Annotated in this window: 41 protein-coding genes and 1 tRNA gene (1 of these 42 only partly in view); 19 read left to right on the top strand and 23 right to left on the bottom strand. The window is 67.7% G+C overall.

Features of this window, described 5'->3' with window-relative positions:
- Positions 1-521: 521 nt before the first annotated feature.
- The 5 genes from FHW85_RS18930 to rplM form a co-directional block, all read right to left on the bottom strand.
- Positions 522-1,028, bottom strand: coding sequence for a hypothetical protein (locus FHW85_RS18930; RefSeq protein ID WP_168649289.1), 507 nt, complete (start codon positions 1,026-1,028; stop codon positions 522-524).
- A gap of 12 nt (positions 1,029-1,040) precedes the next feature.
- Entirely contained in the window at positions 1,041-2,357 is a 1,317-nt protein-coding gene (locus FHW85_RS18925) for a site-specific integrase (protein WP_168649288.1), read from the bottom strand.
- 296 nt (positions 2,358-2,653) lie between these two features.
- A tRNA-Gln gene (locus FHW85_RS18920) sits at positions 2,654-2,727 on the bottom strand.
- 69 nt (positions 2,728-2,796) lie between these two features.
- Positions 2,797-3,189 (bottom strand): 30S ribosomal protein S9, encoded by a 393-nt coding sequence (rpsI, locus tag FHW85_RS18915; protein ID WP_167252603.1) that lies wholly within the window; start codon positions 3,187-3,189, stop codon positions 2,797-2,799.
- Between the two features lie 9 nt (positions 3,190-3,198).
- A complete protein-coding gene (gene rplM / locus FHW85_RS18910) occupies positions 3,199-3,627 on the bottom strand; it encodes a 50S ribosomal protein L13 (protein ID WP_167252604.1) in 429 nt (142 codons plus the stop codon).
- 130 nt (positions 3,628-3,757) lie between these two features.
- Here rplM and FHW85_RS18905 point away from each other — a divergent pair, with 130 nt between their 5' ends.
- Positions 3,758-4,960: a (Fe-S)-binding protein gene (locus FHW85_RS18905; protein ID WP_168649287.1), complete on the top strand. Its 1,203-nt coding sequence runs from the start codon at positions 3,758-3,760 to the stop codon at positions 4,958-4,960.
- Between the two features lie 14 nt (positions 4,961-4,974).
- Positions 4,975-5,616, top strand: coding sequence for a 2-polyprenyl-3-methyl-6-methoxy-1,4-benzoquinone monooxygenase (coq7, locus tag FHW85_RS18900; RefSeq protein ID WP_168649286.1), 642 nt, complete (start codon positions 4,975-4,977; stop codon positions 5,614-5,616).
- Between the two features lie 89 nt (positions 5,617-5,705).
- Here coq7 and speD read toward each other — a convergent pair whose 3' ends face one another.
- The gene (speD, locus tag FHW85_RS18895) at positions 5,706-6,491 is read right to left on the bottom strand and encodes an adenosylmethionine decarboxylase (protein WP_026633844.1); all 786 of its coding nucleotides are present in this window, start codon (positions 6,489-6,491) and stop codon (positions 5,706-5,708) included.
- A gap of 374 nt (positions 6,492-6,865) precedes the next feature.
- On the opposite strand from speD, the gene crp reads away from it, so the two are divergent.
- Positions 6,866-7,480, top strand: coding sequence for a cAMP-activated global transcriptional regulator CRP (crp, locus tag FHW85_RS18890; protein ID WP_208399577.1), 615 nt, complete (start codon positions 6,866-6,868; stop codon positions 7,478-7,480).
- A gap of 65 nt (positions 7,481-7,545) precedes the next feature.
- Here the strand turns inward: crp and FHW85_RS18885 are convergent, their stop codons facing one another.
- The 5 genes from FHW85_RS18885 to FHW85_RS18865 all read right to left on the bottom strand — a co-directional run bounded on the left by FHW85_RS18885 (position 7,546) and on the right by FHW85_RS18865 (position 11,870).
- Entirely contained in the window at positions 7,546-8,514 is a 969-nt protein-coding gene (locus tag FHW85_RS18885; protein WP_168649285.1) for a helix-turn-helix domain-containing GNAT family N-acetyltransferase, read from the bottom strand.
- A 78-nt stretch (positions 8,515-8,592) separates the two neighbouring features.
- Positions 8,593-9,291, bottom strand: coding sequence for an HAD family hydrolase (locus FHW85_RS18880; RefSeq protein WP_168649284.1), 699 nt, complete (start codon positions 9,289-9,291; stop codon positions 8,593-8,595).
- Positions 9,292-9,302: 11 nt separating this feature from the next.
- Positions 9,303-10,097: an indole-3-glycerol phosphate synthase TrpC gene (gene trpC / locus FHW85_RS18875; protein ID WP_167252609.1), complete on the bottom strand. Its 795-nt coding sequence runs from the start codon at positions 10,095-10,097 to the stop codon at positions 9,303-9,305.
- A gap of 121 nt (positions 10,098-10,218) precedes the next feature.
- A complete protein-coding gene (gene trpD / locus FHW85_RS18870) occupies positions 10,219-11,277 on the bottom strand; it encodes an anthranilate phosphoribosyltransferase (protein ID WP_210427855.1) in 1,059 nt (352 codons plus the stop codon).
- Complete coding sequence (locus FHW85_RS18865; protein ID WP_167252610.1) at positions 11,274-11,870, bottom strand: aminodeoxychorismate/anthranilate synthase component II; 597 nt, start codon at positions 11,868-11,870, stop codon at positions 11,274-11,276. Before FHW85_RS18865 ends, trpD begins: the two co-directional genes overlap by 4 nt.
- 318 nt (positions 11,871-12,188) lie before the next feature.
- On the opposite strand from FHW85_RS18865, the gene FHW85_RS18860 reads away from it, so the two are divergent.
- The 5 genes from FHW85_RS18860 (at position 12,189) to FHW85_RS18840 (ending at position 15,594) form a co-directional block, all read left to right on the top strand.
- A complete protein-coding gene (locus tag FHW85_RS18860; protein ID WP_168649283.1) occupies positions 12,189-12,401 on the top strand; it encodes a hypothetical protein in 213 nt (70 codons plus the stop codon).
- 93 nt (positions 12,402-12,494) lie between these two features.
- Positions 12,495-13,637 carry an acyltransferase gene (locus FHW85_RS18855; protein WP_168649282.1) on the top strand — a complete coding sequence of 381 codons (1,143 nt, stop codon included), beginning with the start codon at positions 12,495-12,497 and terminating at the stop codon, positions 13,635-13,637.
- Between the two features lie 4 nt (positions 13,638-13,641).
- A complete protein-coding gene (locus tag FHW85_RS18850) occupies positions 13,642-14,295 on the top strand; it encodes a hypothetical protein (protein ID WP_168649281.1) in 654 nt (217 codons plus the stop codon).
- Positions 14,296-14,413: 118 nt separating this feature from the next.
- Entirely contained in the window at positions 14,414-15,130 is a 717-nt protein-coding gene (locus FHW85_RS18845) for a hypothetical protein (RefSeq protein WP_168649280.1), read from the top strand.
- 11 nt (positions 15,131-15,141) lie between these two features.
- On the top strand, positions 15,142-15,594 hold the full coding sequence (locus tag FHW85_RS18840) for a hypothetical protein (RefSeq protein ID WP_167252615.1): 453 nt from the start codon (positions 15,142-15,144) through the stop codon (positions 15,592-15,594).
- Between the two features lie 13 nt (positions 15,595-15,607).
- Here the strand turns inward: FHW85_RS18840 and FHW85_RS18835 are convergent, their stop codons facing one another.
- From FHW85_RS18835 to FHW85_RS18805, 7 genes are all read right to left on the bottom strand, one after another.
- A complete protein-coding gene (locus FHW85_RS18835; RefSeq protein WP_167252616.1) occupies positions 15,608-16,738 on the bottom strand; it encodes an FAD-dependent oxidoreductase in 1,131 nt (376 codons plus the stop codon).
- The gene (locus tag FHW85_RS18830) at positions 16,735-17,988 is read right to left on the bottom strand and encodes a dicarboxylate/amino acid:cation symporter (RefSeq protein WP_167252617.1); all 1,254 of its coding nucleotides are present in this window, start codon (positions 17,986-17,988) and stop codon (positions 16,735-16,737) included. Before FHW85_RS18830 ends, FHW85_RS18835 begins: the two co-directional genes overlap by 4 nt.
- Positions 17,985-18,776, bottom strand: a complete 792-nt coding sequence (locus FHW85_RS18825) for a hypothetical protein (protein ID WP_168649279.1) — start codon at positions 18,774-18,776, stop codon at positions 17,985-17,987. The genes FHW85_RS18830 and FHW85_RS18825 overlap by 4 nt, the downstream gene beginning before the upstream one ends.
- 23 nt (positions 18,777-18,799) lie before the next feature.
- Positions 18,800-19,648: a MurR/RpiR family transcriptional regulator gene (locus FHW85_RS18820; protein WP_168649291.1), complete on the bottom strand. Its 849-nt coding sequence runs from the start codon at positions 19,646-19,648 to the stop codon at positions 18,800-18,802.
- 37 nt (positions 19,649-19,685) lie between these two features.
- Complete coding sequence (locus FHW85_RS18815; RefSeq protein WP_168649278.1) at positions 19,686-20,783, bottom strand: dipeptide epimerase; 1,098 nt, start codon at positions 20,781-20,783, stop codon at positions 19,686-19,688.
- Between the two features lie 34 nt (positions 20,784-20,817).
- Entirely contained in the window at positions 20,818-22,203 is a 1,386-nt protein-coding gene (locus FHW85_RS18810; RefSeq protein ID WP_168649277.1) for an SH3 domain-containing protein, read from the bottom strand.
- Between the two features lie 71 nt (positions 22,204-22,274).
- Positions 22,275-23,423 carry a DUF819 family protein gene (locus tag FHW85_RS18805; protein WP_167252620.1) on the bottom strand — a complete coding sequence of 383 codons (1,149 nt, stop codon included), beginning with the start codon at positions 23,421-23,423 and terminating at the stop codon, positions 22,275-22,277.
- A 248-nt stretch (positions 23,424-23,671) separates the two neighbouring features.
- Between FHW85_RS18805 and FHW85_RS18800 the strand changes: the two genes are divergently transcribed.
- The 10 genes from FHW85_RS18800 (at position 23,672) to FHW85_RS18755 (ending at position 36,943) form a co-directional block, all read left to right on the top strand.
- Positions 23,672-25,105, top strand: a complete 1,434-nt coding sequence (locus FHW85_RS18800; RefSeq protein ID WP_168649276.1) for a transglutaminase domain-containing protein — start codon at positions 23,672-23,674, stop codon at positions 25,103-25,105.
- 53 nt (positions 25,106-25,158) lie between these two features.
- Positions 25,159-28,155 carry a TonB-dependent receptor gene (locus FHW85_RS18795; RefSeq protein ID WP_168649275.1) on the top strand — a complete coding sequence of 999 codons (2,997 nt, stop codon included), beginning with the start codon at positions 25,159-25,161 and terminating at the stop codon, positions 28,153-28,155.
- Positions 28,156-28,234: 79 nt separating this feature from the next.
- A complete protein-coding gene (gene lysA / locus FHW85_RS18790; protein ID WP_168649274.1) occupies positions 28,235-29,518 on the top strand; it encodes a diaminopimelate decarboxylase in 1,284 nt (427 codons plus the stop codon).
- Positions 29,515-30,723 (top strand): dipeptidase, encoded by a 1,209-nt coding sequence (locus tag FHW85_RS18785; RefSeq protein WP_168649273.1) that lies wholly within the window; start codon positions 29,515-29,517, stop codon positions 30,721-30,723. Before lysA ends, FHW85_RS18785 begins: the two co-directional genes overlap by 4 nt.
- Positions 30,707-32,248, top strand: coding sequence for a serine hydrolase domain-containing protein (locus FHW85_RS18780; protein ID WP_168649272.1), 1,542 nt, complete (start codon positions 30,707-30,709; stop codon positions 32,246-32,248). Before FHW85_RS18785 ends, FHW85_RS18780 begins: the two co-directional genes overlap by 17 nt.
- Positions 32,187-32,948, top strand: a complete 762-nt coding sequence (locus FHW85_RS18775; protein ID WP_168649271.1) for a M15 family metallopeptidase — start codon at positions 32,187-32,189, stop codon at positions 32,946-32,948. The genes FHW85_RS18780 and FHW85_RS18775 overlap by 62 nt, the downstream gene beginning before the upstream one ends.
- A 12-nt stretch (positions 32,949-32,960) precedes the next feature.
- The gene (locus tag FHW85_RS18770; protein WP_168649270.1) at positions 32,961-33,998 is read left to right on the top strand and encodes a serine hydrolase domain-containing protein; all 1,038 of its coding nucleotides are present in this window, start codon (positions 32,961-32,963) and stop codon (positions 33,996-33,998) included.
- A 346-nt stretch (positions 33,999-34,344) separates the two neighbouring features.
- On the top strand, positions 34,345-34,878 hold the full coding sequence (locus FHW85_RS18765) for a hypothetical protein (protein ID WP_167252628.1): 534 nt from the start codon (positions 34,345-34,347) through the stop codon (positions 34,876-34,878).
- A gap of 12 nt (positions 34,879-34,890) precedes the next feature.
- The gene (locus FHW85_RS18760; protein ID WP_168649269.1) at positions 34,891-36,363 is read left to right on the top strand and encodes a DUF2235 domain-containing protein; all 1,473 of its coding nucleotides are present in this window, start codon (positions 34,891-34,893) and stop codon (positions 36,361-36,363) included.
- Positions 36,364-36,379: 16 nt separating this feature from the next.
- Complete coding sequence (locus tag FHW85_RS18755) at positions 36,380-36,943, top strand: hypothetical protein (RefSeq protein WP_168649268.1); 564 nt, start codon at positions 36,380-36,382, stop codon at positions 36,941-36,943.
- 112 nt (positions 36,944-37,055) lie between these two features.
- Here the strand turns inward: FHW85_RS18755 and FHW85_RS18750 are convergent, their stop codons facing one another.
- The 3 genes from FHW85_RS18750 to trpE form a co-directional block, all read right to left on the bottom strand.
- Entirely contained in the window at positions 37,056-37,742 is a 687-nt protein-coding gene (locus FHW85_RS18750; RefSeq protein ID WP_168649267.1) for a hypothetical protein, read from the bottom strand.
- Positions 37,743-37,960: 218 nt separating this feature from the next.
- The gene (locus FHW85_RS18745; RefSeq protein WP_243867816.1) at positions 37,961-38,674 is read right to left on the bottom strand and encodes a hypothetical protein; all 714 of its coding nucleotides are present in this window, start codon (positions 38,672-38,674) and stop codon (positions 37,961-37,963) included.
- Between the two features lie 13 nt (positions 38,675-38,687).
- Positions 38,688-40,160 (bottom strand): anthranilate synthase component I, encoded by a 1,473-nt coding sequence (trpE, locus tag FHW85_RS18740; RefSeq protein ID WP_343203557.1) that lies wholly within the window; start codon positions 40,158-40,160, stop codon positions 38,688-38,690.
- 173 nt (positions 40,161-40,333) lie between these two features.
- Here trpE and FHW85_RS18735 point away from each other — a divergent pair, with 173 nt between their 5' ends.
- Positions 40,334-41,356, top strand: a complete 1,023-nt coding sequence (locus tag FHW85_RS18735; protein WP_168649266.1) for a hypothetical protein — start codon at positions 40,334-40,336, stop codon at positions 41,354-41,356.
- A gap of 108 nt (positions 41,357-41,464) precedes the next feature.
- On the opposite strand, the gene FHW85_RS18730 is transcribed toward FHW85_RS18735, so the two are convergent.
- Positions 41,465-43,492 carry an ATP-binding protein gene (locus FHW85_RS18730; RefSeq protein WP_168649265.1) on the bottom strand — a complete coding sequence of 676 codons (2,028 nt, stop codon included), beginning with the start codon at positions 43,490-43,492 and terminating at the stop codon, positions 41,465-41,467.
- Positions 43,493-43,607: 115 nt separating this feature from the next.
- Positions 43,608-43,715 carry the final stretch of a proteobacterial dedicated sortase system response regulator gene (gene pdsR, locus FHW85_RS18725; RefSeq protein ID WP_167252635.1) on the bottom strand. The gene runs 582 nt beyond the window's last position, so the window shows 108 of its 690 coding nt (coding positions 583-690); its start codon lies beyond the right edge, outside the window; it ends in the stop codon at positions 43,608-43,610.

Raw genomic sequence — 43,715 nt, 5'->3', positions numbered from 1 at the left:
GCCATGGACATCTGGGAGGCCTTGCGCCAATGATGTTCGAGGCGGCTAACTCAAAATCCAGTAGCTAACCGTCTACGAAAGCGGGGGCGTACCACTGAATCAATCTCTGCTCCCAAGAGGGGCGCCATCGAGCGCTTCGACGTGCCATAAAGTGCCCGCCAGCCCCCGTGTGCGCATGAATTTCGTAGAGCCCCCCAAACCTACCCAGAAGAGCCAAATCTCCGAAGCTAAGCGGGGAAAGACTCGGGTGATTGTGATGAAAAGAGACTCTTTCGCCGCGACTCTTACACCGCCCAAGAACTGTCGGCGGAATGCGGACACTACTTGCAGAGCCATCGCTATTAACACCAAGAAATCGGTATTCCTTAACGCAATAGGTATAGGCGTGCTCACACCCATCACGACCTCGCCCTAAGACATAGGAACGTGCCCGCCAGCGACATCGGCTATCTGCGCTCGAAAACCGGTAAGACTGCTTTGTCCTGAAATATTTTTGATTGCGGACCATAGAGCAACTCAAATCATTGCCGTTCAAACCAATGCCGCCACGTGTCCATCGCCGAGCTCGCCCCGAGCGATGGGTCGTCAAACACAAAAGCCCCCTCCAACCGCCCTGCGGTGATGCTGGGAAAATCGCTCTCGTTCAATGGAAAGAACGGCCCACCAGCGTTGTGCACATACCACGCGCCAATCTTGGTATCGCAGTGCTGACAATGGTTCATCCAGTACGGTCGCTCCTCCGCCCTGCTGAAGTCCGTACGGAAACGCCCCTGAGAATGTTGGGTAGCAAAAGCCGCGACCGCTTCAGGCAAGCGAACCGGGTTCGGCAACGTCGCGGTGCTGTCGTCGGTCAGTTCGACCGCCAAATCCACTTCGCCCTCGACAACGAACGGGCCAACCAGTAGCAGCGCGTAAACCGGCGTTGCCTGCCCGCAGGCATGGCAATCGTGCTTAGCGATTTGAAGATAGACGCCGCCCACTTGAAGCCGTGGTGGCCGGTCGTCCATCGTATCGTCCTGAATCTGCATATCTGTCCATTTTTAAGCCGTCGTTTGTTGCCGCTTACTCCCACCCTGGGGCGGCGTCTGCCGGCGCTTCCGCTCAGGCCTGGGCTGGGTCTCCACCAAGGCGAGCAATGGCCCCAGCCCTTTGAAGTCCAACCATTGCCCCCACGGCAGCCCCGGAAAATAGACCGCCAGTTCCGCAGCGGTCCAGGCTCGCATGTACGACGTCTGGTGCGTATCCGCTGGCGGATCTCCTGGCTCATGACCGACCAACGCGCGACGTCGCTCCTCGGGGAGCGACGATCCTTGAAGCATTTGAATGACGTTCTTGCGCAACGAGTGCATTCCGATGATGCCGTGCTCCCGGCGCGCTTCAATGCCCAAGCCCGCAAGGTAGTAGGAAAACCCTTTGGAGACGCTGGCGCCTTTGCCGGCCGCGCTGTCGATGCGCATGGCCGGGAACAGCCGCTCAGCCCCCGCTGCGCGCAAGGCCTCGACGCGCTCCCATAGCCCCAACCGAAGCAGGTCCGGATGCAGCGGAACTTTGCGCTCCCCACCCTCGCCGGTTTTCACGCCCTGCCCGTCGCTGTCCGCATGAATCAACACGCATTTGGTTCCCTGGTCCATAACGAAATCCCGCAGGAAGATCTGCGCGATTTCGCCCACGCGGGCGCCCGTGTAAAGCGCAATGAGGGCACTCCATCGCACGTGCTCCATGCGCGTACGCGCCAGGTTGGCCGGGTCAAAGATGCGCTTGAGTTGCGCTTCTTCGAAGGGCTCCCACTCGTGCCCCTCTGACCGGCGCGCCGCCTTCTCCTTCTTTTTCAAAACCACCAGCCCCTTCACGGGATTGGTGGGGACCACTCCCTTCAAACAGAGAGCTTCAAACAACTGAGCGACGTGGCTCACGCAGTTGGCCGCATACCCTTTAGCCTTGTCCGCACGAATCAGCCCGTCGCTCCAGTTCGCGGCCATCGGTCGGGTGATGACATCCACGCGCAGATGCCCACCGATCGCTTCCGCGAAGCCGGCGAGTGAGCGGCGGCGTTGCGACCAAGTGTTGGGCTTGAGCCCTTTGGCCTCGACTTCGCTGTACGACTGGATGGCTTCGGCGAGTGTGGGCGCCTGGCTATTGACGACCGGGCTACCCGGCAACGGCGATGCCGTGGCTACCCGAACAGGTGCCGCGAGCAGAGCATTCAAAGCGGCCAGGCCGCCTTCGTGGTCCTCTCGCGTGCCGTTCGTTCGAATCAACCAGTCGGGCCCCTGGACCTCCCATTGCTTGCCGCCACTCTGCGCTACGTTGCGCAGCACTTCATTGATGGCGTCGTCATCCCAGCGCTTGCCGCTCATGCCCCGCCCTCCCTGTTCCCTGGCAGCAGTGGCGAAGATTTGAGCATAACGGGCGCCCAGCACGTAAGCCCACGCCCGGGCGACCGTCGGGTCGCGGGTCCGCAAGGACCGCTTGATGACGCTGACGCCCAGGGACGCGCGAAGGGCTTTGGGGACGACCAGGCGAAAGTGCCACATGCCCGAAGGGTGGCGCAAAAGATGGTGTGCCAGACGCATCGCGTTGACCAACCAAGTTGACCAAGCACCGAATCGCGGGCAAAAAGAAAGCCCTTGATTGCTCAAGGGCTTCCGGGTGTTGGCTGGGAGACTAGGATTCGAACCTAGATAAACGGAGTCAGAGTCCGTTGTCCTACCGTTAGACGATCTCCCAACATTCTGCCGACGCGGCGCGCTCTGACCTGCATGCGCTGCATCGTTGAAACGAAACCCCCGAAGGGAATTAGCGCTTCGAGAACTGGGTAGCGCGACGTGCCTTGTGCAGACCGACCTTCTTACGCTCGACCTCACGGGCGTCGCGGGTCACGAAGCCGGCCTTGCGCAGCTGGGTCTTCAGGCTTTCGTCATACTCGATCAGCGCGCGGGCGATGCCCAGGCGGATCGCACCGGCCTGGCCGGTGATGCCGCCGCCGGCGACGGTGACGAGCACGTCGAACTTGTCGGTGGCTTCGATCAGTTCGAGCGGCTGGCGCACGATCATGCGCGAGGTCTCGCGACCGAAGAACTGATCAAGCGGCTTGCCGTTGACGACGATGTCGCCCTTGCCCTTGCGCAGGAACACGCGGGCGGCGGAGGTCTTGCGGCGGCCGGTGCCGTAATTCTGCTGGATCGCCATGTTGGTTCCTTAGATTTCCAGCGCCTGCGGCTGCTGTGCGGTATGCGGATGCTCGGCGCCGCCGTAGACCTTGAGCTTGCGGTACATGGCGCGGCCCAGCGGGTTCTTCGGCAGCATGCCCTTCACGGCGATCTCGATGACGCGCTCGGGGTGGCTGGCCAGCATGTCCTTCAGACTGGTGGTCTTCAGGTTGCCGACGTAGCCGGTGAAGCGGTGGTACATCTTGTCGTCCAGCTTGGCGCCGGTGACGTGCACCTTCTCGGCGTTGATGACGACGATGTAGTCGCCGGTATCGACGTGCGGGGTGAACTCCGGCTTGTGCTTGCCGCGCAGGCGACGAGCGATCTCGGTCGAGAGACGACCGAGCGTCTTGTCAGTCGCGTCGATCACGAACCAATCGCGCTTGACGCTTTCCGGCTTGGCGCTGAACGTTTTCATTTCGGAATACCTAGTCTGCCGCCACATGGGCGGTTGGCATAATCGGCGGTGCAAAGGCGCGAGATGATAGCGGAGCTTGCATCGATCGCGCAAGCCCACCGTCGGCGGGCTGCGAGCTGGCAATAATAGCATGATGAACCGGTCCGAAGAAAAGCCCCCTACACGCATTGCCGCACTGGCCGACCAGTGCGTGCAGTGCGGCCTGTGCCTGCCCGTCTGCCCCACGTATGCGCTGGATCGCAACGAGGCCGAGTCGCCGCGCGGACGCATCGCCATCGCCGCCGCGCTGGCCCGCGGGCAGGTGGAACCCACCGCGGAGCTGCGCGAGCACCTGGATCACTGCCTGGGCTGCATGGGCTGCGAGAAGGTCTGCCCGGCCAATGTCCGCTATGGCGAATTGCTGGTGGAGACGCGGGCGTTGCTGGGGCCGGCGCCGGGGCGGCCGGAGCGGGAAATCGGACTTATCCGTCAGCCAATGCGTTGGCGGCGCCTGCGGCAGGTCCTCGGCGGAGTGGGCTTCGCCGGCTGGAAATCGCTGGTGGCGAAAAGCCTGCCCGAGAAGTCCGCGCTGCGCAGCGCCCTGGCGCTGTGGCCGCGCACCCCGCTGCCGGCGCCCTATATCCCGCAGCCTGCGTCCGATGAAACCCCGGATGCCGACACCATCGCCCTCTTTCCCGGCTGCATCGCCAGCGTCGAGGACGCCGACGCGCAGCGCGCCGCACTCACGCTGCTGCGCGCCGCCGGCTATCGCGTCGTCGAGCTTCCCGCCTTCTGCTGCGGCGCCATGGATCTGCACGGCGGCGACGCGGCCAACGCCAAGCGTGCGGCCGCGCAGGTCGACGCCGCCTGGCGGAGCGCGAAGGCGGCCCACCTGGTGACGATCACTCCCGGCTGCATCGGCACGCTGCGCCACGCCCTGCCCGGCGTGCGCGTGGCCGATCCCGTGGCACTGCTGGCAGCACGCGCCGAGCGCCTGTCGTTCCGCCCGCTGCAGGCGCGCGTCGCCGTCCATCTGCCCTGCACGCAGACCAATGTCGCCCGCAGCGACGACGCGCTGCTGCGGCTGCTGCGCCGCGTGCCCGGACTCGACGTCGCCCCGCTGCCCAAGCCTCCGCACTGCTGCGGCGCCGCCGGCACGCACATGCTGGAATTCCCCGAACGCGCCGCCCGCCTGCGCGAAGACGCCCTGCGGCAGGTCGCCGCGTTGGCGCCGCAGCGGCTGTTGTCGTCCAATATCGGCTGTCGCCTGCATCTCGCCGCAGGCATGCAGGACGCGCGGCAGTGGCCGCACCAGCACCCGCTGGTCCTGCTGGCGCAGCAGCTGGAAACTTAGAGATGGAGGCCGCCATGAATGTCCGCACCCTGTCGTCGCTCGACCGCTTGCTGGTCGGCCTGGAACGCGCCCTGGAAACCGTGGCGGGCAGCCCCGAAGCCGCGCGCCCCTCGCCCTCCGCCGGCATCGACGAGGCCGAGCTGGACGACGCTGAGCGCCGCCACGCCGCCGGCCTGATGCGCATCAACCACACCGGCGAGGTCTGCGCGCAGGCGCTGTACGACGGCCAGGCCGCGCTCGCCCGCAGCGAGCAGAACCGCGAGCACCTGCTGCACGCCGCCGCCGAGGAAACCGACCACCTCGCCTGGTGCGCCGAGCGCCTGAAGGAACTGGACAGCCGCCCCAGCCTGCTCAATCCGCTGTGGTACGCCGGCAGCTACGCGATCGGCGCGCTGGCCGCGCTGGCGGGCGATCCGGTGAGCCTGGGCTTCGTGGTGGAAACCGAGCGGCAGGTGGAAGCGCACCTGGAGGAACACCTGGAAACGCTGCCGGCGCAGGACCAGCGCTCGCGCGCCGTGCTGGCGCAGATGCAGGAAGACGAAGTGCGCCATGCGGAGCAGGCGAAGGAACGCGGCGGCATCGAGCTGCCATTCCCGCTGCCCGGGTTGATGCATCTGAGTTCGATGGTGATGAAGAAGGTGGCGTACCGGATCTGAGGCCGCCGAAACCCGCAAAAGAAAAACCCGCCTTCCGGCGGGTGCCATGCTCAAAAAAAACCCGCCTTCCGGCGGGTTTTTCATGCACGTCACATCAGGTTGCGCCCGTGGAACAGCTCTTCGATCTCGCGCCGCAGCAGCGACTCGATGCGTTGGCGCTCCTTGAACGACAGATCGTCCGCATGCGCCTCGAACAGGTACGTGTCGAGGTCGAAGTCCTTGATGTGCATCTTCGTGTGGAACATGTTTTCCTGGTACACGTTGACGTCGAACATCTCGTACTTCTGGCGGATGTGCTTGGCCAGGTAGTCCTGCACCGAGTTGATCTTGTGGTCGATGAAGTGCTTCTTGCCCTTCACGTCGCGGGTGAAACCGCGCACGCGGTAGTCGGCGATCACGATGTCCGACTCGAAGCTGTCGATCAGGTAGTTCAGGGCCTTCAGCGGCGAGATCACGCCGCAGGTGGCCACGTCGATGTCCGCGCGGAAGGTGGCGATGCCGTTGTGCGGATGCGTTTCCGGATAGGTGTGGACGGTGATGTGGCTCTTGTCCATGTGCGCCACTACGGCACCGGAAATGGTGTCGCGGCCGAGCTTCTCCACCACCGGCTCCTCGGAGATGAGGATGGTCACGGACGCACCCTGCGGGTCGTAGTCCTGGCGGGCGATGTTGAGGATGTTGGCGCCGATGATCTCCGCCACGTCCGTGAGGATCTGGGTAAGGCGGTCGGCGTCGTACTGCTCGTCGATGTATTCGATGTAGCGCTGGCGCTGTTCTTCCGACACCGCGTAGCAGATGTCGTAGATGTTGAAGCTCAGGGCCTTGGTCAGGTTGTTGAAGCCCTGCAGGCGCAGGCGCGGGAGGGGTTTCACCACGGCGACTCTCCATGGCCGGGGGGCGGCCAGCAGTAGAGGCGGGTTAGCGACAAGGGTCCCCGCAGAAAAAGAAAAACGACGCGAAGACGTAAGCCTCCGCGACCCTTGTGACCGGGCGGCGACAACGCCGTGACCGAAAGACCGTGAAGTATGCGACAAAATAGGGAGAAACTGAACCTTGGCAGGCTGCGCTGGTTTGCCATAATGCCGCGGGGTCAACAGAAGAACGAACCGAAGTCCAGCCGCCGCCCTCCGGGGCCTGGCGGCTGCCGCCCTCCAAGCTGGGATAGATCGTGGCGCAACTCAAATACCAACTCCAACAAGCTTTTGAACGCTCCCAGGCCCCTGCCAGCTTCGCCCCCGACCCGGCGTCGATGGAGCGCTTCCTGGCCCTCTGCCACCGTCGCCGCTATCCCGGCAAGACGGCGATCATCCGGCCGGGCGACCCGGCCAACACCTTGTATTACATCGTCGACGGCTCGCTGGCGGTCTGCACCGAGGACGAGCAGGGCCGCGAACTGATCCTGGCCTACCTCAGCCGCGGCCAGTTCATCGGCGAAATGGGGCTGTTCGTGGAGCAGGCCCAGCGCGAGTCGATGGTGCGCACCCGCACCCCCTGCGAAATGGCCGAAATCAGCTACGAGCGCCTGTTCCACCTGATGGAAGGCCCGCTGCGCGAGGAATGCCCGAAGATCCTGTTCGCGATCGGTTCCCAGCTCACCCATCGCCTGCTGCGCACCTCCCGCCAGGTCAGCCGCATGGCCTTCATGGACGTGACCAACCGCATCTCCCGCACCCTGCTGGACCTGTGCCAGGAACCGGACGCCATGAGCCACCCGGACGGCACCCAGATCCGCATCTCCCGCCAGGAAGTCAGCCGCATCGTGGGCTGCTCGCGCGAGATGGTGGGCCGCGTGCTCAAGCAGCTGGAGGAGCAGGGCATGATCGACGTGGCCGGCAAGACCATCGTGGTGCGCGGCACCCGCTGAGCGCCCCGCCCCGTCCGATCCCGACGAACCCGGCCCCGGCCGGGTTCGTTCGTTTCAGGGGCGGCTCAACCGGCCAGGCGCTCGGCGGGCGCCCGGTAGACCATGTACACGTCGGCCCGCTCGTAATGCGAACCGGCGCGGGTGGACGGCTGCAGCTCGAAACCGGCCTGCTCGTACATGCGCAGGGCCGTGCGCAGCTTGCTGTTGGATTCCAGGAACAGCTCGCGCCCGCCGCGGCGGTGGAATTCGGCGATGGCCGCATCCAGCAGCTTCCGCCCGGCGCCCAGGCCCTGGAAGCTCTCGTCCACGCTCATCTTCGACAGCTCGTACACGCCAGGCGACTCGTGCAGCAGGGCGCAGGTGCCGATGGCCTGCCCGCCCATGCGGGCGAACAGCAGGGCGCCGCCGGGGGCCAGCACATAGCGCTCGGGGTCGCTGAGCATCTGGCGGTCGATCTCCTCCACCCGGAAATAGCGCTCCAGCCACTGCACGTTGAGGCGGTAGAAATCCGCGGCCAGGGCCGGCGCGTAGGGCACGATCTCCAGCGGCTGGGCCAGCAGGGCCGAGTGCTCGGCCAGGATGGCCGGCACGATCGGGCGCTCCTTCAGCGCCTCCTCGCAAGCCGCCAGCGCCGCCAGCAGCCGCTCGCCCTGCTCGCCCAGCGAGGCGGTGACGCCGCGGCGGATCGCCTGCCAGACCGGCCCCAGCGCGCCCAGCGCCTGGCGCGCCTCGCCGGTCAGCACCAGGATGCTGCGGCGGCCGTCCTGCGGGTCGCGCTCGCGGCGGACCATGCCGGCGGTGTCCAGCTTGTCCACCAATTGGCTGACCGCCGAATGGGTCTGGCCGATCGCCGCCGCCACTTCGCCCACGGTGCCGGGGCCGCTCTCCCACAGATAGCGCAGCACCGGGAACCAGCGCGATTCGATGGAGGCGCCGCAGGCGCGGTAGACCTCGTCGGCCGCGGCATAGAACTGGTCGCTGAGCGCCTTCAGGCGGCTGCCGAGCGCCAGCTCGGCGAGGGTGGACAGGTACATGGGGAATAGGGCTGGCGGTGATATGTAAGCATTAACATAATCACCTGGAAGGTCGTCGACAAGGCCTCCGCCGCGGTCTCAGAACCACTCTACCCGCGTCACCGAACGGCCCAGCACCTTCTCCAGCCGCTTGCACACCTTGGGCGTGCCATTGACCAGCACCGCCTCCCCGGCGCCCTTGAGCATGGGGATATCGGCCAGCGAATCGCTGTAGGCCAGCTGCCATTCGCGCACGCCATGCGCGGCTAGGCGCTCCAGCTTGCGCCGCCCCACGTTGTGGAACTTCACGCGCATGCCGAACGGTCCCGGCTTGAACTCCGAGGCCAGCAGCTCCAGCCCGTCCAGCCCGAGCTGGTCGAGGATGCCGCGCGCCACCGTGCGCTCGCAGCCGGTCACCACGATCACCCGGTCGCCCGCGGCCTGGTGCCGGCGCAGCGCCTGCAGGCCGTCGCGGTAGAACTGCCTGGGCCGGCGCACCAGCGCGGCGGCGAAGGCCTGCGCCTCGGCGGTGTAGCGGCGCTCGCCGACGCCGAGCAGGCCGATATGCACCAGGCTGCGCACCACCGTACGCCAGGACAGCGGCCACACCAGCAGCATCCACGGCAGGTTGGCGCAGGCCAGCAGCTTGCGCAGCGGCGCGCGCGCGTAGCGCTCGGTGATGAACACGCGGAAGCTGTCGCCCTGGAACAGCACGCCGTCGAAATCGAACAGCACGGTGCGCGGCGCCACGGCCGCGTCGCCCGCCGTCTCCGGCGAGGTGGAGGTTTCCCCTGTCAACGTCGTCGGCCCTACTGCGCGGCGAACAGCCGCTTGAGTTCGGCGCCCGGGTCCTGCGCGCGCATGAACGCCTCGCCGACCAGGAACGCATGGATGCCGGCATCGCGCAGGCGCTCGACGTCGTCGGGCGTGTGGATGCCCGACTCGGCGACCAGGATGCGGTTGTAGTCCATCAGCTCGCGCAGCTCGATCGAGGTGTCCAGCGTGGTCTCGAAGGTGCGCAGGTTGCGGTTGTTCACGCCGATCAGGCGCACCGGCAGCGCCTGGGCGCGTTCCAGTTCCTCGGCGTCGTGCACTTCGCACAGCACGTCCATGTCCAGCTCGGCGGCCTGCATCGAAAGATCCTCCAGCTCGGAATCCTCCAGCGCCGCGACGATCAGCAGGATGCAGTCGGCGCCGATCGCACGGGCCTCGTACACCTGGTAGGGATGGATCACGAAGTCCTTGCGCAGCACCGGCAGCGAGCAGGCCTCGCGCGCCTGGCGCAGGAACTCCTCGCTGCCCTGGAAGAAGTCCTTGTCGGTCAGCACCGACAGGCAGGCCGCGCCGGCGAGCTCGTAGCTGCGCGCGATCGAGGCCGGGTCGAAGTCGGCGCGGATCACGCCCTTGCTGGGGCTGGCCTTCTTCACTTCGGCGATCACCGCCGGCAGGTCGGCTTCGATCTTGGCCTCGACGGCATCGGCGAACGGACGCGTCTCGGTGGCGTCGGCCAGGCGCGCCTTGAGCTCGGCCAGCGGCAGCCGTGCGCTGCGCTCGGCGATCTCCTCCGTCTTGCGCGTCAGGATGCGTTGCAGGATGTCGGTCATGGGTCGGCCTGGATGCGTCAGCGTGGGTCGGGGAAACGCGCGGTGCGCGGCCCAAGGTTACACAAGCTTCGGCCGCGCCGCGCGCGGACCGAATGCCTAGGGCGATTGGCCTACCTTGGGCTTACGACGCTGCCGCAAGCCTTCGGGTGGTAGCCACGAAAGCGTCCATTTTTGCACGAGCCGCGCCGCTGGCAATGGTCGCGCGCGCCAATTCGATACCCGCGGCGATCGAAGGCGCGACGTCGGCCGCATACAGCGCCGCGCCGGCGTTGAGGCAGACGATGTCGTGCGGCACGCCGCGGCGCCCTTCCAGCGCCTCCAGCAGCATGGCGCGCGACTCGGCCGCGTTCTCCACGCGCAGGTTGCGGCTGGAGGCCATGGCCAGGCCGAAGTCCTCCGGCTCCACCTCGTACTCGCGCACTTCGCCGTCGCGCAGCTCGCCGACCAGGGTGGCGGCGCCCAGCGAGATCTCGTCCATGCCGTCGCGGCCCCACACCACCAGCGCGTGCCTGGCGCCCAGCTGCTGCAGCACGCGCACCTGGATGCCGACCAGGTCGGGGTGGAACACCCCCATCAGAATATTCTGCGCACCGGCCGGATTGGTCAGCGGCCCCAGGATATTGAACAGGGTGCGCACGCCCATTTCCTTGCGCACCGGCGCCACCACCTTCATGGCCGGATGATGGTTGGGCGCGAACATGAAGCCGATGTCGGTCTCGCCCATGCACTGCGCCACCCGGGCCGGCGGCAGGTCGATCGCCGCGCCCAGCGCCTCGAGCACGTCCGCGCTGCCCGATTTGGACGACACGCTGCGCCCGCCATGCTTGGCCACGCGCGCACCCGCCGCCGCCGCGACGAACATCGACGCGGTGGAGATATTGAAACTGGAGGCGCCGTCGCCGCCGGTGCCGACGATGTCGACGAAATGCGGATGCGGCGCGGCGTCCACCTTCGCCGCCAGCTCGCGCATCACGCGCGCGGCGCCAGTGATCTCGCCGATGGTTTCCTTCTTCACGCGCAGGCCGGTGATGATCGCCGCGGTCATCAGCGGGCTGACTTCGCCGCGCATGATCTGGCGCATCAGCTCGATCATCTCGTCGTGGAAGATCTCGCGGTGCTCGATGGTTCGCTGCAGCGCTTCCTGCGGGGTGATGGTGATGCTGCGCCCGGCACCGTTCATGCGGCGAGCTTCAGCGGCAGGCCGAGGAAGTTGCGCAGCAGGTCGTGGCCGTGCTGGGTAAGGATGGATTCGGGGTGGAACTGCACGCCCTCGATCGGCAGGGTCTTGTGGCGCAGGCCCATGATCTCGTCGATCGAACCGTCGGCATGCTCGGTCCAGGCGGTGACTTCCAGGCAGTCCGGCAGCGAGCCCTGTTCCACCACCAGCGAGTGGTAGCGCGTGGCCTCGAACGGGTCCGGCAGCCCGGCGAACACGCCGCGGCCGCGATGGCGCACCGGTGAGGTCTTGCCGTGCATGATCTGCTTGGCGCGGATCACCTTGCCGCCGAAGGCCTGGCCGATGGCCTGGTGCCCAAGGCATACACCGAACACCGGCACTTCCCCCGCCAGCTGCCGCAGCACGTCCAGCGACACGCCCGCGTCGTCCGGCGTGCCCGGGCCGGGCGAGATCATGATGTGCGAGGGCCGCAGCGCGCGGATGCCGGCCACGTCGAGCGCGTCGTTACGCACCACCTTCACTTCCTGTCCCAGCTCGCCCAGGTACTGGACGAGGTTGAAGGTGAAGCTGTCGTAGTTGTCGATCATCAGCAACATGAGCGCTGCAACCCTATGAATTTAACCGTGTTACGGGCCATGGCCCGGACTTCGCGCCCGCCTGGGCGGGCCGTGGGGAGCGCACAGGATAGCGCGCCTGCCGGGGCATGACGGAACGGATCGGCATGTAGTCCCCGCCATGGCGCTTGGACGTCCATTTCGCCCCTTCGTGACCGCGGAAAGCATCTAACACCCGTCGTCTGTCCCGAATGCAGTGCCCCGGGCGCCATTTCAGCCTGCGCCTAAGAGACGCCTCTACACCCCCGCGCCAAGATGCAGCGGTGGTCCGCCGCATCCGCGGCAGTCGGAGCATCGACGATGAAAGCGCAGCGCAACCGCCCATCCGCAAAAAAGCATGGGCGCGGCCCGAAACAGATCACGCTGCTGCTGAGCGCACTGGTGCTGATGCTGCTGAGCATCGTCAGCGGCGCCAGCAAGCCCGTGGCGGGAGCGATCCTGGTCGGCGTGGCCGCGGGCATCGCGCTGGCCATCCTGCTGCGCATGGCGCTGAACTTCGATCCGGAGGAATAGATCCGGCGCGAGCATCGGAATACGCCCAAATTGATTGCGGATTCAGACAGCCTTAAGTCTAAAATCCGCGAACGATGCCACCGCGGACGCCCCATGGCGGAACGACACAAGCTTGACTGGATCCAGGCGCTGCGCGGCGTCGCCGCCCTGCTGGTGGTGCTGACGCATGCGCGCCGCTATCTGCTGGAGACCGAATGGCGCCCGTTCGTGGAGCACTACATCATGCCCGCGGCGCAGGGCGTGGACCTGTTCTTCCTGGTCAGCGGCTTCATCATGGTCTACACCACGCGCGGCGCCGACGGCTCGCTGCGCTATGCCAGCGGCTTCCTGATCAAGCGCTTCGCCCGCGTGTGGCCCGTGTATGCGGTGGCGGTGCTGCTGTGGATAGCCTTCCTGGCCGCGACGGCGCAGCCGATCGCGCCGCTGGCGAACATTCTTAAGAGCCTGTGCTTCCTGCCGGTGTCCACCCACCAGCCGCCCTATCTGGGCCTGCCGTATGCGATCGGCTGGACGCTCAACTACGAGTTCTATTTCTATGTGGTATTCGGCCTGGCCATCCTGTTCGGCTCGGCGCGATGGATCGCGTTCGCTGCCTGGCTGGTGCTGACCCTGGTGCTGGCGCCGTGGCTGGCGGCCGGCTACGTGTCGCTGCTGGCCAATAACGACTACCACTTCGGCAGCGCGCTGGCCGGGCAGCTCACCAATCCCATGGTGTGGGAGTTCGCGGCAGGCGTGCTGATCGGCCTGCTGTACCGGTCGAAGCTGAGCCTGCCGCGTTCGAAGCTGACCGATGCCCTGATCGCCGCCTGCGTCCTGCTGATCGTCGCCACCGCCTGGCGCACCGCGCCGGTGTGGGTCCACGGTCCGATCCGCTGGGGCGCGCCGCTGATGCTGATGTTCGCGGTGATGGCGCTCACCTACAAGAACGCCGAGCCGCGCGTGCCGCGCGTCCTGGTCTGGCTGGGCGGCATCTCCTATTCGCTGTACCTGCTGCACTACATCGTGTTCTGCGCGATCACCCAGCTTTTCGTCCTGGCCGGACAGGAAAAGCTCACCGCGACCTGGCCCTACGCCATCCTGATCGTGCCGGTACCGCTGGCCGTGGCCGCGCTTTCCAAGCGCTACGTCGAGGACGGCCTGGCGGTGCGCGTGCGCGACCGCCTGCTGGCGCTGCATGCGCGCATCTTCGCCACGCCCGCACCCGCAGAAGGCCGCGTCAGCACCAAGGAAGCCTAGCGCCATGCGCAATCTCGACTTCACCTCCTGGCAAGGCCTGCTCTCCACCCTGATCGGCCTGGCGGTGATCACCCTGATCGGCGTCGGCATCCGCCTGCTGGCGATGCAGACGGTGCAGCAGCGGCGCGAGCGCGCCAACCGCCAGATCAACGAACGCCTGCGCACCCTGATCGCCGCCTACAAGACCCTGGGCGGCTCCTTCACCGGCAACCTCGCCGTCGATCCCACCCACCTGCGCCAGCTGCGCGAACGCGGCGAAGCGGAAGCGGCGATGGCGGCGGGCGAACGAGCGCGCCGTACGCGCGATGCGGTGGAAGCGGCGCTGTCGGACATCATCCTGCTGGGCACCGAACGGCAGGTGGAACTCGCCGCACATGCCGCCAACGAACTGGTGGCGGGAAGGCCCGTGCATATCGACGAGCTGGTGGTCTCCTTGCGCGATTTCATCCGCGAAGTGCTGGACCTCGACCCGATTCCCTCCTCCGTCGGCATTCCGAAGCAGGGACCGGCGCGCGTGGCTGCGCAACGCGGCAAAGGTGAGGGCAACAAGGGTGGAGCTAGCGGCGGCGGAAAAGCTGGCGGCGGCATGGCCGCGGGCGCGGGACCAGGTCTTGGCGGCGGTTTGCCTGCGGATGACGAAACCGGGCACCACCATTGAGGCAGTCCGCCCTGCCAGCTTAGGCACTGTCTGAAAATGCAGCGCTCATGCTTAGCGATCCCGGCAGGATCGAGGAATCTCACCCGGCCTCCTCATTCGAATCGAGACCGGGAACGAAATGCGCAAGCCCCTTGCAAACCTGATCGCCGCGCTGGTGACCACCTGCGTATCCGCCTGTGCGATGGCGGCCACCGATCCGGGCGACAACCCGGCCTTTCATCGCATCAAGCATATCGATTCCCTCAAGCCGCCCACCGGGCAGCTGAAGGATCATCTGGACACTCTTATCGACCAGGCCAAGGCCGGCGACGATCACGCCGCCACCTTGCTGTACGCGAGTCTTGCCGCCTGCTCGACAGCAAAACTCGCCGATGACAACAGCGCCTATCTCGCCACGTGCAAGGACATCAGCCACGAGCAACTCGATGGCAGGGCAACGTGGCTAAGGCTCGCCGCGGAGCATGGATATGGCCCGGCCAGGTACATCTACGCTTCCTCCGGCACCACGGAAGCGCTAGGCAGCACCGAATACGCACTCGAACATCCCGCGGCCGTACAGAGCTACCTTTCGACGTCCCGGCATTATCTTGAAGCGCTTGCCGACGAGTGCAATGTCGACGCGATCGGCATGATTGCCTTCAATGCCGGCAAGGCGGATGGCCTTCTGTATGGGGACGATCCGGAGACTGCCTACAAGTACGAAGTCATCACCAACAAGCTGCTGGCTACGTACGATCCAACCGAGCAGATGCGGCTGGAAGCAAGGCTGCCGCCTCAACGCATATTTGCCCTGCAATCCGCGGCGACAGCCTTCGTCGCCGAACACTGCAAGTAGGAGGGCAGCCGATGAAGCTATTTGGCCTGCTTTCCCTTCTCGCCACGGCGCCCGCCCTGGCCGGCACCCCTCATTACCTCGGCATATGCCAGAACTCCTGCAAGGTGTCGTCGCCCATCCCGGACGTTCTGACACTGAGAGTCATAAGAAACTTTGACCATTTCCTGGCATGGGACAACTTCAAGCCGGGCGACACACTGACCATCTGCAATGCACAGTTCTGCACGACCTACGACATCATCAATGGTCTCAACGGTCTCGACTACATCAACGGCAAGACCGAGCGGCGGCAGGATCACCCAGCCACCGGTGGTTCCCATACAGGACATGGAGGAGGCAGCGGCGGCAGGCCCAGCACGGGACCAAGCATCGCTCCGCTGAGGCCCGATTCGGGACTGATCAATCCGACGGTTACGGTTGGCGGCGGCACCATTTACGTCAGGCCGCCTTTTCGACCGCGGTAGTTTCCGGTGGACCTTATTGATCGCGCGGCGCCAGCATCGCCGCGCTAAGCCCTGCATCCTGCAGATAGCCCGGCAGCGCCCTGCCCAGCGCCAGGCTCGCGCAGGCTTCGCCCATCGCCGCGCTGGTCTGGATGCCGTAGCCGCCTTGCGCCGCCACCCAGAAGAACCCCGGCGCATCCGTGGCGAAGCCGCCCACCAGGTCGCCGTCGGCAACGAAGGAACGCAATCCCGCCCAGGTACGCACTGGCCGGCGGATGCTCAGCGTGGTGGCTTCCTCGATGCGGTAGATGCCCAGGGCCACGTCGAGTTCTTCGGGTTGCACGTCGTGCGGCAGTACCGGGTCGGCGTTTGCGCAAGAACCGAGCAGCAATCCGGCGTCGGGTTTGAAGTAGAAGCTTTCGTCGGCATCGATCACGAACGGCCAGCGCGCGGTGGCCAGGCCATCCGGCGCTGCGAACAGGAAGGCCGAGCGGCGGCGCGGCTCGATGCCCAGCGGATGGACGCCGGCCAGGTTCGCCACCTGGTCGACCCAGGCGCCCGCCGCGTTGAGCACCAGCGGCGCGCGATACACCGTGTCGCCCGCATCCACATACCAATGCCCGGGGCCGCGTTCGATCGCGCCGATCTCCACGCCGGTGCGCAGCTGTCCGCCGCGTGCGCGCAGGCCGCGCAGAAAGCCCTGGTGCAGTTCGTTGACGTCGATGTCCGCGGCGCCGGGCTCGTGCAGGCCGATGCGTGCCGCTTCCGGGCGCAGCACCGGTACCATCGCCAGCAACTCGTCCGGCGACAGCAGTTTCAGATCGGAGGTATGCGACGACATCGCATCGTGCATCGCCACCACCGCATCGACCCTGTCCGCGTCGCCGATGATCACGGTGCCGCGCGGCGTGAGGATGGGATGCGCCGCGAAACCTTCCGGCGGATGCTCGAGGAACGGCCGCGTCGCCCGCGTCAGCGCGCGCACCTGCGGCGAGCCGTAGGTTTCGGAAAACAACGCCGCCGAGCGCCCGGTGGCATGCACGCCCGGATGCGTCTCGCGCTCCAGCACCACCACCCGCGCATGCGGCGCCAGGAAGTACGCCACCGAGGCGCCGGCCATGCCGGCGCCGATCACCACCGCATCGACCTCCACGATCCGGCTCATGCGCTCTCCACCGCGGCGGCATCCGCCGCCGATTGCTTCGCCACGACACTGGTGGCGGTGAGATCGGCCGTGACATTGCCCAGCGTGGCCAGCGCATCCGGCAGCGTGTCCACCGCCAGCATCAGGCCCAGCGGCCCCACCGGCACGCCCATCGCCTGCGCCACCGGCAGGTTGGTCGCCATAAAGCTCACCTGCCCCGGCAGGCCCACCGAACCCAGGCTGATCACCACCGCCAGCAGCGCGCCGAGCACCAGCTGCGCCGCGCCCAGTTCGATGCCGAAGGCCCAGGCGATAAAACAGGCCGAGGTGACGTACTGCACCGGACTGGTCAGGCGGAACAGGCTCACCGCCATCGGCAGCACCAGCGCATTGACGTGCTGCGGATAGCCCAATCGCGTGCCGGCGCTTTCCAGCATGGCCGGCATCGAGGCCAGCGAGGACTGCGTGCTCAGCGCCACCACCTGCGGCGGCGCCAGCGCGGCGACGAAGCGGCGTATGCGCTCGCCACCCCACAGCACCGCCACCGGCAGCATCAGCAGGGTCACCGCCAGGTACAGCAGGCATTCGACCAGCACATAGATGCCCAGCGCACCGAGCATATGCAGCCCGGCCCGCGCGCATACGGCCAGGATCAGCGCGAACACGCCCGCCGGCGCCGCCCACAGCACCCAGCGCACCACCACGATCATGGTGTCGGCGATGGCCTGGAAGAAATTCACCACCAAGGTGCGGCGCGCCGCCTCGATCCGCGTCAGCGCAAAGCCGAAGAACAGCGCGAACACCACCGTCGGCAACATCGCGCTCTGCGCGGCGGCCATGATCGCGTTGCTCGGCACGATGCCGTTGAACCAGTCCGCCCAGCCCATCGGCGCCACCGTCGACGCCGGCCCCGCCACCGTCTTGCCCAGCGCCGCGGCCAGCGCCGGGCTGCGCGGAAACAGCGCGAAGACCGAGGGCGCGGCGAACGCCGCCAGCAATGCGCCACCGGCCAGGATCACGATGAACACCCCGATCGCGCGCCGCGCCACGCGCCCGGACGCGGCCGCGTCGGTGGCGGTGTTCACGCCCACCACGATCAGCGCCAGCACCAGCGGCACCACGGTCATCTGCAAGGCATTCAGCCATAGCCGGCCCAGCGGTTGCGCGACGTCGGCGACGCGCACCGCAAGCGCGGGGCTCATCGCGTCCAGCGCCAGCCCCAGCGCCGCGCCGGCGGCGAGACCGGCCAGTACCCGCGCGGTGGGACTCATGGCGCGGCGTCCGCCGCCGGCAGCGCCCAGTCGCGCTGCAGCTTGGTATAGGCCTGGCGCGGCAGCAGCGCGAACACCGGGTGTTCTTCCGGCTTCAGCCAGCCCAGCAGCTGGCGCATCGCCGCTTCGTCCATCGCGGTGCAGCCGGCGGTGCTGTCGGTGGGCGAGCGCCACAGGTGGGCGAAGATGCAGGAACCGGCGCCGCGCTGCCCGTCCGGGTTGTGCTCGATCACGAAGCCCAGCTTGTAGCGCTGGTCGCCGTGCGCGTGCAGGTCCAGCCGCATCGCCTCGGTCGAACCGGCCACCGCCTTGGCGTCTTCGTGGTTGGCGTCGACGATGCGGTTGTAGAGCGGCGAGCCGTCCACGTCGACGCAGTAGTCCGACACGGTCAGCGCGCGGTACGCCAGCGCCGTATCCGCATGCCCGGCATAGCCGAAGGCCTCGCCGATACGGAACACGCCCGCGGCACTGCGGCCGTCGCCTTCATGCTTTACCGGGCCATCCGTGCGCGGCGCATGCAGGCCCACGCCCCAGGCGGCGCCCGAGCGGCCGATGGTGACCGGCACCGCATCCGCCACCGGCTGCCACGCATCGCCATGGCGCTCGTACGCACGCATCCGGCCGTGGTCGACATTCCAGTCGTCGGTAACGACCAGCACCAGCTGGCGCGCATCCTTCCATGCGAGGGCATCGGTGCGCGGCGGCGGCGAAGCAGCGCAACCGGCCAAGGCAAGCAGCGCCAGGCCGACGATCGAACGCAGTGTGGACAGACGGAAAGCGTGGATCATGCGGCCCCGGAATCGTCAGGCGGTCAGGGTTCCAGCAGCAGCTGGAGCCGTTCCAGATTGGTGAGCAGCTGCGCGTGGCGGCGTTCGTCGCCCTCGCACAGCTCGATGAACAACCCGTCCAGCAGATGCTGCAGGGCGGATTGATAGACGATCGACTGCACGTACGGCTGCTCGTCGTGCGCCGACACCAGCAGCGCCAGGTCGGCCAGCGCGCGCAGCGGATTGGACGTATGGCGCGTCACCGTCAGCAAACGGCCGCGCTGCTCGCGGAACAGCCGCCCCATCTTGCACAGCGCCGGATGGTGGCCATGCTCGGAGAAGATCAGCAGCACGTCGCCCGCGCCGCCGGAAGAAATGCTCGCCATCATCCGCGCCACGTCGAAGCTCTGCACGGTGGCGATGCCCAGCATCGACAGCTTCAGCGCGAAGCCGCGCGAGTAGACGTCGTCCTCGCCCACGCCGATCACGAACACCTTGCCGGCCTTGCCCAGCGCCTCCACCGCGCCGCGCAGGGTTTCCGGCGGATTGATCAGCCGCGTCGCCTCTTCCGCCTCCGACTTGCGCCGCCACAGGCTGGTGGCCAGCGACTCGCGCTCGCCGCCGGCCACCGGGTGCGCCGCCACCGCGGCCTCGCCGTTGTCGGCGCGCGCGATCGCCTCGCCGACCGAGTACTTCAGGTCCGGATAGCCCTTGAAACCCAGCTTCTGGGTGAACTTCACCACGCTGGACTGGCTGATCCCCAGCGCGTTCGCTAACTGCTGCGAGGAGTAGTCGCGCAGCAGCTGCGCGTTCTCCAGGATGAAGTCGGCGATGCGCCGCTCCACTGCCGACATCTGGTCGCGCTCGGAGCGGATCTTCACCAGTGGTGACATGGGCGGTGCGGGCAGCGATGCGGCCATAATCGGACTCCTAGCCATCGATCGGCTCCAGGCCGCGGATCTGGCGGATGCCCAATCCAGGCGCGGCGCTGATCGAGATCTCCGACTCGTTGAAGTTCACCCCGCCGTCCACCGGGTCGTACTGGCACAGCGAGGGGCCGTCCAGGTCCACCTTGGTGATCACGTCGGCCTTGGCCACCGCCACGTGCACCGCGGCAGCCACACTGATGCTGGTTTCCAGCATGCAGCCGATCATGCAGTCGATGCCGTGCAGGCCGGCGATGTCGGCGATGCGGATGGCATTGGAAATGCCGCCGGTCTTCATCAGCTTGATGTTGATGATGTCGGCCGCGCGCAGGCGGATCAGCTCGATCACTTCCATCGGGCCGAACACGCTCTCGTCCGCCATCACCGGCGTATGCACGCGTTCGGTGACATAGCGCATGCCTTCCAGGTCGCGCGCTTTCACCGGCTGCTCGACCAGCTCCAGCTTCACGCCGGCGTCTTCCAGCGTCTGCAGCGCGTACACCGCCTGCTTGGCGGTCCAGCCCTGGTTGGCGTCCAGGCGCAGCAGCGCGCGGTCTTCCACCGCGGCGTAGATCGCCTTGACGCGCTCGATGTCGACGCCGATGTCCTTGCCCACCTTGATCTTCAGCGACTCGAAGCCGCGCTCTACCGCGCTGATCGAATCGGCCACCATCTTGTCGATGTAGTCCACGCTGATGGTGATGTCGGTGGTGATCACCGGATCGCCGCCGCCCAGCAGCTGGTACAGCGGCGCCTTGTAGAGCTGGCCCCACAGGTCGTACACCGCGATCTCCACCGCCGCCTTGGCGCTGGTGTTCTTTTCCATCGAGGCCTGGATCAGATGGGTGATCCGGTTGAGGTCCGCCACCTCGTGCCCGATCAGCCGCGGCGCGATGTAGTGGCGGATGGCGTCGACGATGGAGCCGTGCGTGTCGCCGGTGATCACCGCGGTGGCCGGCGCCTCGCCGAAGCCGACGTGGCCGGTGTCGGTATGCACCATCACCACGATGTCCTCCACGCGCTCGACTGTGCGCAAGGCCGTCTTGAAGGGCGTCTTCAGCGGCACCCGCAGCATGCCGAACTGGATATCGGTGATTTTCATGAGGTCCGTCTGTGTGGGTCGGGTCGTCGGTCGGTCAGCGGATGCGCACGATGCTGGTCATGCGGTCGATATAGCGCTGCGTGTCGTTGAACATCAGCGGACGCAGCGGCGTCACCGACACTTCATTGAGCTGGACCCGCCGCATCGCGCCGTCCTGGCGGTAGCTGAGGCCGTTGGTGTCGTGGATCACGTAGGGTTCGCCGTCGATGCGGCCGAGCATCATCATCACGTGGCCGGGGATATAGATCAGGTCGCCGATCTGCAGCGCGTCGATCGCCTTCTCGCGCACCGCGCGGCTGTCCTTGTCGGTGAACAAGGTGTGCTCCAGCCCCGGGCTGACCGCCTGCGCGCTGGTATTGCGCGGCATCTGCACGCCCATGCTGCGGTAGACGTCGGAGACGAAGCCGCTGCAGTCGCGCGCGTCGTAGGCATGGCCCCAGCCATAGCGTTCGCCGAGGAACTTGAAGGCCTGGCGGATCAGGTTGGCATGGGTCAGCGGCAGATAGTCCGCCGCGCTGTCGGTGTTCTTCTGCAGCAGCGCCGGGCTGAAGGCGAGCGAGCCGTCGGCCTGGCGGACCGGCAGCTCCAGCGTCCACGAGCTGTAGGCGTGCTGGCCGTTGACCGGCTGGTCCGCCGCCAGGCCCTGCGCCAGCGGCACGCGCGTGCCCATGTCCAGCTGCAGCTGCGAGACGCCCGGCTGTTCGCGGGTGTAGACGGTGCGCTCGGTGGCGCCGGTGACCACGCGGTACGGCGCTTTGTCGGCATAGCCGAGCACCTGTTCGCGGCTGCCTTCGGCGATCGCGTCGCGTTCCACCCAGGCCGCGTAGCGCGGGCTCACCACGAACAGCCAGCGGCCGTCCTGGCTGGCATGCACGATCGCCACCGGTGTGCCGGGGAATTCGGCGGTTTCCTGGAAGCGGTCGATATCGGTGTCGCCCTTGTGGCTGAACACCCGCAGCGAGGTGGGAAAGGAACGCAGCGCGGCGCGCTTCACCACCAGGCCGTAGCGGGTCTTCTGCGTGGCCGGCACCTGGTCCAGCGCCAGCGACGGCAGCAGGGCATCGAGCGTGGCGGCGGGTACGCTGCGGCCGGCTTCGTCGTAGAGCTCGTGCGTGGGGCGCCTGGAAAGGTCCTGGATCCACTTCAGCACCTGCGCGCGCTCCAGCGTGGCCGGCAGCGCCTGCAGGTCGTGCATGCTGGGATCGACCTGCAGCAGTTTCGCATTGCGCGCGGCGATGGTGGCGGCATCCAGCACCACGGCGTCGGGCGACGGCGCCTGGCGCAGCCAGAACGCCGGATCCAGCTGCTCGGCGCCCACGCCGATCACGCCCGAGGGCGGCACCGCCATCTCGCGCGCATGCAGCGCGGCGCCCATCGGCAGCAGCAGGACCAGGCAGGCGGCGGCAAGCGGGTGACGCATGGTCGGTTTCTTCATTGCCGATTTCCTCATCCCGATTTCCTCAACGCGTTCTCCTCATCGATAGCCGCCGCTCACGACGACAGCATCGACAGCACCTGGGCCACCAGCAGGCCGAAGCCGGTGCCGAGGATATAGCCGAGCAGGGCCAGCAGGACGCCCACCGGCACCAGCGGACGCGCATAGGTGGCGGCCAGCACCGGGGTGGCGGCGACGCCGCCGATATGCGCCAGCGAGGAAATGCCGCACAGGTACAGGTCGAAGCGGAACAGCTTGGCGAACAGCGCCAGCAGCACGCCCTGGATGCCGATGATGCAGACGCCGCACAGCAGGTACAGCGGCGCGCGGCCCATGCCTTCGAAATTGCTTTGCGAGGCCAGCACCGCCACCACCGCCACCAGCAAGGTGCCGGAAATCTTGCCCGCGCCCGGCAGCCGCGCCAGCGGCGTATGCGCCGCGAGCAGGCCCAAGCCCGTAGCCAGCAGGATGGTCCAGGTGGTGGGACTGACCATGCCGGACGCCGGCAGCCGGTCGCCCAGCCACGCCGAACCCGCCGCCACCAGCAGGGCCAGGCCCAGCCACAGCAGCACGCTGTCGGTGGTGGGCGGACTGTCGACGCGCGTTTCCGCCACGATCAGGTCCGCGCTGGAGGTGGCGCGGGTCCAGCGGTTGAAGGCCGGCGCCAGGCGCGCCACCGAGAACAGCACCACCACCCACATCGAGTAGCACAGCGCGTCGGTGAGCAGGCTCATGGCCAGGTGCGTGTCGGACATGCCGATCGCCTGCTTCACCGCGATCATGTTCGCCGTGCCGCCCATCCAGCTGCCGCTGAGCGCAGCCAGCGGATGCCAGGCGTCGCCCGGCAGCCAGTGGCGGAACATCAGGTAGGTGACCACGAAGGCGGTGAACAGGCTCACCGAGGTGCAGGCGAACACCGCCAGCACGCGCGGACCCAGCGCGAAGATCGCGCGCAGGTCGCAGTTGATCATCAGCAGGAACACCAGCGCCGGCACCATGCGCTCCACCAGCATGCCCTGCGCGGCCTGGATCTCGGCGGTGTTCTTCCACAGCCCCGACACGGCCAGGGCGGTGACCAGCAGATAGGTAAGCACGATAGGCGGCAGCACGTTGAAGATCCGCCAGCCGAACTGCCTTTCCAGCGCGGGGAATGCCCCGGCCGCCAACAGCATCAGCGCCAGATAAGGCCAGACCGTCTGGATCATCGAACCCCCTTCGTCAGTGGCTGCCGGGCGGCTGGCCCATGGCAATTCGGCAGGCTTGGAATAGCTAATTCCTGTCAATTTCTATCGAAGCATAAATTATTGACCAGGGATTGCAAGCATGCTACACAGCGTTTTCAACAACTTCTTGCGGGGGAGTTCTGGTGTTGAAAACGGCAGGCTCGGCACCGGGTTCCGCGGCCGCGCGCGCACTGCGCCGCACCGCTTTTGCGCTGGCCCTGGGCTGCGCCATGTCTCCCGTTTTCGCCGCGGCCGGCGACACGCCCGCGGGCTTGAACGACACCATCGCGCAGATCGACGCCGGCCACTTCAAGCAGGCCGAAGCCGCGATCGGCCAGGCGCTCGCCCAGCCGGGACTCTCCGCCCAGGCGCGCCAGGACTGGCTGTTCCAGCGCGAGCGCATGCGCCGCATCCTGCTCGACTTCACCCTCGACGCCGACGCGGTGAAGGCGCGGGTGCGCAAGCAGATGCCGGACCTGAGCGACGCCGACTTCGCGCGCTGGGACGCCGCCGGCCTGTTCGAACACCAGACCATCGACGGCCGCACGCTGTACTTCAAGCGCTCGCCCGGCAACCTGTTCCGCCTGAGCGCCGAGGCACGCGGGCGCCGCACGGACAAGACGCCGCTCACCGACGGCCCGATGGAGTCACTCAACGACTACCACCGCCAGGTGCGCGCCGCCGCGCTGGCCGAACACTCAACCCACGTGCTGCCGCACCGCGTGCGCATGACGCAGACGCTGACCGTCGACGCCAATGCCGTGCCCGCGGGCGAGACGGTGCGTGCGTGGATTCCCTATCCGCAGGAACTGCCCGGCCAGCAGGACGACATCCGCTACGTGACCAGCGTGCCGGCGAAGCACGACATCGCGCCGGCCAGTGCGCCGATGCGCACGGTGTACCTGGAGCAGCCCGCGAAGGCCGGCGAGAAGACCGTGTTCTCGGTGACCTATGAAGTGAGCTTGTCCGCGCAGTACCGCGAGATCGACCCGGACCAGGTCACCGCCACGCGCATCACGCCAGAACTTGCACCCTACGTGGCCGAGCGCGCGCCGCACGTGGTGTTCACCGACGACCTGCGCAAGTTCTCCAAGGATGTGGTGGGCGAGGAGAAGAACCCCTACCGCATCGCGCAGAAGCTGTTCGCCGCGGTGGACCGCATCCCCTGGGCCGGTGCGCGCGAGTATTCGACCATCAGCAACATCAGCGACTACACCTTGCACGCCGGCCACGGCGACTGCGGGCAGCAGACGCTGCTGCTGATCGCCCTGCTGCGGCTCAACGGCATTCCGGCGCGCTGGCAGTCCGGCATGGTGTTCGCCGAGAACGGCTACGACAACATCCACGACTGGGGCCAGGTGTATCTGGCGCCCTACGGCTGGGTGCCGATGGACGTGACCACCGGCCAGCTGCATCCGGCCGCGCCGGCCGACGCGCCGCTGCAGTGGTTCTACCTCGGCGGCCTGGACGCCTGGCGCATCGCCTTCAACCGCGATTTCGGCCAGCCCTTTACGCCGCCCAAGCAGCAGTTCCGCTCCGACAACGTCGATTCGCAACGCGGCGAGGTCGAGTGGAAGGGCGGGAATCTGTACTTCGACCAGTGGGACTACCACTTCCAGTGGCAGCTGCTGCCGGACGCGCGGGGGCGTGCCGGCGGCGCCTGAGTTCTTTTCGCTAACGCATCGACATCACGTTGGGAGACGGGGAGATGGGGGAGATGAGCAGTCGGTATCTGCGCAAGACCGCGCTATGTCTGGGGCTGGGCCTGGCCTTCGGCCTGCCTGCCTGGCAGGCGCATGGCGCCAACAACGACGGCACCATCGTGGGCCGCACGCAGCCCGGCGCGGTGGTGACCGTGCGCGACCCAGCCACCGGCCTGTCGCGCAGCACCACGGCGGACGAGAAAGGCAATTACCGCATTCCGTTCCTGCCGGTGGGCAGGTACGTGCTGGAAAGCCGCAAGGACGGCAACCTCACCACCCAGCCGGCCGACGTGACGGTGACCCTGGGCAATGCCACCACGGTGAACCTGGGCGTGAAGGAGCTGGAAGGCGTGAGCGTCAGCGCCACCAGCGTGATCACCAAGGTGGACGTCACTTCCACCGAGTCGGCGGTCAACATCAGCCGCGAGGAACTGCGCCGCCTGCCGGTGGATCAGAACATCGCCTCGGTCGCCCTGCTCGCGCCGGGCGTCAACAAAGGCAATTCCAGCTTCGGCGGCATCAGCTTCGGCGGTTCGTCGATCGCGGAGAACGCGATCTACGTCAACGGCCTCAACGTCACCGATTTCTACAACCGCAACGGCTTCTCCGAAGCACCGTTCGCCTTCTACCAGGAGTTCCAGGTCAAGACCGGCGGCTACTCGGTGGAGTTCGGCCGCACCACCGGCGGCGTGATCAACGCGGTGGCGCGCTCGGGCAGCAACCAGTTCAAGTGGGGCACCGAGCTGACCATGGAACCGGGCGCCTGGCACGACAAGCCCAAGAACCGCTACGACGCGCAAGGCAACCGCTACCTCGCCTCCAGCGAGGACCGCGACTCGCTGATGAAGACCAATGTCTACGCGTCCGGCCCCATCGTGAAGGACAAGCTGTTCTTCTTCGCCATGTACGAGGCGCGCGGCAGCTCGCCGCGCAATACCAGCGACGACGGCACCACCTTCACCAGCAACGGCGCCCACAACGGTTTCTGGGGCGCCACCATCGACTGGCACATCAACGACAACAACCTGCTGTCGCTGATGGCGTTCTCCGACAAGAGCAAGAACACCGGCGACGTCTACGACTACACCTTCGACACGCGCACGCTCGGCGCCAAGACCAACGAGATCTACACCGACTCCGGCGGCAAGAACTGGGCGCTGACCTACACCAACTACCTCACCGACGACCTGTCGATGAAGCTGCTGTACGGCAGCAACAAGCGCAACGCCTATACCCGCTCGCTCAGCGATATCGAATGCAACCGCGTGGTGGCCGAAACCAAGGTCACCAATGCCGTGCCGGTGCCGGGCGGCGTGCCGCTGGGCTGCACCACCAACTCCACGGTGGAGAAGCGCGACGACACCCGCAAGGAGATCCGCGCCGATTTCGAATGGAAGCTCGGCGACCACCTGGTGCGCTTCGGCTACGACCACGAGAAGGACACCTCGATCTACCAGCGCCACTACACCGGCCCCGGCGCGGTCTACTACAACCTCTACTACGCCACCCCGGGCTCCACCATCAACAACACCGGCGGCGTGCTGCCGGCCGGGTATACGGCGTACGTGCGTGCGCGCCGCTACGAGATCGCCGGCACCTTCGAGACCACCAACTCGGCGTATTACCTGGAAGACAACTGGCAGATCACGCCGACCTTCCTGTTGAACGCGGGCATCCGCAACGACGGCTTCGACAACAAGGCCGCCAACGGCAGCAGCTACATCAAGATGAAGAACATGTGGGCGCCGCGCTTCGGCTTCTCCTGGGACATCAAGGGCGACGGCACCACCAAGCTGTTCGGCAACCTGGGCCGTTACTTTTTGCCGGTGGCCAACGTGATCAACATCAAGCAGGCCGGCGGCCTGCTCGACGAGCGCACCTACTACGCCTTCAGCGGCTGGCAGATCGTCGACCGCAACGGCAACAAGTACGCGATGCCGGTGCTCGGGCCGCAGCTGGGCGGCGTGGACACCTCGCAGGGCGACGGCAAGGTCGGCGACCTGCGCTCGCAGGTGAACAAGGACATGGACCAGGTGTTCCAGGACGAAGCCATCCTCGGCTTCCAGCAGATGCTGGACAAGAGCTGGTCCTGGGGCGTGAGCGCCACCTACCGCCGCCTGCACAACGCGATCGACGACATGGAGATCAGCGCCACCGGCAAGTGCGGCGCCAACGGCTATATCGGCTGGGTGATGGGCAACCCGGGCAAGAAGAACACGGTGTGGGGCGACACCAACTGCGACGGCGTGGCCGACGGCTGGGTCACCGTGGACACGGCGAAGGAAGGCTGGGCGATGTACGACGCCGACGGCAATTACCTGGGCCAGCGCGGCTGGGTGAAGCCCAAGCGCACCTTCACTTCGGTGGAGTTCCAGCTGGACCGCGCCTGGGACAACCAGTGGGCGTTCAACGCCTCGTATACCTTGTCGTGGAATCGCGGCAACGCGGAAGGCCCGGTCAACTCCGATACCAACTTCGACGATACCGGCCGCACCGAGAACTTCGACAACCCCTGGGTAAACTTCGGCGGCGACGGCTATCTGCCGAACGACCACCGCCACCAGCTGAAGCTGCGCGGCACCTATGCGCTCACCCCGCACTGGCAGTTCGGCGGCGACCTCACCGTGCTGTCCGGCGGCCCGATCACCGGCTTCGGCGTGGGCAATCCGTACGACGCGACCAACTACCACAGCTACTACATCTGCGTGGCCAACTGCTCGTCCGACCGTTCGGAAGACCGCGTGTACGAGCGTTCCCCGCGCGGCAAGTACGGCACCATGCCGTGGACCTACAACCTCGGCGCCAGCGTCACCTACCTGCGCTCGCTGGGCGAGACCGGCCAGCTGCGCGTGAAGTTCGCCATCTACAACCTGCTCAACCAGCAGCGCACGGTGGCGGTGGATCAGGATCTGCAGACTTCGATCAGCGACGGTACCAATTCCACGTTCCGCCAGGCGCTGCGCTTCCAGGATCCGCGTTTTGCCCAGCTCACCGTGTCGCTGGATTTCTGAGCATGCATCGCTGAAGGTGTACTCCCCAAGGCGGCCCGCGTGAGTTCGGGCCGCCTTTTTTTCAGCACACGGCAGAAACATGTCCCACACCTCGTCCCTTCCCGCCGAACCTGCGCTCCACCCCGACACCCTGTTCGACGGCGTCGACCTGCGCCGCCTCGCCGAACGCATCCCCACCCCGTTCCACGCCTATTCCGCCAGCGCGATCCGCGCCCGCATCGATGGCTTGCAGCAGGCGCTGCAAGGCCTGGATGCCACGCTGTGCTACGCCGTCAAGGCGAACAGCAATCTGGCCATCCTGCAGCTGATGGCGAAAGCGGGCGTGGGTGCGGACATCGTCTCCTCCGGCGAGCTATGGCGCGCCTTGCATGCGGGCATTCCGGCGCAGCGCATCGTGTTCTCCGGCGTGGGCAAGACCGCGGCCGAGATCGCCGAGGCCCTGGCCGCCGGCATCCAGCGCTTCAATGTCGAATCGGCGGACGAACTGGAGCTGCTGCAGCAGATGGCGGCCGAACTGCACGTCACCGCGCATGCGGCGGTGCGCATCAACCCCGACGTCGACGCGCAGACCCACGCCAAGATTTCCACCGGCAAGGCGGAAAACAAATTCGGCGTGAGCATCGACGAGGCGCGCCGCTGGTTCGACCAGGCGGCGCGCCACCCGAACGTACGGCTGGACGGCCTGCACGTGCATATCGGCTCGCAGATCCTCAGCGTGGAACCGTTCCGCCTCGCCTTCGCGCGCGTGGCGGCGTTCTGGCGCGAGCTGGAAGACGCCGGCCACGCCATCGCCAGCATCGACGTGGGCGGCGGCCTGGGCGTGCGCTATCGGGACGGCCAGGTGCCGATCGCGCCGGCGGACTACGCCGCGGCCATCCGCGAAGCCCTGGGAGCATTCAAAGGGCGCCTGCTGCTGGAACCCGGCCGCTATCTGGTCGCCGAGGCCGGCGTGCTGCTCACTCGAGTGATCCGCGTGAAGCAGGGCGACCGGCGCCGCTTCCTGGTGCTCGACGCGGCCATGAACGACCTGCTGCGCCCCAGCCTCTACGAGGCCTGGCACGACATCGTCCCCCTGCTCGACGGACCGCGTCCGCACTGCCGCTACGACGTGGTCGGCCCGGTCTGCGAAACCGGCGACACCTTCGCGGTGGAACGCGAGCTGCCCGAGCTGCGCAGCGGCGACCTGGTGCTGATCCGCACCACCGGCGCCTACGGCGCCTCGATGGCGTCCACCTACAACTCGCGCCCGCTCGCCGCCGAGGTGCTGCTCGAGCGCGGCCGCCATGCCATAGTGCGGCGGCGGCAGAGTCTCGAAGACATGGTCGCCGGCGAACAGCCGGCCTCGCATTGGGAAAGCGCATGAAGCTATGGCCTTATCTCGGCGCGCTGGCGCCGCTGCTGCTGTGGACCGGCCCCGCCGCGGCGGGCGAGGACCCGCCCGTCACCATCGACACCCACGTCGATATCCCGCTGGCCTACATGCACGAGCCGCGTTTCGACGCGGGTCACGACACCCCGCTGCAGGTGGACCTGGGCAAGATGGAACGCGGCGGATTGAACGCCGCGTTCTTCGTCATCTACGTCGAGCAGGGCCCGCTCAATGCCAAGGGCTATGCCAAGGCGGTAGCGCAGGCCAGGCGCAAGTACGAGGACATCCACCTGCTGGTGCAGCGCTATCCGCGGCGCATCAAGCTGGCTACCACGCCGGAACAAGTCATCGCCAACCGCAAGGCCGGCGTGCTGTCGGCGATGATCGGCATCGAGAACGGCTATTCGCTCGGCCACGACCTGAAGAACATGGACTGGGTGTTCGCCCAGGGCGCGCGCTATATCGGCCTCACCCACGTCGGCCACAACGATCTTTGCACCAGCTCGATGCCCACCGCCGAGCTGGGCGATCCGCCGCTGAGCGACGCAGGGCTGAGTGCGTTCGGCAAGCAGGTGGTGGAGCGCGCCAACCGGCTGGGCATCATGGTCGATGTCTCGCACAGTTCGGATGCCTGCGTGCGCGACGTGCTGGCGCTGTCGAAGGCGCCGGTCATCGCCTCGCATTCCGGCGCGCACGCGCTGGTCAACCATCCGCGCAACCTGCCGGACGATCTGCTGCGTGCGATCGCGGCAAAGGGTGGCGTGGTGCAGGCGGTGGCTTACAAGGGCTTCCTGAAGCTGGATCCGGGCCGCGAACTCGCCGAGAAGGCCTTGCAGGCGCAGGTGGCCAAGCAGGCGGGCGACAAGCAGTACGACAGCGAGAAGCACGATTTCCTGCCAGCGTATGTCCAAGGCATGGCGCGCATCGACAAGGCCTTTCCCTTGCCGACGCTCGACGATTACCTGGCGCAGATCCGCCATATGGTCGACGTCGCCGGCATCGACCACGTCGGCATCGCCTCGGACTTCGACGGCGGCGGCGGCATCGACGGCTGGCGCGACGCCAGCCAGACCCGCAACGTGACCGCGGCGCTGCGCAAGGCCGGTTTCAGCGATGCGGACATCGCCAAGCTGTGGGGCGGCAATCTGCTGCGCGTGTGGCGGGCGGTGGAGCAGACGGCCGATGCGCCGGCTCGCTGAAGTCCTGTCGATCGCACTGCTGCTCGCCGCCGGTGCGGTGCAGGCGCAGACGCCGAAGGACCGCTTCGATCCGCTGGTCGACGCCGTGGTGGCGCGCTATCGCCTGCCCGGCATCGCCGTCGGCGTGATCGAGAACGGCGAAGTCGTGTACCGGCATACCGCGGGCGAACTGGCGCTGGGATCCGGCCAGCCGGTCACCCCCGATGCGCTGTTCAAGATCGCCTCCAACAGCAAGGCGATGACCTCCGCCCTGCTCGCGCGCCTGGTGCAGCAGGGCAAGCTGCGCTGGGACGATCCGGTGAAGCGCTGGATTCCGGCTTTCCGTATGTACGACCCATGGGTGACCGAGCATATGCAGGTCGGCGACCTGCTGACGCATCGCAGCGGGCTGGGCGAAGGCGCGGGCGATCTGATGCTGTGGCCGGAGCCGAACGGCTTCACCCGCCAGGACATCGTCGCCGCGCTGGCCTATCTGAAGCCGCGCTACAGCTTCCGTGCCGGCTATGCGTACGACAACCTGCTCTACGTGGTGGCGGGCGAAGTCGCTGCCGCCGCGGGCGGCGCGCCGTATGAAACGCTGCTGCGCCGCGAAGTGTTCGAACCGCTCGGGCTGGCACGCTGCCAGGTCGGTACCTGGCGCCGCGATGCGCTGGCGCCGGTCGCGGTGCCGCATGCAAGCCGCGGTGACGGCTTCGTACCGCTTGCGCCCACCGACCCCGTGGTGCACCCCACCACCATGGAAGCGGCCGGCGGCGTGCAGTGCAGCCTCGATGACATGCTGATCTGGGCGCGCCAATGGCTGGCGCCGACGCCACAGCAGCTGGCCTGGCTGCCGCAGGCGCAGCGCGACCCGCTGTGGACGCCGTACACGCCGATGCCGATCTCCGCGCAGCGCCGCGCCTGGGATGGCACCAAGCTGTATGCCTACGGCTATGGCTGGCGCATCGCCGATGTGGATGGCGTGCAGACCGTATCGCATACCGGCACGCTGTCGGGCATGTATTCGGCGCTGTACCTGGTGCCGGGCCGGCGCGACGGTTTCGTGGTGCTGATCAACGGCGATGCGGAAGACGCACGCACCGTGCTGGTCGAAGTGCTGCTGAAGCAGTTCACCGCGCCGGAGAAAGCACGCAGCGTCGCCGCCTATGCGGACGAACTCGCCGCGAAGGAAAGCCACCGCCACGCGTCGCGCGTGCCCGATACGTCCAGACGCCAAGCCGCCACGCGCAAGGAACTGGCCGGCCTGCTTGGCGTATGGCGCGATCCCTGGTTCGGCGAAGCGCGCCTGTGCCCGAGCGGCGACGGCGTGGCATTCGAAGCGGTCAAATCCCCTCGCCTGCGCGGCCCGGTGATGCGCGTGGGCCACGGCTACCTGGTGCAGTGGGAGCACGGCGACGCCGAAGCCTGGCTGCATGCACCCACCGGCAAGTCCGGCAACCTGCAGATGAGCAAGGTCGATCCCGATGCCGATTTCAGCTACGACTTCGAAGATCTCGCGTTCAAGCGCGTACGCGGCTGCGACTAGGCGGCTGGCGCTGCTGGCCGCCGCGCTGCTGTGCGGCTGCGCCGCGCCGGCCGCGAAGCCGCCCGTCGCCACCGGCACGCTGGCGCAGGCGAACCTGGTGGATATCCGCACGCTGGCGCCGGATATCGCCGAGGACATCAAGTACGCCGGCAGCGACAACTTCGTCGGCACGCCGGTCGACGGCTACGCGGCGGCGAAGTGCTATCTGCTGCGCCCCGCGGCCGCGGCGCTGGCCAAGGTCGAACGCGACCTGCACGCCAAGCACCAGCGCCTGCTGCTGTGGGACTGCTACCGTCCGGCCCGCGCCGTCAGCCATTTCGTGCGCTGGGGCGGCGACCTGGCCGACCAGCGCACGAAGGCCGCGCACTATCCCCATCTCGACAAGCGCGTGCTGCTCGGCGACTACATCGCGCCGCGCTCGGGCCACAGCCGCGGCGCCACCATGGACCTCACCCTGATGCAATGCGATGCGCGCGACGAGCACTGCGCGCCACTCGACATGGGCACGCCGTTCGACTACTTCGACCCGCTGGCCAATACCGACAACCCGGACGTCACGCCCGCACAGCGCGCCCATCGCGACCTGCTGCGCGAGGCGATGCGCCGCGGCGGCTTCCGCAACTACGCGTTCGAGTGGTGGCATTACACGCTCGAGCCGGAACCGGCGCCCGACACCTACTACGACCTGCCGATCCGCTGACCGGGACCCGCCATGCGCCACTTCGCGTTCCTTGCCGCGCTGCTGCTGTTTTCCGCCCGCGCCCCCGCCGCCGACGCCGACACCTCGATGCAGCCCTACACCGGCAAAGTCCCCGGCGCCTCGCTGCTGGTGCTGAAGGACGGCAAGCCGCTGCTGCGCAGGGCCTACGGCTACGCCGACCTGGAACACGGCGTGGCCGCCACGCCAGCCACCAACTACCGGCTGGCCTCGATGAGCAAGCAGTTCACCGCCGCCGCCATCCTGCTGCTGGCGGAAGACGGCAAGCTGAAACTCGGCGATTCGGTACGCCGCTGGCTGCCTTCGCTGCCGGCGAGCGACCAGGGCATCACCATCCATCACCTGCTCTCGCATGCGTCCGGCCTGATCGATTACGAAGACCTGATGCCGCCCGGCACCACCAGGCAGCTCAACGACGGCGACGTGCTGCGCATGCTGTCGGCCGAGACGCGCGGCTATTTCGCGCCCGGCACCGGCTACCGCTACAGCAACAGCGGCTACGTGCTGCTGGGGCTGATCGTCGAACGCGCCTCCGGCCAGCGCCTGCCCGAGTTCCTGCGCCAGCGCATCTTCAAGCCACTGCATATGGACCACACCCTGCTGCGCGAAGCGGACGGCCCGCAGCCCGCGCACCGCGCCTACGGCTACAGCCAGCAGGACGGCCGCTGGGTGCGCACCGACCAGGACCTCACCAGCGCCACCCGCGGCGACGGCGGCATCTATTCCTCCATCGACGACCTGGCGCGCTGGGACGCCGCGCTCTACGACGGCCGCCTGCTCAAGGACAGCTCGCGCGCCCTGGCCTTCGCCGCGCAGAACCAGGTCACGGGTGAAGAAGACGTCGACGCCTATGGCTATGGCTGGCGCATCCATGGCGACGTGCGCTGGCATTCCGGCGAAAGCATCGGCTTCCGCAACGTGATCGTGCGCTGGCCGAAGCAGCATCTGACGGTGATCCTGCTGAGCAACCGCAACGATCCGGAGCCGTACCGGACGGCCATGGCGATCGCCCGGCCGTACCTCGCACCCTGACGTCACCCTCCCCCCTCGTCATCCCGGCGCAGGCCGGGATCCAGTAGCGACGCGCTGGCTTGTGCGTGAAGGTCGTAAGGTTCAGCTTTTGGGCTTTCGCGACAACCAGCCGGTATCGTCACTGGATCCCGGCCTGCGCCGGGATGACGAATGTGCGGTACTTCGCTGACTGGCCGGTCGAAACTGGCCACGCTGGCGCAGCGCGGTAAGATGGCCGGGGCCATCGGACTCCGCATGGCCGACACGAAGACAAGGGATTGCTCGCATGCGCACTTCAGCCCTCCGGCTTCAGGCCTCGCTCGTACTGGGCCTCACGGTTTCTCTCTCTACAGGATGTGTTTTCGCCATGTCACTCGACGACACGCAGGGAACTGCGGCACCGGCGCCGGCTCTGACCCGCCAGGTACCGCTCCATTTCAAGCGCCATAACTTCGAGGCGTTCTGCTACGACACCATCGGCTGCAGCGTCATGTACAACGGCCGCTACCAGGTGCAGAAGGCCGCGGACGAAGCTTCGCCGCCCAAGCCCGCCGGCGATTACCGCGAAGGCTGGGGCTCGGCGGAACTGGGCATCAGCAACTTCCCGGCGCCGGCCGAAGTCCGCTGGAAATCCAAGGACGGCACGGCGCACGAGGCCAAGGTCGACATCGCGCAGATCTTCAAGGACGAGCTGATCTGGCACAACGTGCCCAAGGAAGCGATGACCGACTTCTATTCCGGCCCCGTGGCCGGCGCGCCGGACATCTACCTGGAAGTGGACGACCGCACCATCAACGTCTACACCGCGATGTTCATTCCCACCCGGCAGCCGCAGGTCCCGGGCAACAAGGACAGCGACTTCAGGAAAGACATCTTCCTGGTCTGGAGCAGGACTTACTAAAGGAGCTGCACCATGCCCAAGGAAACCCACAAGCCCGACGCGGACGGGATACTCAACGACGGCGTAGGCACTTACCCCGCCGACGCCGCCCGCCTGCAGAGCTACGACACCGCGCGCGACCAGCTGGCGAAGTTCGAGGCGCCCGTGCTGATCCACGCCAACAACCCGCACGAGCGCGTGTTCGTGGCGGCGTTCGACGGCACCGGCAACGACGTGGCGCACGATCCGGAACACGCCACCAACGTGGCCAAGATCCATGCGCAGATCCAGGAGCGCAACCGCGGCGGCGACCGCAGCATCGTGTCCGGCTACCTGGCCGGCCCGGGCACCCAGGACAACGGCGTCACCAAGACCCTGGACGGCATGCGCGGATACACCTACGAGCGCCGCACCGAGGAGATGTACAAGCAGTTCATCGAGCAGTCCAAGCAGTGGCGGCGCGAGGACCCCGAGGCCAAGATCAGCGTGGTCAGCATCGGCTTCAGCCGCGGCGCCGAACAGGCGGCCGGCTTCACCCGGCTGGTGGAAGAGCGCGGCATCGAGGATCCGAGCGGCGCCAGGTACACGTACGAGCGCGACGGCATGATCAAGAACGCGCAGTACTCCAAGCCGCGGCTGGAAGAAGCGGGCAAGGTCGCCCAGGTCGAGGGCCTGTTCGATCCGGTCGGCACCGGCGTGCCGCAGAAGCACGATCGCCGGCCGCCGCCCTCGGTGATTTCCGGCTTCCAGATCATCGCCGCGGACGAGCGCCGCGGGCTGTTCAAGGTCGACCACATCATCCCGCCGGGCGAAAGCAAGGACGGCCGTTTCCTCGGCGTCACCGTGGCGGGCGCGCATTCGGACATCGGCGGCAGCTACCACCGCGACGGCCTGGCGGTGCGCAGCAACAACCTGATGGTCGATTACCTCAACACGGTGAGCGACAAGCCGTTCCTGCAGAAGGCGCAGGTGCCGACCGATCCGGGCATGAACGTGGTGCACCGCTCGGAACAGGGCATGCTGCTGTACCGCTTCAACCAGGTGGACCGCAACACGCCGGCCGGCTACAACACCGTGCTGGTGCCGAAGAAGGAATGGAACGGCGTCGGCACGCGCACCAGTGCGGAGCCGGTCAACGAAGAGCTGAGCAAGGCCTATCCGCGCCAGCCGGTCACGATCGGTCCGGTGCCGCAGGGGCAACAGGCACAGGGGCAACAGCAGGCGCCGACGCCGTCGTCGCCGCAGCAGCCGGTCGCGGCGCCCTCGGTCAACGACCAGTTCGAGGCGCTGACCCGCGCCGCGGCCACGCAGAACGATGCGGCTTCGCGGCAGATCGCGCAGTCGTACGCGCAATCGGGCGAAGGCCAGGCCCTGCTTGCGCAAGGCCAGCAGGCCAACCGGCAGCTGCAGGCGCAGCAGCAACAGCAGCAGGCCACGCCCGCGCCGACGCAGCAGCCGCCGCCGAACCCGCAGCAGCAACAGCAGGGGCCCACGCTCCGGCAATGAACGCGAGTAGACGCGCATGACCCAGGACGACATCAAGGCCATGGCGGTGAAGCTGTCGATGCTGGTCGACAGCTTCGAAACCCGCGGCGACAAGGTGGTGCAGCAGAACGCGCAGGCGGCGGAGACCATCCGCATGGCGGCGCAGAGCGTCAGCCAGGTGGCGCAGCAGGTGTCGGCCAGCGCGGTGGAGGAATTCCGCCAGGCGGCCGGCGCCACGCTCAGCCACGGCCTGCGCGAGCCGTTCGCGCAGGCGGAGAAGCATCTGGAAAGCGCCATGCTGGACGTGCGCAACGCCGCGGCGGACCTGCAGCAGCGCATCAGCAGCGCCGGCCGGGTGCATACGGCGACGGCGTGGAAGGCCTTCATCGCCTGCGCCGTCGGCGGGCTGCTGGTGATCGGCGCGGCGGCTTATACGGTGATGCACGCGCATACCGAGCTGTCGAATGCGGCGTGGACGTCGCAGATCAATGCGGCGATCGCGGCGGGGAATCTGGCGCCGTGCGCGGAGGGCGGGATTTGCGCGCGGGTGGATGGGAAGCGGTGGGTGCGGCTGGATCCGCCGCAGGATCCGCGCCACTAGCCCATCAACGACGGCGTAGGTTGGGGTGAGCCAAAGGCGAACCCCAACGGACCTTGCACGGTCGCCGGCACGTTGGGGTTCGCTGCGCTCCCCCCAACCTAAGCCATGTGCGTCAGTCCTTGTGCACGGCCACGCACTTGTCGCCATCGCACTCGATATGCACCGGCTCGGCGCCCGGGCAGTTCGCTTCCAGCAGCGAGCGTGCGCCATCGGCCATCACCACGTGCAGCGCACGGTCGCACTGCCTGGCGGCGGCCACGTTCTGCGCGGCATTGAAGGTGGCCGGCGCGATGCGGCGATCCAGGCTGGCCAGGTCGCCGGCGGCGGCCGGCACCGAGGCGGCGGCGCTGCCGCTGCCCATGGTGGCGGGTGCGCCACCGGCCATCGCGGCCGCGTCGTAGTGCTTGTTGTACGAGGTCACGCTCAGGTGATCCGGATAGTGGTGCGCGGCGCCGTTGGTGAAGTCCACCACGATGCCGATCAGGCCGCCGAACAGAAGGTTGCCCCACACCATGCCGCGGGTGCTGGCGTGGTAGGTCTGCTGGCCGATCTGGGCGCCGTCCTTCTGGCAGCTCACGTCCAGCGCGCCGTCGGAGCGGCGCACGCGGGCGGTGCCCGGCGTGGTGACGCTGACGGTGCCGCGGTCGTTGCTGAGCGTGCACTGGGCGGCGATGCTGCTCTGGTCGGACGCCTTGGTGTCGACGCTGACGTTCTGGTACTTGCCGCCGACGATCGTCGCGCACGACGACAGCAGCAGCGCGCATGCGGCGACGCATGCGGTCCTGGCGATGAGTTTCATGTTTTCCCCTGTTGCTTTGCTGCGGCCCGCGCGCTCCCCCGGAAGCCACCATGGCGTCCGCGTCGCGGGGGTATTACCGGAAGAGGTTCTGCGGCATCGGGCCCCGTTTCCCTGGGAGCGTGCCTGGACGGCACGCGGCGCAATGGCGACCGCCCTTCCCTGCGATCGCCGTCACATTCTGGCAGATTTTGTGACGCGGCTCTTACGCCGGGCTTGCGCTAGGGCGTCGGCGCCAGCAGCGACGAGGGCATCGCCAGCACGTTCGCCGTATAGCTCTCCACCACCAGGCTGAAGGGCTGGTTGTCGCCGCTCACCAGCACCGCGCGGTGCTGCAGCACGTGGGCGGGGATGTCCAGCGGATGGCGGGTGGCTGGCGGCAGCGGCGCGCCGGCGTCCCAGCCGGCCGGCAGCGGCGACCACAGGAGCTCCGCGGCCAGGGTCTGGCGGCGGAAGTGCAGCGGCTGCACCACCTTGCCGAACGGGGTGTCGCTCTCGTCCAGCTCGCGGTTCATCGCCTCGCTCAGGCGCGACGGCACGTACCAGTTGTCGGCTTCCGACAGCACCAGGCCGCCGCAGACCAGCTGCACCTGGCGGTAGCGCACCGGTTCTTCGGCGCCGATGCCCAGCTGCTCGCGGGCGCCGTCCGGCAGCGGCTTGTCCGCGCCCTTCACCACGCGCGCCACCACCTTGGCGTCGTGGGCCAGATGATGCGTGCCGCACCAGCGCTCCAGGGTGAGCGTGGCGCTGGGGTGGCTGAGCAGGTCGGCGTTGAGCGACTGCAGCATCGCCATCGCCTTCATGCGGCTGTACGGGTCGTCGACCCAGCGCGTTTGCGCCGGCTCGCGCGCGGTGGCGGTGAGCGAATACAGCAGCGGCAAGGCGACGATGCCGGCGCGCGTGATCGAAAGACTGAGCTGGCGTTTCCTGTGCATGTCCATCGCCGCCTTACAGGCCCTTAGCCGCCTGCGCCACGGCGCGGAACAGCGCGCGGCCCTTGTTCATGGTCTCCTCCCACTCGGCGGTGGGGTCGGAGTCGTAGACGATGCCGGCGCCGGCCTGCACGTGCAGGCGGCCGTCCTGGATCACCGCGGTGCGGATGGCGATGGCGGTGTCCGCGTCGCCCCACCAGCCGATCCAGCCGATCGCGCCGGCGTAGATGTTGCGCTTGTAGGGTTCCAGCTCCTGGATGATCTCCAGCGCGCGGATCTTCGGCGCGCCGCTGAGCGTGCCGGCCGGAAAGGTGGCCTTGAGCACGTCCATGTAGCCGACATCCGGGCGCACCTGGCCCTGCACCTGCGACACGATGTGCATCACGTGCGAGTAGCGCTCGACCACGAAGGACTCGCTCACCTCCACGCTGCCGGTCTCGCTGATGCGGCCGATGTCGTTGCGGCCCAGGTCGATCAGCATCACGTGCTCGGCGCGCTCCTTGGGGTCGGCCAGCAGTTCCGCTTCCAGCGCCTGGTCTTCCTCCTCGGTGGCGCCGCGCTTGCGCGTGCCGGCCAGCGGGCGCACCACCACCTTGCCGTCCTTCAGGCGCGCCAGGATCTCCGGCGAGGAGCCGACGATCTGCGTGCCGCCCAGATCGACGAAGTACATGTAGGGCGACGGGTTCAAGGCGCGCAGCGCGCGGTACACGTCCACCGGGCGCGCGTTGAAGCCGACGCTCAGGCGCTGCGAAGGCACCACCTGGAAGATGTCGCCGGCGCGGATGTATTCCTTCGCGCGTTCGACCATCGCCTCGAATTCCTCCTTGGTGAAGGAGGATTTGAAATCGCCCTCGTCCAGCGCCACCGACTGGGTGAGCTGCGGATACGAGGCGCCGCCCTGGCGCAGGCGGTGCACCAGCGCGTCGAGCCGGCGCTGCGCCTCGGCGTAGGCGTGCGGCCGGGCGGGGTCGGCATGCACGATCAGGTACAGGCGGCCCTTGAGGTTGTCGAAGACGGCGACTTCCTCGGCCAGCATCAGCAGCACGTCGGGCGTGCCCAGTTCGTCGGCGCGGTCCCAGCGCGCCAGGCGCGGCTCGATATAGCCGATGGTCTCGAAGCCGAAATAGCCGACCAGGCCGCCGCTGAAAGCCGGCAGCTGCGGCAGGCGCGGCACGTCGTACTGCAGGCGCAGTTTCTCGATCTCGGCCAGCGGGTCGTCCAGGTGGCGGCGCTCGGTGACTTCGCCGCTGTCTTCCACTTCCAGCTCGTGGCCGCGCAGGCGGTACACGCGCCGGGCCGGCAGGCCGATGATCGAATAGCGTCCCCAGGTGGCGCCGCCCTCGACCGATTCGAACAGGAAGGTGTACGGGCCGTCGGCCAGTTTCAGGTACACCGACAGTGGCGTGTCGAGGTCGGAAAACACCTCGCGCACCAGCGGGATGCGCGTGTGGCCTTGGGCGGCCAGCGCGTCGAATTGCTCGCGGCCGATCTTCTCTGGTGAGCTCACGTCGTGGGAATCCGGGAAGCCATGCGGGGAACACTCAAGGCGGCCATTGTAGGCATAACCGCGGTGGCGGCGGCGCTCGTGCTTGTCCGCTCCGGGCGCCGCGCCTACCCTTGGGCGGATGGGCGCGGCACCCGCGCCTCCCGGTGGGAACCGATATGGATCAGTACTGCCTCGTGCTCACCGGCCGCCTGCTGCCCGGCCACGACCCGGACAGCGCGCACGCCCGCATGGCCGAAGCGTTCGGCATGCAGGACGCGGATTTCCGCAAGCGCGTGTTCGGGCGCGCGCCGCTGCTGATCCGCCGCGGGCTGGAGCTGTCCGCCGCCCAGGCCCAGGCCGCGCAGCTGGAAGACATGGGCGTGGAAGCGCGGCCGGAACCCGACGACGCGCCGCTGGTATGGCTGCTGCGCGCCGGCCAGGTACGCGGCCCGCTGCCGGAGTCCGCGCTGGCGCGCTATGCCGAAGGCGGCGACCAGTGGTGCCATGACGGCGGGCAGCAGTGGTTCCCGTGGTCGCCCACCGGCGCGGGCGAGCCGTTGCCGCCGCCACTGCCCACCGACGCAACGCACGCCATGCCGCCGCCGATCCCGGCCGCCGCCGCGCCTCGCCGGACCTGGCGCGTCCCCGGCTGGGCCATCGCCGTGCTGGTGATCGCCGCCGCCGGACTGGCGCTGTGGCTGTACAAGCCCGCGCCGGCCAGCGCGCCCGAAGCCGCGCAGCGCTATGTGCCGCGGCCGCTGCAGCCGCTGGAATTCGAGGACGACGACGCTGGCGACGACGCCTCCGTCACCAGCGCCAACGCCGGCCAGTGCGCCGCCGCCGCACCCTCGGCACGCAGCGACGAGGACCGCTTCCTGCTCACCGGCGGCCAGCGCCTGCTCACCGGCCGCGCGCAGCGCAAGGGCGATACCTATGTCGCCGAGGCCGCCGCGAGCTTCGACCGCGCCTGCCATCCGTCGAGCCTGCAGCTGTATGTGTTCCGCAGCGGCGTATTCATCGGCACAGCGCTGGAGAATGCGGCAGGCGCGGCCAGCGAGAAGCTGGCGGATTTCAAACTGGATGACGACCAGCACCTGAGCGTGACGCTGGTGCCGTGCAAAGGGGAGACCTGCGGCGCACCGGCCGTGCAGCAAGTGCAGGTGCTGCACAGCGCGGGCGGATGGATGGTGAGGCGCTAGCCCCGGTAGCGTGACGTAGGTTGGGGTGAGCCGAAGGCGAACCCCAACATCGCACCGTCCAAACGCACCGCATTGTTGGGGTTCGCCTCCGGCTCACCCCAACCTACGTTACAGGCGCTGGCGCGGCATGCCTTGCAGGCTGAGGGTGAAGGCCACGCCGCTGCCATCCTCCAGATTGCGCGCCGACGCCACGCCATGGTGGCGCTCGGCCACCAGCCGCACCACGTACAAGCCCAGGCCAAGATGCGGCACGTCGCCCGGCGTGGCCTTGTCGCGCAGGCTCACCAGGGAATCGAACAAGCGCCCCTGCATCGCCGCCGGCAAAGGCTCGCCCTGGTTGGCCAACTCGATCTCGGCGCCGTCGCCGGCCGCGCGCAGGCTCAGCCGCATCCAGCCGCCATCGGGGGTGAACGAGAGCGCGTTGTCGAACAGCTTGTCCAGCGCCTGGGCGATCAGCTCGGGCGCGCAGTGCAGGCGCAGCGGACCATCCGGCAGCACGCAATCCAAGCGGCGCGTGCCGGCCAGCGGCCGGTAGGCATCGGCGCAGCCGCGCACCACTTCGGCCAGGTCCACGTCTTCCGGTTCCGCCGCGGCGATGGCGCGCTCCATCCGGCTGGCTTCGCTCATGGCGCGCACCAGGGTGCCCAGGCGCGCCACGCCGTCGCGGGCGCGGGCCAGGTAGGGCGCGGCTTCGGGCGGCAGGGCGTTGCGGTCGGTGAGCGAGTGTTCGAGGTTGTCCAGCGAGGACTTCACGATCGCCAACGGCGTATTCAGTTCATGCGACAGCTTGGAGGCCAGCGTGCGCAGGTAGTCGGTATAGCCGCCGACCACTTCGAACAGGCGCTCGAAGCTGCGCGCCAGGTCGCCGATCTCGTCCTGCGCGTCGGTCATCGGGAAGCGCGCCAGCATCTGGCCGTCCAGACGTCCATCGTTGGCCTGCGCGCGCTCGGCGGCGTTGCGCAGGCGCGACAGCCGCAGGCTCAGGCGCGTGGCGAAGGCCAGCAGGATGCCGCCGGCCACCAGCAGCACGCCGAAACTCGTGGCCAGCAGGCCGAGCAGGGCGCGGTTCGCCAGCAGCGGCACGGCGCGGCTGGACTGTTCCAGCAGCAGCACGCCCTGCACCTTGCCGCCCTGCTCCACCGGCACCGCCGCGGCCAGCACCACACTGCCGCGCGCCTCGCCCTGGCGCCACAGCGTGGACGGCGCGCCGCCGGCGGCGGCGTTCACTTCGCGCACGTCCAGGCGCGGGGCGTCGTCGGTCCAGGGCTCGGCGTCTTCCAGTTGATTGGCCAGCAGCGAGCGGTACACCAGCGAGGCGAACCAGCCCGGCTGCTCGCCGGCCGGCACCGCCGTGCTGCCCAGGCGCCCGCTGCGCGCCAGCAGCCAGCCCTGCGGCGCCAGCACGCGGGCGCGCACATTCTCGGGCGCGAGCTGGGCCAGTTCGTGCGAAAGCTCGGCGGAATAGCCCAGCAGCGGGCGCACGTCGGCCGCCTGCGGATCGCTGTCCGGCGCCGCGGCGTCGTAGATGCCCACGCCCAGGCCGTCCAGGCCCAGCGCGCGCGGCAGGCGCAGTTCCACGCGGTAGCCGCTGCCGTCTTCCTGCCACTGCGCGGCGATCCATTCCGGGAAGCGTTCCAGCGCCGGATCCAGCGGCCGCGCCGTAGCCGGCCCCGGTGCGGCACTGGCGATCAGATAGCGGCGCAGCTGGCCGCCCTTGCGCAGGCCCAGGATCAGGTGATCCGCCGCCAGCGCATTGGCGTCGGCCGCGTCGGCGCGGGTGCGGTGCGTGCTGCGCACGTCCACATAGAGGTACAGCCAGTCGCGGTCCTCGGCGAGCAGCAGCTTGCCGCGCTTGTCCAGCGACTGGCTCCACGGCGTGAGCGGCGCCCAGTCGTCGCCATAGCCATCGACGGTGATGGGATTGACCGCCTGCTGCACGTACCACCCGTTGCCCCCCGGCGGCAGCGGCGCATGCGTCACCACCAGGCTGCGCGCCACCGCGCGCGCCGACGCCACCAGCGCCTGCGCCTGGCCTTCGCGCAGCAGGGTTTCCATCTGGCGCACATACAGCCAGCCCGCCACGGGCAGGGCCAGGGTGCACAGCGCGACGAGCAGGAGCTTGCGGCGGAGGGTCATGGAGTTGCTGGGGAACGGGGATCAGGGAATGGGGAACGGGACGTCGCAGCCATGGCATCAGTTCTTCGGGAACGCGCGCCGTTCCCTGTTCCCCGATCCCCGTTCCCCGCCACTATCAAGGACGCCAGCGATAGCCGACGCCGTGCACCGTCTCGATCGCATCGAACTCCGGCGCCACCGCGATGAACTTCTTGCGGATGCGCTTGATGTGCGAGGTGATGGT

This window comes from Dyella sp. SG609, assembly GCF_012275375.1.
In the GTDB taxonomy this organism is placed as follows: domain Bacteria; phylum Pseudomonadota; class Gammaproteobacteria; order Xanthomonadales; family Rhodanobacteraceae; genus Dyella_D; species Dyella_D marensis.
Note: the sequence above shows the minus strand (reverse complement) of the source record. Positions and strands in the feature narration are given on the sequence as shown.

Bases quoted from the DNA above. Each gene is read 5' to 3' on its own strand.
- FHW85_RS18930 (WP_168649289.1), bottom strand. From the start codon at position 1,028: ATGCAGATTCAGGACGATACGATGGACGACCGGCCACCACGGCTTCAA.
- FHW85_RS18925 (WP_168649288.1), bottom strand. From the start codon at position 2,357: ATGAGCGGCAAGCGCTGGGATGACGACGCCATCAATGAAGTGCTGCGC.
- rpsI (WP_167252603.1), bottom strand. From the start codon at position 3,189: ATGGCGATCCAGCAGAATTACGGCACCGGCCGCCGCAAGACCTCCGCC.
- rplM (WP_167252604.1), bottom strand. From the start codon at position 3,627: ATGAAAACGTTCAGCGCCAAGCCGGAAAGCGTCAAGCGCGATTGGTTC.
- FHW85_RS18905 (WP_168649287.1), top strand. From the start codon at position 3,758: ATGATGAACCGGTCCGAAGAAAAGCCCCCTACACGCATTGCCGCACTG.
- coq7 (WP_168649286.1), top strand. From the start codon at position 4,975: ATGAATGTCCGCACCCTGTCGTCGCTCGACCGCTTGCTGGTCGGCCTG.
- crp (WP_208399577.1), top strand. From the start codon at position 6,866: ATGGAGCGCTTCCTGGCCCTCTGCCACCGTCGCCGCTATCCCGGCAAG.
- FHW85_RS18885 (WP_168649285.1), bottom strand. From the start codon at position 8,514: ATGTACCTGTCCACCCTCGCCGAGCTGGCGCTCGGCAGCCGCCTGAAG.
- trpC (WP_167252609.1), bottom strand. From the start codon at position 10,097: ATGACCGACATCCTGCAACGCATCCTGACGCGCAAGACGGAGGAGATC.
- trpD (WP_210427855.1), bottom strand. From the start codon at position 11,277: ATGAACGGTGCCGGGCGCAGCATCACCATCACCCCGCAGGAAGCGCTG.
- FHW85_RS18865 (WP_167252610.1), bottom strand. From the start codon at position 11,870: ATGTTGCTGATGATCGACAACTACGACAGCTTCACCTTCAACCTCGTC.
- FHW85_RS18860 (WP_168649283.1), top strand. From the start codon at position 12,189: ATGAAAGCGCAGCGCAACCGCCCATCCGCAAAAAAGCATGGGCGCGGC.
- FHW85_RS18855 (WP_168649282.1), top strand. From the start codon at position 12,495: ATGGCGGAACGACACAAGCTTGACTGGATCCAGGCGCTGCGCGGCGTC.
- FHW85_RS18850 (WP_168649281.1), top strand. From the start codon at position 13,642: ATGCGCAATCTCGACTTCACCTCCTGGCAAGGCCTGCTCTCCACCCTG.
- FHW85_RS18845 (WP_168649280.1), top strand. From the start codon at position 14,414: ATGCGCAAGCCCCTTGCAAACCTGATCGCCGCGCTGGTGACCACCTGC.
- FHW85_RS18840 (WP_167252615.1), top strand. From the start codon at position 15,142: ATGAAGCTATTTGGCCTGCTTTCCCTTCTCGCCACGGCGCCCGCCCTG.
- FHW85_RS18835 (WP_167252616.1), bottom strand. From the start codon at position 16,738: ATGAGCCGGATCGTGGAGGTCGATGCGGTGGTGATCGGCGCCGGCATG.
- FHW85_RS18830 (WP_167252617.1), bottom strand. From the start codon at position 17,988: ATGAGTCCCACCGCGCGGGTACTGGCCGGTCTCGCCGCCGGCGCGGCG.
- FHW85_RS18825 (WP_168649279.1), bottom strand. From the start codon at position 18,776: ATGATCCACGCTTTCCGTCTGTCCACACTGCGTTCGATCGTCGGCCTG.
- FHW85_RS18820 (WP_168649291.1), bottom strand. From the start codon at position 19,648: ATGTCACCACTGGTGAAGATCCGCTCCGAGCGCGACCAGATGTCGGCA.
- FHW85_RS18815 (WP_168649278.1), bottom strand. From the start codon at position 20,783: ATGAAAATCACCGATATCCAGTTCGGCATGCTGCGGGTGCCGCTGAAG.
- FHW85_RS18810 (WP_168649277.1), bottom strand. From the start codon at position 22,203: ATGCGTCACCCGCTTGCCGCCGCCTGCCTGGTCCTGCTGCTGCCGATG.
- FHW85_RS18805 (WP_167252620.1), bottom strand. From the start codon at position 23,423: ATGATCCAGACGGTCTGGCCTTATCTGGCGCTGATGCTGTTGGCGGCC.
- FHW85_RS18800 (WP_168649276.1), top strand. From the start codon at position 23,672: ATGTCTCCCGTTTTCGCCGCGGCCGGCGACACGCCCGCGGGCTTGAAC.
- FHW85_RS18795 (WP_168649275.1), top strand. From the start codon at position 25,159: ATGAGCAGTCGGTATCTGCGCAAGACCGCGCTATGTCTGGGGCTGGGC.
- lysA (WP_168649274.1), top strand. From the start codon at position 28,235: ATGTCCCACACCTCGTCCCTTCCCGCCGAACCTGCGCTCCACCCCGAC.
- FHW85_RS18785 (WP_168649273.1), top strand. From the start codon at position 29,515: ATGAAGCTATGGCCTTATCTCGGCGCGCTGGCGCCGCTGCTGCTGTGG.
- FHW85_RS18780 (WP_168649272.1), top strand. From the start codon at position 30,707: ATGCGCCGGCTCGCTGAAGTCCTGTCGATCGCACTGCTGCTCGCCGCC.
- FHW85_RS18775 (WP_168649271.1), top strand. From the start codon at position 32,187: ATGCCGATTTCAGCTACGACTTCGAAGATCTCGCGTTCAAGCGCGTAC.
- FHW85_RS18770 (WP_168649270.1), top strand. From the start codon at position 32,961: ATGCGCCACTTCGCGTTCCTTGCCGCGCTGCTGCTGTTTTCCGCCCGC.
- FHW85_RS18765 (WP_167252628.1), top strand. From the start codon at position 34,345: ATGTCACTCGACGACACGCAGGGAACTGCGGCACCGGCGCCGGCTCTG.
- FHW85_RS18760 (WP_168649269.1), top strand. From the start codon at position 34,891: ATGCCCAAGGAAACCCACAAGCCCGACGCGGACGGGATACTCAACGAC.
- FHW85_RS18755 (WP_168649268.1), top strand. From the start codon at position 36,380: ATGACCCAGGACGACATCAAGGCCATGGCGGTGAAGCTGTCGATGCTG.
- FHW85_RS18750 (WP_168649267.1), bottom strand. From the start codon at position 37,742: ATGAAACTCATCGCCAGGACCGCATGCGTCGCCGCATGCGCGCTGCTG.
- FHW85_RS18745 (WP_243867816.1), bottom strand. From the start codon at position 38,674: ATGCACAGGAAACGCCAGCTCAGTCTTTCGATCACGCGCGCCGGCATC.
- FHW85_RS18735 (WP_168649266.1), top strand. From the start codon at position 40,334: ATGGATCAGTACTGCCTCGTGCTCACCGGCCGCCTGCTGCCCGGCCAC.
- FHW85_RS18730 (WP_168649265.1), bottom strand. From the start codon at position 43,492: ATGACCCTCCGCCGCAAGCTCCTGCTCGTCGCGCTGTGCACCCTGGCC.